This is a genomic window from Microbacterium sp. MMO-113, from assembly GCF_037148555.1.
Classification (GTDB): Bacteria; Actinomycetota; Actinomycetes; order Actinomycetales; family Microbacteriaceae; genus Microbacterium.
On the sequence record NZ_JBBCTD010000003.1, the window covers coordinates 442,646 to 495,149 of the forward strand.

At 69.7% G+C, this 52,504-nt stretch carries 64 protein-coding genes and 1 tRNA gene (2 of these 65 cut by a window edge); 12 read left to right on the forward strand and 53 right to left on the reverse strand.

Annotated features, from left to right (window positions below; translation table 11 throughout):
- From rpsE to WFJ36_RS12955, 33 genes are all read right to left on the reverse strand, one after another.
- On the reverse strand, positions 1-68 hold the start of the coding sequence (rpsE, locus tag WFJ36_RS12795; RefSeq protein WP_200838869.1) for a 30S ribosomal protein S5. 607 nt of this gene lie to the left of the window's left edge; only the first 68 of its 675 coding nucleotides appear in the window; the start codon lies at positions 66-68; its stop codon lies off the left edge, out of view.
- Between the two features lie 20 nt (positions 69-88).
- Positions 89-448, reverse strand: a complete 360-nt coding sequence (gene rplR, locus WFJ36_RS12800) for a 50S ribosomal protein L18 (protein ID WP_025102394.1) — start codon at positions 446-448, stop codon at positions 89-91.
- 2 nt (positions 449-450) lie between these two features.
- Positions 451-987, reverse strand: a complete 537-nt coding sequence (gene rplF / locus WFJ36_RS12805; RefSeq protein ID WP_025102395.1) for a 50S ribosomal protein L6 — start codon at positions 985-987, stop codon at positions 451-453.
- 6 nt (positions 988-993) lie between these two features.
- Positions 994-1,392, reverse strand: a complete 399-nt coding sequence (gene rpsH / locus WFJ36_RS12810; RefSeq protein WP_025102396.1) for a 30S ribosomal protein S8 — start codon at positions 1,390-1,392, stop codon at positions 994-996.
- Between the two features lie 132 nt (positions 1,393-1,524).
- Positions 1,525-2,115, reverse strand: coding sequence for a 50S ribosomal protein L5 (rplE, locus tag WFJ36_RS12815; protein ID WP_025102397.1), 591 nt, complete (start codon positions 2,113-2,115; stop codon positions 1,525-1,527).
- A complete protein-coding gene (gene rplX, locus WFJ36_RS12820) occupies positions 2,115-2,474 on the reverse strand; it encodes a 50S ribosomal protein L24 (RefSeq protein WP_025102398.1) in 360 nt (119 codons plus the stop codon). Before rplX ends, rplE begins: the two co-directional genes overlap by 1 nt.
- A 2-nt stretch (positions 2,475-2,476) precedes the next feature.
- Positions 2,477-2,845 (reverse strand): 50S ribosomal protein L14, encoded by a 369-nt coding sequence (rplN, locus tag WFJ36_RS12825; RefSeq protein ID WP_025102399.1) that lies wholly within the window; start codon positions 2,843-2,845, stop codon positions 2,477-2,479.
- On the reverse strand, positions 2,842-3,159 hold the full coding sequence (gene rpsQ / locus WFJ36_RS12830) for a 30S ribosomal protein S17 (RefSeq protein ID WP_025102400.1): 318 nt from the start codon (positions 3,157-3,159) through the stop codon (positions 2,842-2,844). Before rpsQ ends, rplN begins: the two co-directional genes overlap by 4 nt.
- Positions 3,159-3,476 carry a 50S ribosomal protein L29 gene (rpmC, locus tag WFJ36_RS12835; protein WP_025102401.1) on the reverse strand — a complete coding sequence of 106 codons (318 nt, stop codon included), beginning with the start codon at positions 3,474-3,476 and terminating at the stop codon, positions 3,159-3,161. Before rpmC ends, rpsQ begins: the two co-directional genes overlap by 1 nt.
- On the reverse strand, positions 3,476-3,895 hold the full coding sequence (rplP, locus tag WFJ36_RS12840) for a 50S ribosomal protein L16 (RefSeq protein WP_025102402.1): 420 nt from the start codon (positions 3,893-3,895) through the stop codon (positions 3,476-3,478). The genes rpmC and rplP overlap by 1 nt, the downstream gene beginning before the upstream one ends.
- A complete protein-coding gene (rpsC, locus tag WFJ36_RS12845; protein WP_025102403.1) occupies positions 3,895-4,647 on the reverse strand; it encodes a 30S ribosomal protein S3 in 753 nt (250 codons plus the stop codon). Before rpsC ends, rplP begins: the two co-directional genes overlap by 1 nt.
- Entirely contained in the window at positions 4,647-5,045 is a 399-nt protein-coding gene (gene rplV / locus WFJ36_RS12850) for a 50S ribosomal protein L22 (protein ID WP_025102404.1), read from the reverse strand. The genes rpsC and rplV overlap by 1 nt, the downstream gene beginning before the upstream one ends.
- Before the next feature lie 25 nt (positions 5,046-5,070).
- A complete protein-coding gene (rpsS, locus tag WFJ36_RS12855; protein ID WP_017201589.1) occupies positions 5,071-5,352 on the reverse strand; it encodes a 30S ribosomal protein S19 in 282 nt (93 codons plus the stop codon).
- Positions 5,353-5,364: 12 nt separating this feature from the next.
- Entirely contained in the window at positions 5,365-6,204 is an 840-nt protein-coding gene (gene rplB / locus WFJ36_RS12860) for a 50S ribosomal protein L2 (RefSeq protein WP_025102405.1), read from the reverse strand.
- 20 nt (positions 6,205-6,224) lie between these two features.
- Positions 6,225-6,548, reverse strand: coding sequence for a 50S ribosomal protein L23 (gene rplW / locus WFJ36_RS12865; protein ID WP_025102406.1), 324 nt, complete (start codon positions 6,546-6,548; stop codon positions 6,225-6,227).
- Positions 6,545-7,207 (reverse strand): 50S ribosomal protein L4, encoded by a 663-nt coding sequence (gene rplD, locus WFJ36_RS12870; RefSeq protein WP_025102407.1) that lies wholly within the window; start codon positions 7,205-7,207, stop codon positions 6,545-6,547. Before rplD ends, rplW begins: the two co-directional genes overlap by 4 nt.
- A gap of 2 nt (positions 7,208-7,209) precedes the next feature.
- On the reverse strand, positions 7,210-7,869 hold the full coding sequence (gene rplC, locus WFJ36_RS12875) for a 50S ribosomal protein L3 (protein ID WP_025102408.1): 660 nt from the start codon (positions 7,867-7,869) through the stop codon (positions 7,210-7,212).
- Positions 7,870-7,877: 8 nt separating this feature from the next.
- Positions 7,878-8,186 (reverse strand): 30S ribosomal protein S10, encoded by a 309-nt coding sequence (gene rpsJ / locus WFJ36_RS12880; protein ID WP_017201594.1) that lies wholly within the window; start codon positions 8,184-8,186, stop codon positions 7,878-7,880.
- An 858-nt stretch (positions 8,187-9,044) separates the two neighbouring features.
- Entirely contained in the window at positions 9,045-9,257 is a 213-nt protein-coding gene (locus WFJ36_RS12885; protein WP_071328953.1) for a hypothetical protein, read from the reverse strand.
- Between the two features lie 147 nt (positions 9,258-9,404).
- Positions 9,405-10,598, reverse strand: coding sequence for an elongation factor Tu (gene tuf / locus WFJ36_RS12890; protein WP_025102410.1), 1,194 nt, complete (start codon positions 10,596-10,598; stop codon positions 9,405-9,407).
- Positions 10,599-10,764: 166 nt separating this feature from the next.
- Complete coding sequence (fusA, locus tag WFJ36_RS12895; RefSeq protein WP_025102411.1) at positions 10,765-12,879, reverse strand: elongation factor G; 2,115 nt, start codon at positions 12,877-12,879, stop codon at positions 10,765-10,767.
- Positions 12,880-12,966: 87 nt separating this feature from the next.
- Positions 12,967-13,437, reverse strand: coding sequence for a 30S ribosomal protein S7 (rpsG, locus tag WFJ36_RS12900; RefSeq protein ID WP_017201608.1), 471 nt, complete (start codon positions 13,435-13,437; stop codon positions 12,967-12,969).
- A gap of 5 nt (positions 13,438-13,442) precedes the next feature.
- Positions 13,443-13,811 (reverse strand): 30S ribosomal protein S12, encoded by a 369-nt coding sequence (rpsL, locus tag WFJ36_RS12905; RefSeq protein WP_018187369.1) that lies wholly within the window; start codon positions 13,809-13,811, stop codon positions 13,443-13,445.
- Between the two features lie 227 nt (positions 13,812-14,038).
- Positions 14,039-14,686 carry a spermidine/putrescine ABC transporter substrate-binding protein gene (locus WFJ36_RS12910; RefSeq protein ID WP_336643417.1) on the reverse strand — a complete coding sequence of 216 codons (648 nt, stop codon included), beginning with the start codon at positions 14,684-14,686 and terminating at the stop codon, positions 14,039-14,041.
- Between the two features lie 49 nt (positions 14,687-14,735).
- Positions 14,736-15,164: a hypothetical protein gene (locus WFJ36_RS12915; RefSeq protein ID WP_256209433.1), complete on the reverse strand. Its 429-nt coding sequence runs from the start codon at positions 15,162-15,164 to the stop codon at positions 14,736-14,738.
- Positions 15,165-15,235: 71 nt separating this feature from the next.
- Positions 15,236-16,351: an ABC transporter gene (locus tag WFJ36_RS12920; RefSeq protein ID WP_071328954.1), complete on the reverse strand. Its 1,116-nt coding sequence runs from the start codon at positions 16,349-16,351 to the stop codon at positions 15,236-15,238.
- Between the two features lie 113 nt (positions 16,352-16,464).
- Positions 16,465-16,617, reverse strand: a complete 153-nt coding sequence (locus WFJ36_RS12925; protein ID WP_177173821.1) for a hypothetical protein — start codon at positions 16,615-16,617, stop codon at positions 16,465-16,467.
- A 64-nt stretch (positions 16,618-16,681) separates the two neighbouring features.
- Positions 16,682-17,332, reverse strand: coding sequence for an HAAS signaling domain-containing protein (locus WFJ36_RS12930; RefSeq protein ID WP_071328955.1), 651 nt, complete (start codon positions 17,330-17,332; stop codon positions 16,682-16,684).
- 2 nt (positions 17,333-17,334) lie between these two features.
- Positions 17,335-17,661 carry a PadR family transcriptional regulator gene (locus tag WFJ36_RS12935; protein WP_025102416.1) on the reverse strand — a complete coding sequence of 109 codons (327 nt, stop codon included), beginning with the start codon at positions 17,659-17,661 and terminating at the stop codon, positions 17,335-17,337.
- Between the two features lie 49 nt (positions 17,662-17,710).
- Positions 17,711-18,619, reverse strand: a complete 909-nt coding sequence (locus tag WFJ36_RS12940; RefSeq protein ID WP_292786064.1) for a sugar ABC transporter permease — start codon at positions 18,617-18,619, stop codon at positions 17,711-17,713.
- Position 18,620: 1 nt separating this feature from the next.
- A complete protein-coding gene (gene malF / locus WFJ36_RS12945; RefSeq protein WP_071328957.1) occupies positions 18,621-20,225 on the reverse strand; it encodes a maltose ABC transporter permease MalF in 1,605 nt (534 codons plus the stop codon).
- Positions 20,226-20,297: 72 nt separating this feature from the next.
- Positions 20,298-21,509, reverse strand: a complete 1,212-nt coding sequence (locus tag WFJ36_RS12950; protein WP_336643418.1) for a sugar ABC transporter substrate-binding protein — start codon at positions 21,507-21,509, stop codon at positions 20,298-20,300.
- A 170-nt stretch (positions 21,510-21,679) separates the two neighbouring features.
- On the reverse strand, positions 21,680-22,153 hold the full coding sequence (locus WFJ36_RS12955; RefSeq protein WP_336643419.1) for an NUDIX domain-containing protein: 474 nt from the start codon (positions 22,151-22,153) through the stop codon (positions 21,680-21,682).
- An 85-nt stretch (positions 22,154-22,238) separates the two neighbouring features.
- Between WFJ36_RS12955 and WFJ36_RS12960 the strand changes: the two genes are divergently transcribed.
- Together WFJ36_RS12960 and WFJ36_RS12965 are read left to right on the forward strand one after the other, a co-directional pair.
- Complete coding sequence (locus WFJ36_RS12960; protein WP_025102421.1) at positions 22,239-22,727, forward strand: YajQ family cyclic di-GMP-binding protein; 489 nt, start codon at positions 22,239-22,241, stop codon at positions 22,725-22,727.
- A 413-nt stretch (positions 22,728-23,140) separates the two neighbouring features.
- The gene (locus WFJ36_RS12965; RefSeq protein WP_071328963.1) at positions 23,141-23,773 is read left to right on the forward strand and encodes a GntR family transcriptional regulator; all 633 of its coding nucleotides are present in this window, start codon (positions 23,141-23,143) and stop codon (positions 23,771-23,773) included.
- Here WFJ36_RS12965 and WFJ36_RS12970 read toward each other — a convergent pair.
- Genes WFJ36_RS12970 through WFJ36_RS12995 form a run of 6 tightly spaced genes read right to left on the reverse strand, consistent with a single transcriptional unit; the run spans position 23,764 to position 29,716 of the window.
- Positions 23,764-24,774 (reverse strand): alpha/beta hydrolase, encoded by a 1,011-nt coding sequence (locus tag WFJ36_RS12970; protein WP_071328964.1) that lies wholly within the window; start codon positions 24,772-24,774, stop codon positions 23,764-23,766. The two genes, WFJ36_RS12965 and WFJ36_RS12970, sit on opposite strands and share 10 nt — an antisense overlap.
- 35 nt (positions 24,775-24,809) lie before the next feature.
- A complete protein-coding gene (locus tag WFJ36_RS12975; protein ID WP_336643420.1) occupies positions 24,810-25,841 on the reverse strand; it encodes a hypothetical protein in 1,032 nt (343 codons plus the stop codon).
- 60 nt (positions 25,842-25,901) lie between these two features.
- Positions 25,902-27,275, reverse strand: coding sequence for an FAD-dependent oxidoreductase (locus WFJ36_RS12980; protein ID WP_071328966.1), 1,374 nt, complete (start codon positions 27,273-27,275; stop codon positions 25,902-25,904).
- A 56-nt stretch (positions 27,276-27,331) separates the two neighbouring features.
- Positions 27,332-28,393 (reverse strand): polyprenyl synthetase family protein, encoded by a 1,062-nt coding sequence (locus WFJ36_RS12985; RefSeq protein ID WP_062632900.1) that lies wholly within the window; start codon positions 28,391-28,393, stop codon positions 27,332-27,334.
- Between the two features lie 43 nt (positions 28,394-28,436).
- Positions 28,437-29,096 carry a class I SAM-dependent methyltransferase gene (locus WFJ36_RS12990; RefSeq protein WP_396654707.1) on the reverse strand — a complete coding sequence of 220 codons (660 nt, stop codon included), beginning with the start codon at positions 29,094-29,096 and terminating at the stop codon, positions 28,437-28,439.
- 56 nt (positions 29,097-29,152) lie between these two features.
- Positions 29,153-29,716, reverse strand: a complete 564-nt coding sequence (locus WFJ36_RS12995) for a DUF402 domain-containing protein (RefSeq protein WP_336643421.1) — start codon at positions 29,714-29,716, stop codon at positions 29,153-29,155.
- A gap of 35 nt (positions 29,717-29,751) precedes the next feature.
- Here WFJ36_RS12995 and WFJ36_RS13000 point away from each other — a divergent pair, with 35 nt between their 5' ends.
- Positions 29,752-31,005 carry an isochorismate synthase gene (locus WFJ36_RS13000; RefSeq protein WP_071328969.1) on the forward strand — a complete coding sequence of 418 codons (1,254 nt, stop codon included), beginning with the start codon at positions 29,752-29,754 and terminating at the stop codon, positions 31,003-31,005.
- 12 nt (positions 31,006-31,017) lie between these two features.
- Here WFJ36_RS13000 and WFJ36_RS13005 read toward each other — a convergent pair whose 3' ends face one another.
- The 3 genes from WFJ36_RS13005 to WFJ36_RS13015 are packed head-to-tail and all read right to left on the reverse strand — an operon-like array spanning position 31,018 to position 33,891.
- Positions 31,018-31,860: a polyphosphate kinase 2 family protein gene (locus WFJ36_RS13005; protein WP_336643422.1), complete on the reverse strand. Its 843-nt coding sequence runs from the start codon at positions 31,858-31,860 to the stop codon at positions 31,018-31,020.
- A gap of 16 nt (positions 31,861-31,876) precedes the next feature.
- On the reverse strand, positions 31,877-33,544 hold the full coding sequence (gene menD / locus WFJ36_RS13010) for a 2-succinyl-5-enolpyruvyl-6-hydroxy-3-cyclohexene-1-carboxylic-acid synthase (protein WP_336643423.1): 1,668 nt from the start codon (positions 33,542-33,544) through the stop codon (positions 31,877-31,879).
- Positions 33,541-33,891, reverse strand: a complete 351-nt coding sequence (locus WFJ36_RS13015; RefSeq protein ID WP_336643424.1) for a PLD nuclease N-terminal domain-containing protein — start codon at positions 33,889-33,891, stop codon at positions 33,541-33,543. Before WFJ36_RS13015 ends, menD begins: the two co-directional genes overlap by 4 nt.
- Before the next feature lie 76 nt (positions 33,892-33,967).
- On the opposite strand from WFJ36_RS13015, the gene WFJ36_RS13020 reads away from it, so the two are divergent.
- From WFJ36_RS13020 to WFJ36_RS13030, 3 genes are all read left to right on the forward strand, one after another.
- On the forward strand, positions 33,968-34,387 hold the full coding sequence (locus WFJ36_RS13020; RefSeq protein ID WP_336643425.1) for a hypothetical protein: 420 nt from the start codon (positions 33,968-33,970) through the stop codon (positions 34,385-34,387).
- A gap of 64 nt (positions 34,388-34,451) precedes the next feature.
- The gene (locus WFJ36_RS13025) at positions 34,452-35,105 is read left to right on the forward strand and encodes a DsbA family protein (RefSeq protein ID WP_336643426.1); all 654 of its coding nucleotides are present in this window, start codon (positions 34,452-34,454) and stop codon (positions 35,103-35,105) included.
- Positions 35,106-35,154: 49 nt separating this feature from the next.
- Positions 35,155-37,227: a bifunctional lysylphosphatidylglycerol flippase/synthetase MprF gene (locus tag WFJ36_RS13030; RefSeq protein ID WP_336643427.1), complete on the forward strand. Its 2,073-nt coding sequence runs from the start codon at positions 35,155-35,157 to the stop codon at positions 37,225-37,227.
- Between the two features lie 37 nt (positions 37,228-37,264).
- Here the strand turns inward: WFJ36_RS13030 and WFJ36_RS13035 are convergent, their stop codons facing one another.
- The gene (locus tag WFJ36_RS13035; RefSeq protein ID WP_292786042.1) at positions 37,265-38,542 is read right to left on the reverse strand and encodes an MFS transporter; all 1,278 of its coding nucleotides are present in this window, start codon (positions 38,540-38,542) and stop codon (positions 37,265-37,267) included.
- Positions 38,543-38,612: 70 nt separating this feature from the next.
- Between WFJ36_RS13035 and WFJ36_RS13040 the strand changes: the two genes are divergently transcribed.
- Positions 38,613-39,278, forward strand: a complete 666-nt coding sequence (locus WFJ36_RS13040; RefSeq protein ID WP_336643428.1) for a TetR/AcrR family transcriptional regulator — start codon at positions 38,613-38,615, stop codon at positions 39,276-39,278.
- Here WFJ36_RS13040 and arfB read toward each other — a convergent pair.
- From arfB to WFJ36_RS13055, 3 genes are all read right to left on the reverse strand, one after another.
- Positions 39,244-39,684 carry an alternative ribosome rescue aminoacyl-tRNA hydrolase ArfB gene (gene arfB / locus WFJ36_RS13045; protein WP_336643429.1) on the reverse strand — a complete coding sequence of 147 codons (441 nt, stop codon included), beginning with the start codon at positions 39,682-39,684 and terminating at the stop codon, positions 39,244-39,246. The genes WFJ36_RS13040 and arfB overlap by 35 nt on opposite strands.
- 42 nt (positions 39,685-39,726) lie before the next feature.
- Positions 39,727-39,802, reverse strand: a tRNA-Met gene (locus WFJ36_RS13050).
- Positions 39,803-39,861: 59 nt separating this feature from the next.
- On the reverse strand, positions 39,862-40,854 hold the full coding sequence (locus WFJ36_RS13055) for a helix-turn-helix transcriptional regulator (RefSeq protein WP_336643430.1): 993 nt from the start codon (positions 40,852-40,854) through the stop codon (positions 39,862-39,864).
- 63 nt (positions 40,855-40,917) lie between these two features.
- Between WFJ36_RS13055 and WFJ36_RS13060 the strand changes: the two genes are divergently transcribed.
- The 3 genes from WFJ36_RS13060 to WFJ36_RS13070 all read left to right on the forward strand — a co-directional run bounded on the left by WFJ36_RS13060 (position 40,918) and on the right by WFJ36_RS13070 (position 43,751).
- A complete protein-coding gene (locus WFJ36_RS13060) occupies positions 40,918-41,964 on the forward strand; it encodes an ABC transporter ATP-binding protein (protein WP_071328979.1) in 1,047 nt (348 codons plus the stop codon).
- Complete coding sequence (locus WFJ36_RS13065; RefSeq protein WP_071328980.1) at positions 41,961-42,743, forward strand: ABC transporter permease; 783 nt, start codon at positions 41,961-41,963, stop codon at positions 42,741-42,743. The genes WFJ36_RS13060 and WFJ36_RS13065 overlap by 4 nt, the downstream gene beginning before the upstream one ends.
- A gap of 180 nt (positions 42,744-42,923) precedes the next feature.
- A complete protein-coding gene (locus tag WFJ36_RS13070) occupies positions 42,924-43,751 on the forward strand; it encodes an SDR family oxidoreductase (RefSeq protein WP_336643485.1) in 828 nt (275 codons plus the stop codon).
- 18 nt (positions 43,752-43,769) lie between these two features.
- On the opposite strand, the gene WFJ36_RS13075 is transcribed toward WFJ36_RS13070, so the two are convergent.
- The 5 genes from WFJ36_RS13075 to WFJ36_RS13095 form a co-directional block, all read right to left on the reverse strand.
- The gene (locus WFJ36_RS13075; RefSeq protein ID WP_336643431.1) at positions 43,770-45,176 is read right to left on the reverse strand and encodes a DUF6716 putative glycosyltransferase; all 1,407 of its coding nucleotides are present in this window, start codon (positions 45,174-45,176) and stop codon (positions 43,770-43,772) included.
- On the reverse strand, positions 45,173-46,045 hold the full coding sequence (locus WFJ36_RS13080; RefSeq protein ID WP_336643432.1) for an N-acetylneuraminate synthase family protein: 873 nt from the start codon (positions 46,043-46,045) through the stop codon (positions 45,173-45,175). Before WFJ36_RS13080 ends, WFJ36_RS13075 begins: the two co-directional genes overlap by 4 nt.
- Positions 46,046-46,138: 93 nt before the next feature.
- A complete protein-coding gene (locus tag WFJ36_RS13085; protein ID WP_336643433.1) occupies positions 46,139-47,299 on the reverse strand; it encodes an acylneuraminate cytidylyltransferase in 1,161 nt (386 codons plus the stop codon).
- 11 nt (positions 47,300-47,310) lie between these two features.
- Positions 47,311-48,675, reverse strand: coding sequence for a polysialyltransferase family glycosyltransferase (locus WFJ36_RS13090; protein ID WP_336643434.1), 1,365 nt, complete (start codon positions 48,673-48,675; stop codon positions 47,311-47,313).
- The gene (locus WFJ36_RS13095) at positions 48,672-49,685 is read right to left on the reverse strand and encodes a glycosyltransferase family 2 protein (protein ID WP_336643435.1); all 1,014 of its coding nucleotides are present in this window, start codon (positions 49,683-49,685) and stop codon (positions 48,672-48,674) included. Before WFJ36_RS13095 ends, WFJ36_RS13090 begins: the two co-directional genes overlap by 4 nt.
- A 337-nt stretch (positions 49,686-50,022) precedes the next feature.
- Between WFJ36_RS13095 and WFJ36_RS13100 the strand changes: the two genes are divergently transcribed.
- Positions 50,023-50,949 (forward strand): hypothetical protein, encoded by a 927-nt coding sequence (locus tag WFJ36_RS13100; RefSeq protein WP_071328985.1) that lies wholly within the window; start codon positions 50,023-50,025, stop codon positions 50,947-50,949.
- Between the two features lie 9 nt (positions 50,950-50,958).
- Positions 50,959-51,249: a DUF4229 domain-containing protein gene (locus WFJ36_RS13105; RefSeq protein WP_071328986.1), complete on the forward strand. Its 291-nt coding sequence runs from the start codon at positions 50,959-50,961 to the stop codon at positions 51,247-51,249.
- Positions 51,250-51,484: 235 nt separating this feature from the next.
- Here the strand turns inward: WFJ36_RS13105 and WFJ36_RS13110 are convergent, their stop codons facing one another.
- Positions 51,485-52,453, reverse strand: a complete 969-nt coding sequence (locus WFJ36_RS13110; RefSeq protein WP_071328987.1) for a 1,4-dihydroxy-2-naphthoate polyprenyltransferase — start codon at positions 52,451-52,453, stop codon at positions 51,485-51,487.
- Positions 52,454-52,489: 36 nt separating this feature from the next.
- Positions 52,490-52,504 carry the 3' end of a DUF4287 domain-containing protein gene (locus tag WFJ36_RS13115; protein ID WP_292786005.1) on the reverse strand. It continues 276 nt past the right edge of the window, so 15 of the gene's 291 nt are visible here — the last part of the coding sequence; its start codon lies beyond the right edge, outside the window; its stop codon occupies positions 52,490-52,492.

Below are 52,504 nucleotides of genomic sequence, written 5' to 3' on the forward strand. Positions count from 1 at the left end.
TCGCGAGTGGGCTCAGCCTGCGTGGTGCCGGCGGCCGTCTCGGAAGTGGCAGCAGCCGCTTCGGTCACTTCGTTCTCCTTGTTGTCACTCACAGTGCCAGACCCCCTTCACGGGCGCCGTCGGCGATGGCGGCGACACGACCCGCGTAGCGGTTGCCGCCACGGTCGAACACTGCCTCGGAAACGCCTGCGGCCTTCGCACGCTCGGCGAGGAGCTCGCCGACCTTGCGAGCCTTGGCGGTCTTGTCGCCATCCAGCGAACGCAGGTCGGTCTCGAGCGTCGAGGCCGAGGCGACCGTGTGGCCCTTGCTGTCGTCGACGAGCTGCACGAAGACGTGACGCGCCGAACGGTTGACGACGAGGCGCGGACGCACCTCGGTGCCCACGATCTTCTTGCGAAGACGGGCGTGACGACGCGCGCGGGCGTCGGACTTCGACTTCACAGCCATGGTTACTTACCAGCCTTTCCGGCCTTGCGACGCACGACCTCGCCGGCGTAGCGCACACCCTTGCCCTTGTACGGCTCGGGCTTGCGGATCTTGCGGATGTTCGCAGCCGCCTCACCGACGGCCTGCTTGTCGATCCCGCTGACGGTGAGCTTGTTCGTGCCCTCGACCGTGAGCGTGATGCCGGCGGGCGGGTCGACCAGGACCGGGTGCGAGAAGCCGAGAGCGAACTCGACCGAGTTGCCCTTCTGCTGCACGCGGTAACCGGTGCCGACGACCTCGAGACCCTTGGTGTAGCCCTGGGTCACGCCGATGATGTTGTTGTTGATGAGCGTGCGGGTCAGGCCGTGAAGCGACCGGGACTCGCGCTCGTCGTCGGGGCGGGTGACGAGAACCTGGTTCTCCTCGACCGACACCTCGATGGGGCTGGCCACCGTGAGGGTGAGCTCACCCTTGGGGCCCTTCACCGCGACCTCACGGCCGTCGACCGAAACGGTCACGCCCGCGGGAACGTCGATGGGAAGTCGTCCAATACGCGACATTTCGGATTACCACACGTAGGCGAGAACTTCTCCGCCCACGCCCTTCTGCTCAGCCTGGCGGTCCGTGAGGAGACCGGAGGAGGTGGACAGGATGGCCACGCCGAGGCCGCCGAGGACCGTGGGGATCTCGGTCGACTTCGCGTACACGCGGAGGCCGGGCTTCGACACGCGCTTGATGCCCGCGATCGAGCGCTCGCGGTTCGGGCCGTACTTCAGCGTCAGCGTGAGGTTCTTGCCCACGCGCGCGTCGGAGGTCTCCCAACCGGCGATGTAGCCCTCCTGCTGGAGGATCTCTGCGATGTGCGTCTTGAGCTTGCTCGACGGCAGCGTCACGGTGTCGTGGTGCGCCGAGTTCGCGTTACGCAGACGGGTCAGCATGTCTGCGACCGGGTCTGTCATTGTCATTGTTGTCTACTTTCGTTCATGAGGTTCCGGCTGCCGTTACACGACAGACGGCCTGCGATGAGCACGCAATCTTCAATTGTACGTGCACATCGACGGGCTCAGTGACACGAGACCACTGAGCCCGTCGAAGGGTCACGCCTGGGCGTCGTCCGCGCGGAACGGGAAGCCGAGGTGACGGAGCAGCGCCCGACCCTCGTCGTCCGTCTTCGCCGAGGTCACGACGGTGATGTCGAAACCACGGACGCGGTCGATCTTGTCCTGATCGATCTCGTGGAACACGCTCTGCTCCTGGAGACCGAAGGTGTAGTTGCCGTTGCCGTCGAACTGCTTGGCCGACAGACCGCGGAAGTCGCGGATGCGGGGCAGCGCGAGCGAGACCAGGCGGTCCACGAACTCCCACGCACGGTCGCCACGGAGGGTGACGTGCGCGCCGATGGCCTGGCCCTCACGCAGCTTGAACTGCGCGATGGACTTGCGGGCCTTGGTGACGATCGGCTTCTGGCCGGTGATCTTGGTGAGGTCGTCGACCGCCCCATCGATCACCTTGCTGTCGCGCGCAGCCTCGCCGACACCGGTGTTCACGACGACCTTGACCAGGCCGGGGATCTGCATGACGTTCTCGTAGCCGAACTCGTCCTGCAGAGCCTTCTTGATCTCGGCGTTGTACTTCGCCTTCAGGCGGGGCTGGATCTTGCCAGCCACCGCAGCGTCGGTCGTTGCCATCAGAGGTCCTTACCGCTCTTCTTCGCGAAGCGCACGCGGACGGTGCGCTTCACGCCGTCCTTGGTCTGCTCCTCGACCCGGTGGCCGACCTTGGTCGGCTTCTTGGTCGAGGGGTCGACGAGTGCGACGTTCGAGATGTGGATGGGCGCCTCGACGGTCTCGAGACCACCCGTCTTCGTGCCACGCTGCGTCTGACCGACGCGCGTGTGCTTGGTGACGTAGTTGACGCCTTCGACGACGACACGGTTCTGCTCGACGAGGACGTCGAGGACCTTGCCCTGCTTGCCGCGGTCGCCACCACGCTCGGGCTTGGCGCCCGAGATGACCTGAACCAGGTCGCCCTTCTTGATCTTCGCCATGATCAGATGACCTCCGGTGCCAGCGAGACGATCTTCATGAACTTCTTGTCGCGAAGCTCACGGCCGACCGGCCCGAAGATACGGGTGCCGCGGGGCTCCCCGTCGTTCTTCAGGATGACGGCGGCGTTCTCGTCGAACTTGATGTAGGAGCCGTCGGGACGACGGGTCTCCTTCTTGGTGCGGACGATGACCGCCTTGACGACGTCGCCCTTCTTGACGTTGCCACCGGGGATCGCGTCCTTGACGGTCGCGACGATGGTGTCGCCCAGACCGGCGTACCGGCGGCGCGAGCCACCGAGGACGCGGATCGTGAGCAGCTCCTTGGCGCCGGTGTTGTCGGCGACCTTGAGACGGGACTCCTGCTGAATCACTTGGCCTTCTCCAGAATCTCCACCAGACGCCAGCGCTTGGTGGCGCTCAGCGGGCGGGTCTCGTTGATCAGGACCAGGTCGCCGATGCCGGCGGAGTTCGCCTCATCGTGCGCCTTGACCTTCGACGTCCGGCGGATGACCTTGCCGTAAAGCGGGTGCTTCACGCGGTCCTCGACCTCGACGACGATCGTCTTGTCCATCTTGTCGCTGACGACATAGCCACGACGGGCCTTGCGGTACCCGCGGGCGTCGGCATCGCGCACGTCGTGAGCGGCGTGCTCAGCCTCGACGGCGGCTTCCTTCTTGGTGGCCATCACTCAGCCTCTTCCTTCGGGGCGTCCTCGGCGGCGTCCGCCTTCTTCGCCTTCGACTTGGTCGCCTTCTTCGCGGGAGCCTCGACCGGAGCGGGCGTCGCACGGATGCCCAGCTCGCGCTCGCGGATCACCGTGTAGAGGCGCGCGATGTCGCGCTTGACGGCGCGGATGCGGCCGTGGCTCTCCAGCTGGCCGGTGGCCGACTGGAAACGGAGGTTGAACAGCTCCTCCTTGGCCTTGCGCAGCTCCTCAACGAGGCGCTGGTCTTCGAACGTGTCGAGCTCTGCCGGAGCGAGCTCCTTGGTGCCGATCGCCATTACGCGTCGCCCTCCTCGCGCTTGATGATGCGTGCCTTGAGCGGCAGCTTGTGGATTGCACGGGTCAGTGCCTCGCGAGCGAGCTGCTCGTCGACACCCGCGACCTCGAAGAGGACGCGGCCCGGCTTGACGTTGGCGACCCACCACTCGGGGGAACCCTTACCGGAACCCATGCGGGTCTCGGCAGGCTTCTTCGTGAGCGGACGGTCCGGGTAGATGTTGATCCACACCTTGCCGCCACGCTTGATGTGACGGGTCATCGCGATACGAGCGGACTCGATCTGACGGTTCGTCACGTACGCGGGGGTGAGGGCCTGGATGCCGAACTCGCCGAAGGAGACCTTCGTGCCGCCGGTGGCCTGACCCGAGCGCCCCGGGTGGTGCTGCTTGCGGTACTTGACCTTACGGGGGATGAGCATTATGCCGAAGCTCCTTCTGCAACAGGTGCCTCGTTGCGCGGGGCACGGCGGCGGTCACCACGGTCGTCACGGCGCGACTTCGGCGCGTTGGCCTGCTCGCGCGCGAGCTCCTTGGCGGTGAGGTCGCCCTTGTAGATCCACACCTTCACGCCGATGCGGCCGAAGGTGGTCTTGGCCTCGTAGAAGCCGTAGTCGATGTTCGCGCGCAGCGTGTGCAGCGGCACACGACCCTCGCGGTAGAACTCCGACCGGCTCATCTCGGCGCCGCCGAGACGGCCCGAGACCTGGATGCGGATGCCCTTGGCGCCGGCGCGCTGCGCGCCCTGCAGACCCTTGCGCATCGCGCGACGGAACGCCACGCGAGCAGAGAGCTGCTCGGCGATGCCCTGGGCGACCAGCTGAGCGTCGGCCTCGGGGTTCTTGACCTCGAGGATGTTCAGCTGGATCTGCTTGCCCGTGAGCTTCTCGAGGTCGCCGCGGATGCGCTCGGCCTCTGCACCACGACGACCGATCACGATGCCCGGGCGGGCGGTGTGGATGTCGACGCGGACGCGGTCACGGGTGCGCTCGATCTCGATGTTCGAGACGCCGGCACGGTCGAGCTGCGTCTGCAGCAGGCGACGGATCTTGATGTCCTCGGCCACGTAGTCGGCGTAACGCTGACCCGGCTTCGTCGAGTCGGAGAACCAGCGCGACACGTGGTCCGTGGTGATGCCGAGGCGGAAGCCGTACGGGTTGACCTTCTGTCCCATTACTTGCTCGCCTTCTTGTTGCTGTCGCCGGCCGCGGCAGGAGCCGCCTCCGGCGTCGAGAGCACGACCGTGATGTGGCTCGTGCGCTTCTTGATCTGGAAAGCGCGACCCTGTGCACGGGGCTGGAAACGCTTGAGCGTCGTGCCCTCGTCCACGTACGCGTTCTTCACGTACAGGTCCTGCTCGTCGAGGTACTCGCCGTCACGATCCGCCTTGACCTGCGCGTTGGCCATGGCCGACGCGACAAGCTTGTAGATCGGCTCACTGGCGGACTGCTGAGCGAACTTCAGGATCGCCAGAGCCTCCTGGGCCTGCTTGCCCTTGATGAGCGCGACGACACGACGAGCCTTCTGAGGGGTCACGCGGATGTGTCGCACGCGTGCGATGGACTCCACCATTTCTCTCTCCTCTATCGCCACCGCGTCAGCGGCGGCGGCCCTTCTTGTCGTCCTTCTCGTGGCCGCGGAAGGTGCGGGTGGGCGCGAACTCGCCCAGCTTGTGACCGACCATGGTCTCGGAGACAAACACGGGGATGTGCTTGCGACCGTCGTGGACCGCGATCGTGTGACCCAGCATGGCCGGGATGATCATGGACCGGCGGGACCAGGTCTTGATGACGTTCTTCGTGCCGGCTTCGTTCTGCACGACCACCTTGCGAAGCAGGTGCTCGTCGACGAAGGGGCCCTTCTTGAGACTGCGAGGCATCTTCTCTTACTCCTACTTGCGCTTCTTGCCGGCGTTGCGACGACGCACGATGTACTTGTCGCTTTCCTTGTTGGCGTGGCGGGTGCGGCCCTCGGCCTGACCCCACGGGGAGACGGGGTGACGTCCACCGGACGTCTTGCCCTCACCACCACCGTGCGGGTGGTCGACCGGGTTCATCGCGACACCGCGGACGGTCGGGCGGACGCCCTTCCAGCGCATGCGGCCGGCCTTGCCCCAGTTGATGTTCGACTGCTCGGCGTTGCCGACCTCGCCGATGGTCGCGCGGCAGCGCGCATCGACGTTGCGGATCTCGCCGGAGGGCAGACGCAGCTGGGCGTAGGGGCCGTCCTTGGCGACGAGGCGGACCGACGCACCGGCCGAGCGCGCCATCTTCGCGCCGCCGCCGGGGCGGAGCTCGATGGCGTGGATGACGGTACCCGTGGGGATGTTCTTCAGCGGGAGGTTGTTTCCCGGCTTGATGTCCGCCGCGGGGCCCGACTCGACGATGTCGCCCTGCTTCAGCTTCGCCGGCGCGAGGATGTAGCGCTTCTCGCCGTCGAAGTAGTGCAGCAGCGCGATGCGCGCGGTGCGGTTGGGGTCGTACTCGATGTGAGCGACCTTGGCGTTCACGCCGTCCTTGTCATTGCGACGGAAGTCGATGACGCGGTACTGGCGCTTGTGGCCACCACCGATGTGACGGGTCGTGATGCGGCCCTGGTTGTTGCGACCACCGGTCTTCGAGATCGGGCGCAGCAGCGACTTCTCCGGCGTCGATCGGGTGATCTCGGCGAAGTCAGCCACCGACGAGCCGCGACGGCCCGGGGTCGTGGGCTTGTACTTGCGAATAGCCATGATTGTCCTTATCCCCCGGATCAGCCGATTGCCGTGAAGATGTCGATGGTGCCCGACTTCAGGCTCACGATGGCGCGCTTGGTGTCCTTGCGCTTACCGGTGCCGAAGCGGGTGCGACGGGCCTTGCCGACGCGGTTGATCGTGTTGACGGACGCGACCTTGACGCCGAAGATCTTCTCGATGGCGAGCTTGATCTCGGTCTTCGAAGCGCGCGGGTCGACGAGGAAGGTGTACTTGCCCTCGTCGATCAGGCCGTAGCTCTTCTCGGACACGACCGGCTTCAGGATGATGTCGCGCGGGTCCTTGTTCAGGGCCGTCTGGAGAACAGATGCCTGCTCGCTCATGCGGAGACCTCCTGGTTGGCGCCGGACTTGGAGGCGATGAAGCCCTCGAGCGCGGCCTGGGTGAAGACGATGTCGTCGGAGACGAGCACGTCGTAGGCGTTGAGCTGGTCGAACGTCAGCACGTGGACGTGGCCGAGGTTGCGGATGCTCTTGAGCGCGAGCTCGTCGCCGCGCTCGATGACCACGAGGACGTTCTTCGACGTGGCGACCTGGGCGAGGAAGCCCGCGGCGGCCTTGGTCGACGGCGCGCCGTCGGTGCCGAACGTGTCGATCGCGTGCAGACGGTCACCGCGGAAGCGGTCGCTGAGCGCGCCCAGCAGGGCGGCCGCGATCATCTTCTTGGGGGTGCGCTGCGAGTAGTCGCGCGGCTTCGGGCCGTGCACGATGCCACCGCCGGTCATGTGCGGCGCGCGGATCGAGCCCTGACGGGCGTTACCCGTGCCCTTCTGCTTGAAGGGCTTGCGGCCGGCGCCCGAGACCTCGCCACGACGCTTGGTCGAGTGCGTGCCCTGGCGAGCCGCCGCGAGCTGCGCGACGACGACCTGGTGGATGAGCGGGATGTTCGTCTTGACGTCGAACAGCGCGGCGGGAAGCTCGACGGAGCCTGCCTTCTTGCCGTCTGCCTTGAGGACGTCGAGCGCGAGAGTGGAGTCAGCCATGATCAGGCACCCTTCACTGCGTTGCGGACGTAGACGATGCGGCCGCGAGCACCGGGGACGGCGCCCTTGACGAGCATGAGTCCCTTCTCGATGTCGATGGCGTGCACCGTGAGGTTGAGGACGGTCACGCGCTCGCCACCCATACGGCCGGCCATGCGCATGCCCTTGAAGACGCGGCTCGGGGTCGACGATGCGCCGATGGAGCCGGGCTTGCGGTGGTTGCGGTGTGCACCGTGCGATGCCGAGACGCCCTTGAAGTTGTGGCGCTTCATGACACCGGCGGTGCCCTTGCCCTTGCTCGTGCCGACGACGTCGACGAGCTGGCCGGCCTCGAACGTGCCGTCCACCGTGAGCTCCTGGCCCAGGGTGTAGTCGGCGGCGTCGGCCGTGCGGACCTCGGTCACGTGACGACGCGGCGTGACGCCGGCAGCCTCGAAGTGAGCCGAGAGGGGCTTGTTCACCTTGCGGGGGTCGATCTGACCGTACGCGATCTGCACGGCGTTGTAGCCGTCCTTCTCGGGGGTACGGATCTGGGTGACCACGTTCGGCGCGAGCTCGATGACGGTGACGGGAACGAGCTTGCCGTTCTCGTTCCAGACCTGGGTCATGCCGAGCTTGGTGCCGAGCATGCCCTTGGAAACCTTGGAGTTGATGTCAACCATGGCGGACCTCAGAGCTTGATCTCGATGTTGACGTCGGCCGGAAGGTCGAGACGCATCAGCGAGTCGACAGCCTTGGGCGTCGGGTCGACGATGTCGATCAGGCGCTTGTGGGTGCGCATCTCGAAGTGCTCGCGGCTGTCCTTGTACTTGTGGGGCGACCGGATGACGCACACGACGTTCTTCTCGGTCGGAAGGGGCACGGGTCCGACGACGGTCGCGCCCGCACGGGTCACGGTGTCGACGATCTTGCGTGCGGACGTGTCGATGACCTCGTGGTCATACGACTTCAGGCGAATGCGGATCTTCTGTCCCGCCATTGTCTGCTCTCTCTCTTTAAGCGTCTTACCGTCCGAGACCGGGTGGCCTTGGGGCATTGGACGCACGTCGGCGCTGTTCGCGCCTCGGCACTCGTCTTCTCGGGCTCTCGACCTCGCGGTCAGGGAGCCTGTCGAAGAGGCTGCACCACTGTTCTGCTGTCAGCCGCACACCCGAAGGTGACGGATGCCCGACGCCCGCCGCGCACGGCAGTGCCCTCGCTGATGAAGGTGTCGGGATTGTGTTCTGCTGCCCGCGGCCTAGAACCCTGCAGCCTCCCGGAGGAGGAGCCGTCTATGCACTGCCCTGGCAGTGATCCGGCGCACGCACAGCGGCGACGGAATATCGAACCTGTCTATTCTGCCACGGCGGATTTCACTTCTGCAAACCCGGGCGTGTCGCGCTCACCGGACTCCCCGTGAACGCCTCCTCCCCTGGTACCTCAGCTCGCGGAGGAGCGCGGGGCGAGGCATCCCCATGCCTCGCCCCGCTTGGGGAGGGCGTCCGGTGCGAGGGGGCACACCGAACGCGAGGAATCCGGCGTGAAGGGACGCCGGACGCCTCGACCGAGGGCGCGGCGGAAGACCCGCCGCGCAGGCGGGGAGACGCTCAGGCGCAAAGAGTGCGCGCGTCGCACGATGATCCCCAAGATCGCTTTCCCCAGTGTGAACGCGGACGAACCCGCGTGATTCGGGAGCCGAACCCCTTCGGCACCCCGACCGCAAGATCCCCAGGCGGTCGAGACGATCCTACTCGATGTCTTCGAGAATCCGCCACATCCGAGGGCGCGATGCGTTCCCTCGACACGGAAGAGCGGCGACCCCTCTCGGGACCGCCGCTCTCCACGGAGATGTCGGGCTCTATTCGTTGCCGACGCTCTTGTCAGCGCTCTCGCGGATCTCGTCGATCTTGTCGGCGGCGCCGGGTGCGATCTTCTTCGCGAAGTCGGCGACGCCGTCGAGCACCTTGTCGCTGATGTCCTCGGCCTGCTCGCTCTTGACCGCTTCCGCCAGCTTGTCCTTGTTCTGCTCGTACAGGTCCTTGCCCTTGTTGACGGCGTCCTCGATACCCATGTGAATCCCCTTCGGAGGTGTGTGCGCCCGGCGATCGCACCGGACACCTCATTGTGCCGGGCGGAACCGGGCGACGGAACCCTCGATCCGGAAAACGACAGAGGGGCCGAGCCCGAAGGCTCGACCCCTCTGCGAGGAAGCGGCTGCTTACTTGATGATCTTCGTCACCGTACCGGCGCCGACCGTACGACCACCCTCACGGATGGCGAAGCCGAGGCCCTCCTCCATGGCGATCGGCTGGATCAGCTCGACCGTCATGTCGGTGGTGTCGCCGGGCATGACCATCTCGGTGCCCTCGGGCAGCGAGATGACGCCGGTGACGTCCGTGGTGCGGAAGTAGAACTGCGGACGGTAGTTCGTGTAGAAGGGGTTGTGGCGGCCACCCTCGTCCTTGGACAGGATGTAGGCCGTGCCCTCGAAGTTGGTGTGCGGCGTGACCGAACCCGGCTTCACGATGACCTGGCCGCGCTCCACGTCCTCGCGCTTGGTGCCGCGGAGGAGCAGACCACAGTTCTCGCCGGCCCATGCCTCGTCGAGCTGCTTGTGGAACATCTCGATACCGGTGACGGTCGTCTTCTGCGTCGGGCGCAGACCCACGATCTCGACCTCGGAGTTGATGGCCAGGGTGCCACGCTCGGCACGACCCGTGACGACGGTGCCACGACCGGTGATCGTGAAGACGTCCTCGACGGGCATGAGGAACGGCTTGTCACGGTCACGCTCCGGGTCCGGAACGCTGTCGTCGACAGCCTGCATGAGCTCGAGGATCGCGTCGACCCACTTCTCGTCGCCCTCGAGGGCCTTGAGAGCGGAGACGCGAACGACGGGAGCGTTGTCGCCGTCGAAGCCCTGGCTCGAGAGCAGCTCGCGAACCTCGAGCTCGACGAGCTCCAGGATCTCCTCGTCGTCGACCGCGTCGGACTTGTTCAGCGCGACGAGCAGGTAGGGGACGCCGACCTGCTTGGCGAGCAGAACGTGCTCGCGCGTCTGCGCCATCGGGCCGTCGGTGGCCGCGACGACGAGGATCGCGCCGTCCATCTGCGCCGCACCCGTGATCATGTTCTTGACGTAGTCGGCGTGGCCGGGGGCGTCAACGTGGGCGTAGTGGCGCTTCGGGGTCTCGTACTCGATGTGCGAGATGTTGATCGTGATACCGCGCTGGCGCTCTTCCGGCGCCGAGTCGATGGAAGCGAAGTCGCGCTGCACGTTCGTGTCGGACGGGTACTTGTCAGCAAGCACCTTCGAGATCGCTGCGGAGAGCGTGGTCTTGCCGTGGTCGACGTGACCGATCGTTCCGATGTTGACGTGCGGCTTGGTCCGCTCGAACTTGGCCTTAGCCACTGGGTCCTCCTCAGGACGTCGTTGTAGAGGTGCCGGGCACTGGTTTGCGACCGGTTCTCTACGGGTTAGGTTCTCAGTTTAGTAGAGAGGGAATGTGAAGTTGTAGGTGACCTGGGAACCCCGGGTGCTTCGACTGGCTCAGCACCCAGGGCTCCCAGAAGAGCGATTACTCGCCCTTGGCCTTCTGGACGATCTCGTCGGCCACCGCGCGCGGGACCTCGGCGTAGCTGTCGAACTCCATGGAGTAGACGGCACGGCCCGAGGTCTTCGAGCGCAGGTCGCCGATGTAGCCGAACATCTCGGACAGCGGCACCGCGGCACGCACGACCTTGACGCCGGCGGCGTCCTCCATCGACTGGATCTGGCCACGACGCGAGTTCAGGTCGCCGATGACGTCGCCCATGTACTCCTCCGGAGTACGGACCTCGACGGCCATCAGCGGCTCGAGCAGCACGGGGTTGGCACGACGCGCGGCCTCCTTGAAGCCCATGGAGCCCGCGATCTTGAACGCCATCTCCGAGGAGTCGACGTCGTGCGCTGCACCGTCGACGATGGTCGCCTTGACGCCCACCATCGGGTAGCCCGCGAGGACACCGACGTTCATGGCGTCCTGGAAACCGGCGTCGATCGAGCCGATGTACTCGCGCGGGATGCGGCCACCGGTGACCGCGTTCACGAACTCGTACGTCTTCTCGCCGTCGAGCTCGAGCGGCTCGATGTTGAACTGGATCTTGGCGAACTGGCCCGATCCACCGGTCTGCTTCTTGTGCGTGTAGTCGTGCTTCTCGACGGCCTTGCGGATCGTCTCGCGGTACGCGACCTGCGGCTTGCCGACGTTCGCCTCGACGCGGAACTCGCGCTTCATGCGGTCGACGAGGATGTCGAGGTGCAGCTCACCCATGCCCTTGATGGTCGTCTGACCGGTCTCCGGGTTGAGCTCCGTGCGGAAGGTCGGGTCCTCCTCAGCGAGCTTCTGGATCGCGAGACCCAGCTTCTCCTGGTCGGCCTTGGTCTTCGGCTCGATGGCGACCTCGATCACCGGCTCCGGGAACGTCATCGACTCGAGGACGACCGGCTGCGCGATGTCGGCGAGGGTGTCACCGGTGGTGGTGTCCTTCAGACCGATGACGGCGTAGATGTTGCCGGCGGTCAGCTTGTCGACCGGGTTCTCCTTGTTGGCGTGCATCTGGAAGATCTTCCCGATGCGCTCCTTCTTGCCCTTGGTCGAGTTGATGACCTGCGCACCCGACTCGAGCTCGCCCGAGTAGACGCGCACGTACGTCAGACGACCGAAGAACGGGTGCACGGCGACCTTGAAGGCCAGGGCCGCGAACGGGTCCTTCGCGTCGGGGTGACGCTCGATGATCTTCTCCTCGTCCTTCGGGTCGTGCGCCTCGATGGCAGGCACGTCCAGCGGGGACGGGAGGTAGTCGACGACGGCGTCCAGCATCGGCTGCACACCGCGGTTCTTGAAGGCGGAGCCGCAGAGGACCGGGTAGATCTCGCTGGCGACGACCATCTTGCGGATGGCGCCCTTGATCTCCGCGACGGTGAGCTCCTCGCCGCCGAAGAACTTCTCGAGAAGCTCCTCGTCGGTCTCGGCGACCGTCTCCAGCAGCTGCTGGCGGTAGTCCTCGGCCTTGTCCTTGAGGTCGGCCGGGATCTCCTGCACCTCGTAGGAGGCGCCCATGGTCACGTCACCCTTGGCGTCGCCGGGCCACACCAGAGCGCGCATCTCGACGAGGTCGATGACGCCGACGAAGTCGTTCTCGGCACCGATCGGGAGCTGCAGCACCAGCGGCTTGGCGCCGAGGCGGTTGATGATCGTGTCGACCGTGAAGTAGAAGTCTGCGCCGAGCTTGTCCATCTTGTTGACGAAGCAGATGCGGGGAACGTTGTACTTGTCGGCCTGACGCCACACGGTCTCGGACTGGGGCTCGACGCCCTCCTTGCCGTCGAACACGGCGACCGCACCGTCGAGGACGCGGAGCGAGCGCTCCACCTCGACCGTGAAGTCCACGTGACCGGGGGTGTCGATGATGTTGATCTGGTTCTTGTTCCAGAAGCAGGTCACGGCGGCAGACGTGATCGTGATGCCGCGCTCCTTCTCCTGCTCCATCCAGTCGGTGGTCGACGCACCGTCGTGCGTCTCGCCGAGCTTGTGGTTGACGCCCGTGTAGAACAGGATGCGCTCGGTCGTCGTGGTCTTGCCGGCATCGATGTGCGCCATGATGCCGATGTTGCGGACCTTGCTCAGGTCCGTGAGCACGTCTTGTGCCACAGGAGTGTCCTTATCTTTTGGAGCAGGTGTACTGCGAAGAGGGGGTGCCCGCCCCTCGGCGAGTGGCCGAAGGGCGGGCGAAGCTGTTTACCAGCGGTAGTGAGCGAACGCGCGGTTCGACTCGGCCATCTTGTGGGTGTCCTCGCGGCGCTTGACCGCGGCACCCAGGCCGTTCGACGCGTCCAGGATCTCGTTCTGGAGACGCTCGGTCATCGTCTTCTCACGACGACCCTTGGCGTAGCTCACGAGCCAGCGCAGCGCGAGGGTGTTCGCGCGGTGCGGCTTGACCTCGACCGGAACCTGGTAGGTCGAGCCACCGACGCGGCGGCTGCGGACCTCGAGCGTGGGGCGCACGTTGTCGAGCGCCTTCTTCAGGGTGGCGACGGCGTCCTGGCCGTTCTTCGCCTCGACGCCGCGGAGGGCGCCGTAGACGATCGACTCGGCCAGCGACTTCTTGCCGTCGACGAGGATCTTGTTCACCAGCGAGGTGACGATCGGAGCGCCGTAGACCGGGTCGTTGACGACGGGGCGCTTGGGGGCGGGACCCTTACGAGGCATCTAACTCAACCCTTCTTCGCGCCGTAGCGGGAACGAGCCTGCTTACGGTTCTTGACGGCCTGGGTGTCCAGAGCGCCACGGACGATCTTGTAACGCACACCGGGGAGGTCCTTCACACGACCGCCGCGGACGAGCACCAGGGAGTGCTCCTGCAGGTTGTGGCCCTCACCGGGGATGTACGCGGTGACCTCGGTCCCGTTGCGGAGCTTCACACGAGCGACCTTGCGCATCGCCGAGTTCGGCTTCTTCGGGGTGGTGGTGTAGACGCGGGTGCAGACCCCGGCCTGCTGCGGGTTCGCCTTGAGCGCGGGCGCCTTGGTCTTGGTGACCTTGGGCGAGCGACCCTTGCGAACCAACTGCTGAATGGTTGGCACGTTCTCTCCTCATAGTGCTGCACGGTGACAGCGTGATGGGTTTCACATCATGACCCACCGGCACGCCGGAACCGACGAGCTTTTGGTGTGGTGGGTATGCCGTGGGGGCGGACCGGCGAGGTGCCGACGCCCAGCGCGCACGTCAGGACGTGCACACACCTGATCAAGTGTAATGCCGCGTAACCTGACGGTCAAATGACGGTCGCACTCCCCCGCGCCGCCCGAAGTCAGGGGATGTCGGGGTCGAACGGCGAGTCCAGCGACTCCGTGAGCTCGGCGAGAAGCGCCTCGATCTGCGGCTCGACATGTCGCGACACCGCCGCCTGGATGGTGATCCGGTGTCGGAGCAGGATCCCGCAGATCTCGCGCCCGACGAGGTTCGCGTACTCATCCGCCAAGGCGACTTCCTGCCGCAGCGCGGTCTTCGCCTCGTCCGACAGCGGGGGCAGCGGCGGCAACTCGGCGGCGGAGTCGTCAGCGAGACCGGCGATCGTGAAGAGGAAGGGGGCGCCGGGTACGGGCTCCGGATCCAGGGGCAGGCCCTCGAACTCGGGGTCGAGGTCCTCCGTCGGTCGGTAGCTGCGGGCGCGGTTGCGCGCGGCCTGCTGATCGAGCTCGCGCTGCAGGGTCGGGAGGTTCCGCGCGGTGTACTCCGCGACCGCGTGGTCGACGATCGTCTTGATGCGCGTCGACAGCCCATGCTGGACGCCGTGCGGCGTGGTGCCCGCGATGCCTGCGGCGGCGAGGACGGGCGAGCCGAGACAGCGTCGGCACGGCGCAGTCCTTCCGCGGTGGGTCGCCGGCTCCCAGCGCGGCACCCAGCGCAACCAGGCCTCGACGGCCTGGTCGACCTGCGTCTCCAACGAGCGCTCCACCCCACCAGCGTACGGCGCGTCGCCGCTCACGGCGCGGATTTGCGGGGTGTCACTCCCCCTCGTCGCGCTCCCACGGCCATCTCGGCCGTGCAGACCTCGTTCGGCGGAGGGCTATCCCGCCCCAGGCGGCCACCGCTGCGGCGGCGAGGAGCACGAGGCTCGCGCCGCCGCGGACGAGATCTCCGGCGACGGCCGTGGCCACGACCACATCGCTCGTCGCGACGAGCACGGCGATCCAGACGGTGACCACGTGCACGAGGGCCGTGAGCAGCGCGATCACGGGAGCGGAGCCGAAGGAGGCGTGTCCCCGCCGCACCGTCGCCCACAGCGAGAGGGCGAACACGATGACGGCCATGACCATGCCGGACACTCCAGGGATCTGCCCCAGGCCCGGGACGTCGATGATGTCGCGGTCGGTGGCGACGCTCAGGGCGCCGAGACCGAAGACGGCGAGGGCGAAGAAGGCGATGGTCGCCATCACCGCCGCCAGGACAGCCGAAACCCCCGCGGACTCGGGCCCGCGGGGGTTCGGCGTGGTGGTGTTCGTGATTACCTCGACAGGGTGGGACCGGCCTCGAGGGTGCGCTCGTACTCGCGCTGCGCCTCCTCGTTCAGCTCGGTCTTGCGGGCACCGCTGCGGGCCACCCAGGCACCGAACCAGATGGTGAGCTCGCGAGCGAAGACGAAGGCCGCGATGGCCAGCGGGGCGAGCAGCTGCTCGCCCGCGAGTTCGAGACCCTGCGACGCGGTGAGCTTCCAGAAGGGCGCCTCGAAGAGCTGGCCCAGGATGTGTCCGGCGTAGGCGATCAGCCCGACCACGATGCCGAACACCACCCACAGGCCCCAGCGGCCGCGGTTGATGATGGCTCCCAGGAGCCAGAAGCCGAGGAAGAACACGACCACCGGGGTCCAGAACCCCCACGTGAGGAGCGGGGCGACGAGCGCCTCGCCGATGTTCTCCCCGTTCACGTCGCCTGCCAGGGCGCCGAGGCCGAGCGTGGTGGCGAGGTAGAGCAGCGCGAAGGCGACGGTGGCGAGCAGACCGATGGCCCCGGCGGTGCCGCGGTTGCCGCGCTCGCGCGGCGGCTCCGGTGCCTGCACGAAGATCGGCTGCGGCTGCTGCGGTGCGGCGGCCGCGCCGTTCGTGAGCGGTTCGGACGGCACGATCCGGGTGTCGGTGTCGTCGGCGTGCGATGCGTAGGCCGCGCCGGCCATGGCCGACTCCTCGTGCGCGTGACTGCTCGGCGTGGAGTACAGCGAGGTCTCCGGCGTCGCGTACAGCGAGGTCTCGGGGGTCGCATCGCGGCGGTCGGCGTCGCGGAGGTCCGCGTCACGGCGGTCGGCGTCGAAGCGGTCGCCGTCGGTGCGCGAGGGCGTCGGGGCGGCGGAGCTGAAGGTGCCGGGGTGGTCTCGCTCGGCGGCCTCGAAGGCGGCGAGATCGGGGTCGACGGCGGGCTCCTGCCGCGTCGCGGACTGGTCGGCCGCAGGCTCGGAGGAGGCCGCGGTGGCCTCTGCGGCGCGGGAATCATCCGCACGGGCGTCGTCGGCGTGGCCGGGGACATCTCCGCGGGCCACCGCCGCGGCGTCGAGACCGGCGTTCGCGCTGCCGACGACGTCGTCGACGTCGTTCGACTTCTCGGGCTGACGAGCCTCGGGATCACTCATGGGGTGCGCCTCTCATCGGGGATGTGCAGTGTGAGATTACCGCCGCGGCTCCCGACGCTTCCTTAGGCGTGCCGACGTGTCGCCATACGCGTGCTTCCGCGGGTCCACGCCGTTCACGGGAAGGTGTTGCGAAGCGCATCCCCGGCGAACTGCGCGAGGATCGGCACCATCGGCAGCGAGAGCCAGACGAGCCCGGCGACGATGCCCGCGCACACGATCCCGGCGAACCAGCTCATCCCGAGGTTCCGACCACCCACCCGTGCCATGGTCCCACCGTAGGCCCGAGCCCCCGCGCAGGCCGTGAGCAACGCCGCGACGCGGCGGCCTCGGTCAGCGGACGCCGCGACCGCGCATCCGCCACAGCAGCCAGAGCCCGGAAGCCGGGACCAGCAGGAACCCCAGCAGCAGGAGCAGGTGCCACTCCCCGAAAGAGGGCACGAGCGGGTTCACCACCTCCGGCATCGTCTCGCCGCCGGTCGAGCTGCCGGACGCCGATCCGGTGGAGAAGCCGGTCATGGTCGAGGTGATCAGGAAGGACAGACCGGTGGCGACGAAGGGCACCAGGATCGCGACGGCCTTCTCCCAGGTCCGCCACATCGCGCTCAGGCTCACGAGCACCGCTCCCACGAACCAGCCGACGATCGGCACCACGATCCCGCCGAAGCTCAGCGTGAGCGCGGCCGCGATCGCGAAGCCCCGCGTCGCGGTCGTCGGCGTTCGCGGTGCCGACGGAGCGGGAGTGGGCGCAGGGAACACGACGGGCGGTGCCGTCGGCACCTCGTCCTCCGCCTCACGCGCGATCCCCCGCGGGTCTCCGAGGCGGTCGATCCGCTCCGCGGTTGCGACCGCGTCGAGCCCGTCGAGCTCCTCTGCGATCCCGCCGCGGATCTCGGACGCGACGCCGTGCGGAAGTCCGCCCATCGCCGCGTCCAGCCGGGCCAGGTAGTCGTCACGCAGCTCGGCTGCGGTCTTCTCGGTCATGGTCATCCTTCCCCCACCATGCCCGTGACGGCACGGGCGAACGGCGCCCACTGCGCCCGGAAGCGCGCGAGCTGATCGATACCGGCATCCGTGAGCCGGTAGTACTTGCGCACCGGACCGCTCTCCGACGGCCGGTCGAACGTCGTCACCCAGCCGTTGTCGCGCAACCGCCCGAGGAGCGGATACAGCGTGCCGATACTGGCGATCAGCCCGGCGCCGGTGAGTGCATCCGACAGCTGCCAGCCGTACATGGGCTCGCGCGAGAGCAGGCCGAGTACGCAGTACTCGACCACCCCCTTGCGCATCTGCGCACCGACGTCCGCTGTCATGCCTCACAAGGTAGCATGTGACGCAGGATAGCGGGGAGCGGTTCTTCGATCAGCCCTTGGTCGCTCCGGCGGTCAGACCGCCGACGATGTACTTCTGCAGGAAGAGGAACAGCACCATGACCGGGATCGCGGCCATGACCGCGCCGGCGGAGAAGGCCGACCAGTCGGCGTAGCGGGGGTTCGCCACGAGCTTGGTCAGACCGACGACGAGGGTCTGCTGGTCCACGTCGACGAGCATGACGCTGGCGATCACGTATTCGTTCACCGTGCCGATGAAGGAGAGCAGGCCGACGACCGCGAGGATCGGGGCGACCAGGCGCAGGATGATCGTGAAGAAGATCCGCGCGTGCCCGGCGCCGTCGATGCGGGCGGCCTCGTCGATCTCCTTCGGGATCGTGTTGAAGAAGCCGTACATGAGGTAGGTGTTCACGCCGAGCGCGCCACCGAGATAGACGAGGATCAGCCCGGTGTGCGTGTTGAGCCCGATCGCCGGGAACCAGTCCCCCAGCGTCGACATCAGCAGGAAGATCGCGACGACCGCGAGGAGCTGCGGGAACATCTGCACCACGACGATGGTGACGAGCCCCACGCGGCGGCCCGCGAACCGCATGCGGGAGAAGGCATATGCCGCGCAGGCTCCGATGAAGACGGTGACCGCGCCCGTCACGACCGCGATGAGCAGGGTGTTCAGGAACCACGTCCCGTACGGATTCTGCGGGTCGCTGAGGATGCGCACGTAGCTGTCGATCCCGATGGCCGAGAAGAGCTGGTTCGACCCGGTGAGCGTGCCGTTCGGATTGAGGGAAGCCGACACGACGTACAGGAGCGGGAAGAGGGCGAAGGCGCTCACCACGATGGCGACGAGGTGACGCCATCCGGTGTCGGCGAACCAGGCGCCGAACGAACGACGCGGCGGAGCGGTGCGCGGGGCGGTGGCGGTGCTTGGGACGGTGCTCATGTCAGTTCAGCTCCTCGAGGGCCTTGGTCTTGCGGAAGCTGATGATCGAGATCGTCGCGACCACGACGAAGATCAGGATCGTGAAGGCGGAGGCGAGCCCGTAGTCGCGGGTCTGTCCGGTGAAGGCCACCTTGTAGACCATCGAGATGAGGATGTCGGTGTGGCCGACGGGGATCGACACATCGCTGAAGCGCGGGCCGCCCTTGGTGAGCATGTAGATCAGGTTGAAGTTGTTGAAGTTGAACGCGAACGACGAGATCAGCAGCGGTGCCACGGTCACCAGCAGCAGCGGCAGCTTGATCCGGCGGAAGATCTGCCACGCGTTCGCGCCGTCCATGACGGCGGCCTCGTTCACGTCGTCCGGGATGCCCTGCAGCGCGCCCATGCAGACGAGGAACATGTACGGGAAGCCGAGCCAGAGGTTCACCAGCAGCACGGACACCTTCGCCAGCACCGGATCGGTGAGCCACGGGATGGCCGCGCCACCGAACAGCACCTGGTTGATGAACCCGAAGCTCTCGTTCATCATCCCGGCCCAGACGAGCGCGGAGAGGAACGCCGGGAAGGCGTACGGGAGGATGAGGATGATCCGGTAGCCGTTGCGGAAGCGCATCCGCGTGTTGTTGAAGACGAGCGCGAGCAGCAGGCCGAGGAAGAAGGTCGTCGCGACGGACACCAGCGCGAACACGAAGGTCCAGACGGTGACGGAGATGAGCGGGCCGCGGATGGACTCGTCGGTCACCGCGCGGACGAAGTTGTCGAAGCCGACCGTGGTCTGCCAGCCGGGCAGCAGCTGCTCGCCGTCCTCCGCGGTGAACGCACCGTCACCGGTGTCGCTGTAGACGGTGCCGGTCGCGGTGTCCGTGATCGTGTCGGCAGCGGCGTCGTAGGTCAGCGTCGAGACGTAGAGGTAGCCGTTCTGCCCATCGGGCGCACGGAGGCTGCCATCGTTGGGGTCGTCGCTGAACGGGACCGAGAGCTGCTCCAGCTCCTCCGACAGGGTGAAGACGGTGGCGAGCGGAAGCGTGGTCCACCCGTCCACGGCGACGGCCTTGCCGCCTTCGAACTCCGCGTCGACCGCGGCGAGAGGCTGCTCCGCCGTGCCGAGGAGCGCATCGCCATCCTCCGGATCCGTGACGAGGAGGCCGTAGGTGCCGAACTGCTCGACCACCGTGACGGGGTACGTCGGAGAGTCCTCCACGCGCTCCTGCGCGGAGGCGAGCAGCGACGAGATCGCCTGCTCCTTGCTCCCGTTGTGGCCGGTGCCGTAGTTCGTGAAGCCGATGTAGCCCGTGTAGAGGAGCGTGAAGACCTGGAACAGGACCAGGAAGATGATGCCGGGGGTGAGGTACTTCGCCGCGATGCGCTTGCGGGAGAAGTAGATGTAGTTGACGACGACCGTCACCGCGACGACGAGGCCGAGGACCAGCCACTCGTGCTGCACGAGCAGCACGAACACGGCGTAGACGGCGATCGCGTCCACGATCGCCAGCAACAGGATCTTGAGCAGCATCCACCCGATCGGTCGGGAGGCCGCCTCGGCGATCTTCGCGGCCTGGCGCTGCCGAGGCGTGGGAGGCGCGGTGCGCTCTTCGGTGTCTGTCATGTCGTCCTCGTCATGGTCCTGCCGGGGCGTGCTGGTCGGCCCGCCCCGGCAGGGTCGTCATCTTGTCGGCCGTTACTCGATCGCGGCGGTCACGTCATCGACGAGCTTCTGCCACGTCGCCTGCGGGTCCTCGCCGTTGATGATGGCGGCCTCGGCCACGCCCCAGAACTGCCAGACAGCGCCCATGGCGGGGATCGCCGGCATGGGGACCGCGTCGGCGCCGACGGCCTGGAAGCCGGCGATGATCGGGTCGGACGCCGCGGTGTCTGCGGCAGCCGTGAGGGCCGGGAGCACGTTGCCGGCCTTGAACAGCTCCAGCTGCACGTCCTCCGTGCCGAGGTAGTTGACGAGGAAGTCGTTGGCCGCGACCTTGTTCTTCGACTCGGCGCTCACGAAGAAGCCCTTGACGCCGGCGAACGGCGAGGCCGTCTCCCCCGTCGGGCTCGGAATCGGATCGATCTCGACGTTGATGCCCGCCTCGGTGGCCGCGCCCACGTTCCACGGGCCGGTCAGCCAGAAGGCGGCGGTGCCGTCGAGGAACTGCTGCTTGGCGATCTCACCGTCGATGTCGGTGTTCAGCGTGCCGGCCGCGCCCTGCGCACCCAGCCAGTCGGCGAAGGCGAAGCCGCCCTCGCTGCCGAGCTGCAGGTCGGTCGGGTCGTAGCTGCCGCTGTCGTCGGTGCCGAAGACCGGAGCGCCGAAGGCGGTCTGGAACGGGTACAGGTGGTACGGGTTGCCCTCGGCGCCCTGCTCCACCACGAAGGTGCCCTTCGAGACCATGTCGTCGAAGCTCGTCGCGGGCTCGCGGACGAGGTCGGCGTTGCGCAGGACCGCGATGTTCTCGACGGCGTACGGGAGCATGTAGACGGTGCCCTCATAGGTCGCCGCCTGGAGCGCGACGGGGAGGTAGTCCTCGGAGCTGTCGCCGAGCTCGATCGGCGCGACGACGCCGTTGGTCGAGAGCTCGCCGAGCCAGTCGTGAGCGCCCATGACCACGTCGGGGCCCTTGCCGGTCGGGACCTGCTGGATGAAGTCGTCCTTCATATCGTCGACGGACTTCCCCACCAGCTTGACCGTGACACCGGTCTTCTCCTGGTACGCGTCCGCCGCGCCCTGCAGCGCGTCGACCCGCTCGGCGTCGACCCAGACGGTCAGCGTGCCGCCGCTGTCCCCACCGGAGGAAGAGTCGTCGCCGCCGGAGCCGGTCGAGCAGCCGGCGAGCGTCAGAGCCGAAACGATGGCGATGGCGCCCGCGGCGACCATGCCCCTCTTGTTCACCTTCATTGGTGTGTGCCTCTCTCAGTGCTGAGCGCCTGCAAGACTGCAAGCGCTTACAGTATGCATCGTTTCGAAAGGCGATCACAATCCGCGAGCGCGTTGATATCAACCCGTGATCGGCGCGGCGAGACTCTCCTGATATGAAAACGCTTCCATATCAGCCGATGGTGAGGGCATCAGCGCGCGGTGTCACCGCCAGCACGATGCGGTGCATCGCGGATGACGCGATCGATCCAGTCACGCCGCGGCAAGGCGGCGATGGCCTCTCGCGGGAACCAGCCCAGTTCGACGATCTCGTCCATGTCCGGTGCCGGGTCGCTGAGCAGCTCGCACTCGTAGGCGACCGTGACGTAGCCGACCTGGTCGCCGTTCGGATAGGTCACCGCCATCGGGTCGCCACCGTACGCACCGATCAGTCCTGTGATCCGCAGACCCGCTCCCGTCTCTTCGAGGACTTCCCGGACGACCGCGTCCGCGGGCTCTTCACCGGGCTCCACCCCGCCCCCGAGCAGGCTCCACGCCCCGGAGTGCGCGTGCCGGGCCAGCAGGAACCGTTCGCCGTCGCGGATGACGGCGGTGACACCGGGCAGCAGGAGCAAATCGTGTCCGATCCGCGCACGGATCGCCTCGACGTAGGGGGACATCGGCATCGACGAAGTCTAGGCGCCGGGACGGCGCGCGCCCCGGGGAGCCCGCCCACGGGACTTTCCGCACCCCCGCGGATACAGTTGAGTCATGGCTGACAGTTCCTTTGACATCGTCTCGAAAGTGGATCGCCAGGAGGCCGAGAACGCCCTGAACCAGGCGCGCAAAGAGGTGGAGCAGCGCTACGACTTCAAGGGGACCGGCGCTTCGATCGCCTGGAGCGGCGAACAGATCCTCATCACCGCGAACACCGAGGAGCGCGCCAACGCCGTCCTCGACGTGTTCCAGTCCAAGCTCATCAAGCGCGGCATCTCGCTGAAGAGCCTCGATTCGGGCGAGCCCTTCGCCAGCGGCAAGGAGTTCCGCATCCTGTCGAGCCTGAAGGACGGCATCTCCTCCGAGAACGCGAAGAAGATCGGCAAGATCATCCGCGATGAGGGTCCCAAGGGTGTGAAGAGCCAGATCCAGGGCGACGAGCTGCGCGTGCAGTCCAAGAGCCGCGACGACCTCCAGGCCGTGATCGCGCTCCTCAAGGGCAGCGACCTCGACATCGATCTGCAGTTCATCAACTACCGCTGACGCCACTCGCGTCGGAAGCCAGGGCTCGGGAGTCATCCCGAGCCCGTTCTTTTCCCCGGTCAACGCATGCCGAGATATCGGTGTTCTTCGTCGAGACTGGAAGCGGTCGTGACTCGTCACGACTCCGACGCCATCCCCGCCCGACACCCGATCGCCGCGGTGGATGCGCTTCGAGGATGCCACGCCGGCTCAGGGGAGGGAGCGGCGCGGGCCCCCGGAGCTCGCGTCGGCCTGGGATCTGCCGACGTCGCACGCCGACCGGTCCCGGGTTCATGACAGGCCTCCCCGCCCGCTGCGCGCCCCCACGCGGATCGGCCCCCCGAGGAGGCAGGACGGCAATCCTGCGACCGCCGCGCCCCTCCCACCCGAGAGTGGACGCCGGTGGCAGACCAAGAACGACCGGGGGCTGGGCCATGGGGCAGATCGAGTCGAAGAGCATCGGAGAGAACAAGCAGCTGCTGGCGGATGAGGTGTTCCACCACATCGGGCGGCTGATCACGGAGGGAGAGTTCGCCGAAGGCGACCGGATCCGGGACGTCGACGTGGCGGACGAGCTCCACGTCTCGCGGACGCCCGTGCGCGAAGCGCTCCAGCGTTTGGAGCGACTGGGACTGGTGACGATGTACCCGAGCCGGTACACGGAGGTGACGACGGTCACGCCGCAGGTGATGGCCGAATCGCTGGAGTTCGCCGGCTACCAGGGCGGCATCACGGCGCGGATGGCGGTGCCGAGACTGAGCGCTGTCCAACGCGAGCGGGCGCTGGAGCTCATCGCGCGGATGCAGGGCTCGCTCACCGACGGCGCGTCCACGGCGCGGGCGCGGTGGGCCGTCTTCGCCTACCTCGCCGACCACAGCGGGAACCGCCAGCACCGGATGCTCATCGATGATGTCGCCGTCGCCGTGACCCGGAACCTGCGCGGGTGGGTGGTGCGTGCCGGCGACCGCGAGCGGATACGACAGGTCTATGCGGATTTCGCCGAGGCGGTGCGCACCGGCGACGGCGATGAGGCGGAGCGTCTCGCACGCGCGATGTACTACGTCTGAGCGGCGCGCCAGCCGACGACCCAGCGGTGCAGGCGGCGGTACGCGTCCTCCCGGGCGTCGTGCCGGGACAGGAACACGTCGTGCAGGGCGCCGTCGATCCGTTCGACGGTGACCGTGGCACCCAGCCGCAGGGCCGCGCGGGCGATGTCGTCGACGACGAGGACGGAGTCGGCGGAGGTCAGCTCCTCCGACCACCGGGTCGGCGCCACGAACCGCTTCGACAGCAGGACGCAGACCGGCGCCGCGATGTCCAGACCGGCGGCGACGGCCTTGTGCCCGGTGAGGATCGCATTGAGCCACCCGGCGTAGACGGCCATCGTCTGCACCGGGCGCCACGTGGTGTTGACCTCCATCGGATCGTCCGGGTCGGCCACCTCCTGCTGCGCCCGCGTGTAGTAGCCGAGATCGACCTGCGGCGCGACGTCGAGCGGCCGGATCCGCGCCTGGAACTCCACCATCGGGGCGATCGCGGCCCGCACGGGAGCGAACTGGAACTCGAGCCACGGACTGTTCAGGATGAGGGCGTCGGCCGCACCGGGATGCCGCGACGCCCACAGGCTCAGCGTCAGCCCGCCGGTCGAGTGTCCGAGCAGGATCAGGCGTCGCCCGCTCTCCTCGCCATCCTCGCCGCGCCCCATCGCGTCCAGTGCCGCGGCGATGTCCTCGTCGTAGGTGGACAGGTCGGTGATGTAACCGGGGGTCTGACCCTCGCGTAGGCTGCGCCCGTACTTGCGCAGGTCGAGGGCGAAGAAGCGGGCGCCACGAGCGGTCCAGAATCGGGCCAACCGCTTCTGGAAGAAGTAGTCCGACCACCCGTGGATGTAGAGCACGTCCACGCCCTCGAGCAACGGGCGTCGGCGCCGAGCGCGCTCCCACCACGGAACCGGAGTCGGCAGCGCCCGCACGAGAGTGGCCACCACCGGGCCCTGCTCGTCGCTGCCGAGGTCGAGGGTGAGCTGGGCGAACTCATCGCCGAGAACATCTGGGACCCACTCGGCCATGCGTCCTCCCCTCGCGCCCAGGCTAGCCCACGACGTCACTCACCGCCGGGACGGGCGACGGCGAAGTCGTCCGCGATGGTGGCCGCGATCGGCGCGAGGTCGTCGATCCCCGACCCGTCGAAGGTCGTGAGACGCAGCCAGTCCGCACCCACGCGAAGATCGAGCACCGGACGGCGAAGTGCATCGACGCCGGCGCGGGCGGCATCCGCGCCCTCGATCGCGATCTCCTCTCCGTCCTGGAGCTCGTCGAACGCCCACGCGCCACCGGGCAGCGTGGTGAGCATCATGTACCCCTGCGCGGCATACTCGTCGTCCCCGGAGGCGTAGTAGCAGATCCGCGCACCGTTGCGCTCCTGGTAGACCTCGGCCGGGATGGACCACCCGCCGAACGCGTCGATCACGTGCACCTCGGCGTCGACCTGCTCTGCGAGCTCCGTCGCGGTGAGGAACCGCGTGCAGTCCACGCCCTCGACCGCGCTCTCCGGCACATCCACCTGCCGCAGCGACGCCACGGCTGCGGCGCCGAGTCCGCGCAGGGCCTCCTCGAGCGTCGCCGTGTCGTCCGGCCCCTTCTCCGGGTCCACGACAGTCGCCGAGACCAGGACATCGCCGTCGACCAGCTGGAAGAAGCAGTATCCGCCGCTCTCGCAGCGGGACTCCTCACCGTAGTATCCACCGCGGGACTCCGCGCCGGTGATCGTCTCCTCGGCACCGGGGAGGATCGTGACCTCCCAGTTGTGCTCCGCCGTCCCCGCCGAGCAGGCGATGCCGCCCGCCCGCTGGAACATGTGCTGCGCGGGACCGGGATACCAGCTCGGCGACGACCACACGCCCAGCACCTCCGCCACCTCACCCTCGACCTCGCCGGCGGAGCCCGACATCGCGTCGGCGACATCGGTGCAGTCCACGTCGAAGGCCGGAGTCGGCGCTTCCGCCGACGCGGGAGTGGGCGCGACCGTGGCGGCGGCCGTCGGAGTGCCGGTGGGCTTCACCTCGGGCTCGGGCGCACAGCCGGACAGCAGGAGCACGGCCACGGCGCCGAGGGCCAGAAGTACACGAGGTCGCATGGCCTCAGCCTAGGGCTGCGCGGACCCGGAGCCGGGAAGCGCTCCCGGCACCGGGACGACTCACTCGCCGCGCGAGACGCGCACCATCTCGTCGCGCGGGACGACCTTCACACGTGCCCGCTCCTGCGGGGCGCCGAGGCCGATCTCGTGCTCGTCGAGGCGGTGCCAGCCGTCCAGATCGGTCCAGGCGACGCCGCGCTCGGCGAGCAGCGCCGGGATGGCTTCCTCGGACGGGTCTTCCGGGTGCCACCACGAGCCCTGGTCGTTGATGAGGTGGCGGACGGTCTCCATGGCGTCGGACTTCGTGTGGCCGATGAGGCCGACCGGGCCGCGCTTGATCCAGCCGGTCGCGTACACGCCGGGGACGCGGTCGTTCGAGTCCTTCGCGAGCACCTGGCCCTCGTGGTTGGGGATGACGCCGTGCTTCTTGTCGAAGGGGACGCCGGGCAGCGGCGAGCCGAAGTAGCCGATCGCGCGATACAGCGCCTGCACGGGTACCTCGCGCAGCTCCCCGGTGCCGACCGCACCACCCTGGCCGTCCGGCTGGGTGCGCTCGTACACGAGAGCCGCGACACGGCCGTTCTCGTCGGTGCGGACCTCGACCGGCCGCGCCCAGAAGTGCAGGTGCAGACGACGCGAGGCCGTGCCGCCGGCGTTGTTGACGGAGTCGCGCTTGCGCCACGACTGCAGGATGCGGTCGATGACCATGACCTGCTTGTTGCTCGCGACCGCGTCCTTCGAGGCCTCGTCGTAGTCGAAGTCCTCGTCGTAGACGACCATGTCGACGTCGCGCAGCTCCCCCAGCTCGCGGAGCTCCAGCGGCGTGAACTTCACCTGGGCCGGGCCCCGGCGGCCGAACACGTGCACGTCCGTGACGGCGCTCGCCTTGAGTCCCTCGTACACGTTCTCCGGGACCTCGGTGACGAGAAGGTCCTCCGCATGCTTCGCGAGCATGCGGGAGACGTCGAGGGCGACGTTGCCGTTGCCGAGGACCGCCACCGATGCGGCGTCCAGCGGCCACTCACGCGGCACGTCGGGGTGGCCATCGAACCAGCTCACGTAGTCGGCGGCGCCGTAGGAGCCCACCGCGTCGATGCCGGGGATGTCCAGCGACGTGTCGCGGATCGCTCCGGTGGCGAAGATGACCGCGTTGTAGTGCTTCTTGAGGTCGTCGAGCGTGATGTCCTCACCGAAGCGGACGTTGCCGAAGAGGCGGATGTCGCCGCGGTCGAGCACATCGCGCAGCGCGGTGATGATGCCCTTGATGCGCGGGTGATCAGGGGCGACGCCGTACCGGACGAGTCCGTACGGGGCGGGGAGCTGCTCGAACAGGTCGATGGAGACGTCGAACTTGCGCTCGGCCTTCAGCAGGATGTCCGCGGCGTAGATGCCCGCGGGGCCGGCGCCGACGATGGCCAGTCTCAGCTTGGTCATGGAGGTCCTTTCGTGTGCCGTCGCGGCAGTCACCCGGGCCCAGGGCCCGTGCGGTGTCAGCTGGAGCGCTCGGCGAGGGTCTCGGCGAATCGGGTGAGCGCTTCGCGCACGGTGCCGCGCGGCAGGGCCGTGAGGGCGTCGATCGCCTCCTGCGTCCACGCGTGCGCGAGCTCGAGGGTCTTCTGGGTGACGGCGTGGTCACGGAGTTCGTCCAGCGGTCCGTCGAGGATCGCGGGGTCGGCACCGTCGGCGATGAGGGCCACGCCGTCGTCGATGCGGGCAGCGAGATCGGCCGCCGCCGCATCCCCCTCCGCCTTGAGCAGGAGGTAGGGCATGGTCGGGACGCCCGCGCGCAGGTCGGTGCCGGGGACCTTGCCGGTCTCCTCGGGCTTGGCCGACAGGTCGATCACGTCGTCGAGGAGCTGGAAGGCGACGCCGATCTTCTCGCCGTAGACGCGCAGCGGCTCCTCGTACTCCGCGGGGGCGTTCGAGAAGATCACGCCGCCCTGGGTGGCCGCCGCGATCAGCGAACCGGTCTTGTCCGCGAGCACCTGGATGTAGAACGCGATCGGGTCGTCATCCGGCTGCGGACCGAGGGTCTCGTGCATCTGCCCGAGGACGAGGCGCTCGAACGTGTCGGCCTGGAGCCGGATGGCGCGCTCGCCGAGCCGCGACATCAGCTGGCTGGCGCGCGAGAAGAGGATGTCGCCGGTGAGGATGGCGATGTTGTTGCCCCACACCGTCTGCGCTGCGGGGACACCGCGGCGGCGGTCGGCTCCGTCCATGACGTCGTCGTGGTAGAGCGAGCCGAGGTGCGTGATCTCCAGCGCCTTCGCGACGTCGATCACCTCTCGGGTGTTGCCGTCGCCGAGCTGGGCCGCGAGCAGCGTGAGGACGGGGCGGATGCGCTTGCCGCCGGCCTCGTACAGATAGCGGCTGGCGGCGTCGGCGAGGGGATCGGCGACGCGCACGTCGTCCGCGAGCCCGGTCTCGACCAGCTCCAGTCCGTCCTCGATCGTGCGGGCGATGCGACGCGCGGCGGGACCGACGAAGACGCGATCGCTGAAGCCGAGACGGCTCGCGAGTCGCGAACCCGGGGCGCTGGGGCTCGAAGTCACGCTCCCAGCCTACCTGCGTCGGGTGCCGCCGTTCGCGCCGTGCTCACGCGGGCTTGCGCGCCCGGTGCAGGGCCACGATGCCGAAGGTGAGGTTGCGGTAGGCGACGTCCTGCCAGCCGGCCTCCCTGATCCATTCGGACAGCCGCTTCTGGTCGGGCCAGTCGCGGATCGACTCGTTCAGATAGTCGTAGGCGTCGCCGTTGGTACCGGCGACGCGGGCCACGCGCGGGAGCACCTGCGCGTTGTAGAACCGGTAGGCCCCGCGGAAGAGCTTCCCCGGCGGGGTGGAGAACTCGTTGATGACGAGGCGGCCGCCCGGCTTGGTCACCCGGTAGAGCTCGCGCAGCGCCTTCTTCGGGTCGTTCACGTTGCGCAGCGCGTACGACATCGTCACCGCGTCGAACTCGTCGTCCGCGAACGGCAGGGCGGTGGCGTCCGCCTGCACGAAGGAGAGGTTGCGCATCGCGCCGTGGCGGCGCCGGCCCTCGGCGAGCATGCCGGGCGAGAAGTCCGCCGCGACGACCTGCGCCCCGCTGCGGGCGAGGGAGGCGGAGGAGGATGCCGTTCCCGCGCCGAGATCGAGGATGCGCTCCCCCGGCTTCGGGGCGACGGCGCGGGTGGTCGCGGCCCGCCACAACGCGTCGTTGCCGAAGGTCATCGCGGTGTTCGTGCGGTCGTATCCGGCGGCGACCTGGTCGAACATGCCGCTGACGCGGGCGGGGTCCTTGCCGAGATCGGCGCGGTTCTTGTCGTTCGCGGTCACGCGTCCAGTCTAGGCGCGAGCTCCAGCGCTTCGAGCCGGTCCAGCCAGGGATCGGCCGTGGCGTCGTCGAACGGCGCCGTGCGTTCCCTGACCCGCGTCTCGAGGTCGAGCGCCAGCTCCTCCAGATGGCGCATGACGGCGGCCGGGTAGCCGTAGCGGGCGCTGTGCTCCACCCATTCGTCACGGTCGTCCACCCAGGTGCCGCGGTCGCCCTCCACGCGGACGACGTCGAGGTCCATGTCGATCCCGGTCGCGAGCAGCGGGTCCTCCGACCACCGCACGTCCCACCCGAGGTCGATGTAGATACGCATCCCGCGGGGATGCCGGCGATTGACGGTGAGCGCGAAGTCGGCGCTCGGCGGGACGAGGGTGACGTTCGGCGTGGCGGCGTGGAACTCGGCTCCCGGGCGGGCGCTGTGCCATCCGGCGGGCTGCCCCACCCAGTCGCCCCAGCGATCGGCGCCAAGGTACACGCACTCGTGGCGCCAGTGCGGCGACCCGTCCCACTTGCGCCACTGGAAGATCATCTCGGCACCGGCTGCGGGTCGCGCATCGCTCATCCGCCCACCCTACGGCCGCGGAATATGCTGGAGTTGTGCACCACACCCCCCTGATCGTGGAGACCCGAGAGATCGACCCGGTCGAAGACCTCCTCTCCTATGCGGACCCCGCCCGCCCCCTCGCGTGGTTCCGCCGCGGCGACGGGATCGTGGCGGTGGGCGAGCCGTTCGCCGAGCTCCGCCCGTCGGCCGAGGAGGGGCGCACCCGCGCCGAGACCCTCGCGGCGCTCTGGGAGAGCCTCGCGGCGGCGGCCGAGGTCTCCGACCCGCTGCGACTCCCGGGAACCGGACTCGTCGCGTTCGGGGCCTTCACCTTCGACGAGGACTCGCACGCCGACAGCGTGCTCACGATCCCCTCGCGGATCCGCGGCCGCCACGGCGACCGCTTCTGGGAGACCCGTATCCGCCGGTCCGACGACGAGCGCGCGCCGGGTGACGTCGAGCCGGCGGAGTACGGACCGCACTGGGCGGGCACCATCGGCCCCGGAGCGCAGAGCCCGCAGGGCTACCAGGACGCGGTGCGCGGAGCGCTGGGCCGCATCGCGGACGGCGAGCTCAGCAAGGTCGTCCTCGCCCGCGACCTCCAGGGCACCATCCCCGCCAGCTCCGACCTGCGACGCCTCGTCCGTGCGCTGGCCACCGGGTACCCGGACACCTGGGTCTTCGCCGTGGACGGGCTGATCGGCGCGAGCCCGGAGACCCTCGTCACGGTGCAGGACCGCACGGTGACCGCGCGCGTGCTCGCCGGGACGATCGGACGCGGGGCCGACGCCGACGCCGACACCACGGCCTCCGCGCACCTCGCCTCCAGCACCAAGGACCTCGACGAGCACCAGTACGCCGTGCAGAGCGTGCTCGCCTCCCTCCGCCCGTACACCAGGGCCCTGGCGGCGAGCGAGCAGCCCTTCCTTCTCAAGCTGCCGAACCTCTTCCACCTCGCGACCGATGTGGAGGGCGAGCTGGAGAACGGTCGGTCGGCCCTCGATCTGGTGCGCGCACTCCACCCGACCGCCGCCGTCGCCGGCACCCCGACACCGACGGCCATCACCGCCATCCGGGAACTCGAACCGTTCGACCGCGGGCGCTACGCCGGACCGGTCGGCTGGGTCGACGCGGACGGCAACGGCGAGTGGGCCATCGCGCTGCGGTGCGCGCAGTTCACGACGACGGACGACGCGATCGCGGTCACCGCCTACGCCGGGGCCGGAATCGTCGCCGGATCAGATCCCGAGAGTGAACTCCTCGAGACGCGGGTGAAGTTCCGCCCGCTCGTCGACGCGCTGGCCTGAGTCCCCGCGCGGTCAGCTCGCGGCGAGGCGCTTCTTCTCGGCCTCGACGTCGAAGTCGGCCACCGGCCACTGCGGATCGATGTCCTCGAGGGCGGCGAGCAGCAGCTCCTGCACGGCCAGCCGGGCATACCACTTCGCATTCGCGGGCACGACGTACCAGGGGGCGGCCTCCGTGGACGTACGGTCGAAGACGGTCTGATACGCCTCCATGTACTCGGGCCACAGCATCCGCTCGTCGACGTCGCCGGGGTTGTACTTCCAGTGCTTGTCGGGGCGTTCCAGGCGTTCCATCAGCCGCGCCTTCTGCTCCTCCGGGGAGATGTGCAGCATGACCTTGACGATGCGGGCGCCGGAGGCCGCGACGCGCTCCTCGAACGCGTTGATCGCGTCATAGCGCCGCTCGATCTCCGCGGGATCGGCGAGGTGCCGCACCCGTCCGATGAGCACGTCCTCGTAGTGCGAGCGGTCGAAGACTCCGATGAACCCGGGCTCCGGAACCCGCTTCTCGACGCGCCACAGGAAGTCGTGCCGGCGCTCCTCCTCCGTCGGCGCCTTGAATGCGGCGAGTGCGACGCCCTGGGGATCGACGCCCCCGACGACATGGCGGACGATGCCGCCCTTGCCCGCCGAGTCCATCGCCTGCAGGACGAGCAGCACCGCATCCTGGGCGGCGCCCACCCGGCTCTGGGCGAACAGCCGCTCCTGCAGGGTGTTCAGCTGTTCGAGACCGGCCTCCAGGTCGGCCGTGCCGCGGGACTTGCCGTGGTCGTAGCCGGGCTTGCTGTCGGGATCGACGTCGGCGAGGCGGAAGCCGGGTCGCACCCGCAGGTTCTGCGTCCAGGTGTGCGCGTTCATACGCACATGATGCCAGTCACCGCGGCAGCGGCACCTCGATGATCTGGCGGCCGCCGCGCGGCGTCGTCAGCGCCTGATCGAGAGCGGTGCGCGTGGTGACCCGCTGATACTCCCAGCCGTAGGCGAGCGCGAGGTGCTCCAGACGCACCCCGTGCGGGGTGTAGAACACGCGATCGAGGTGTGCGGCAGGCGCGGTGCCCGCCACCTCGAGGCCGTCGAAGATCGTCCCGCCTCCGTCGTTGCCGACGATGACCTGGAGGCGCGGCTCCGTCTCGTCGTCCGGGAACAGCATCGCCCCCACGTCGTGGAGGAACGCGAGGTCGCCGAGCAGCACGCGGGTCACGCCGGGGGCGCCGGCGGCCTGGCTCGCGACGGCGATGCCCGTGGCGGTGGCGATCGTGCCGTCGATCCCGGCCAGTCCGCGGTTGGCGTGCACCGGGACCTTCTTGCCGCCGAGCACCTCGTCGGCGACGCGCACCAGGCGCGACGATCCGAAGACGAGACGGTCGTGCGGCCAGGTGGCCCGCCACACCGCATCCACGAGGCGCTCGCGGTCGAGCGGGCGCCGCACGGCGTCGAGTTCCGCGCGCACGGCGTCGCGGCGGGCAGCGAAGTCGGTAGAGGAGAGCCCTTCGGTGTCGGGGGCGTTCTCGCTGAGATCCACGGCTTCGTCGGCGGCGGCCCGCATCCAGGCGCCGAGCCACTCCCGGTCGGTCTCCCCCGGCGTGACCGTGACGGCCGAGACGGCGCGGGTGCGGTGGTTGAGGTTCAGCTCCTCGCCGCCCTTGCGGACCGCGATCACCTCCACGTCCGCGCGGGACAGCAGGCGCGCGGCCTCGCGGCTGAGCGTGGGGTGCCCGAGCACGACCACCCGCTCGATACGTCCGCCGAGGTCGTCGCGGGACAGCAGCCGACGATACCCGTGGACCACCTGGCGTCCGAACCGCGCGCCGCTGACGATCTCCGCGATAAGCGGCCACCCGCCGGCATGGGCGATCTCCTCCGCCGCGGCGCCCGCATCGGCGCCCGCGAGGACCACGGTGCGCGGGCCGCGCTCCAGCGCGAACGCCTCCGGCTCCGGAAGCCGCGGGGCCTCGCCCGGCGACAGCGTGCGCGCCGGCATCGCCCCCGACAGCGGCTCGCGGGACGGCAAGTTCAGGTGCACGGGGCCGGCGACGCCAGGAAGCCCGGACTCGGATTCCGCCGCCCCGAGCGCGAGGGCGACCACGCGCGCGGCGAGGCCGTCCCACTCGCCGTCTCCGGGAACGGGCGCGTCGATCTGCGCCCGGACCCAGGGGTGGAACAGACCCTCCTGGAGGGTCGCCTGGTTCGCACCGACCCCCCGCAGCTCGGGAGGCCGATCCGCGGTGAGCAGCAGCAGCGGCACCCCGGAGTGGAACGCCTCCATCGTCGCCGGGAGGAGGTTCGCGACGGCCGTGCCACTGGTGCACACGACCGCGACGGGGACCCTCGTCTCCCTGGCGATGCCCAGGGCGGTGAACCCGGCGACCCGCTCGTCGATCCGCACGTGCACGCGGAGCGCGCCGTCGTCGGCGAAGGTCGCCGCGGCGAGCGCGAGCGCCTGCGAGCGTGACCCCGGGGACAGCACGACGTCACGGACGCCGTGGGCCACGAGATCGGCGAACAGGGAGGCCGCGGCCTCCGTCGCCGGAGACGAGGTCACGGGCGCGGGTCCGCGGCGGGCGGCTCGTCGGTCTCCTCGTCGAGCCGCGCGAGCTCCTCCTCGAGGCGACGGATGCGGGCGTCCTGCTCCGCCTTGCTGATGCTGCGGAGGAACTCGGGGTCGTCGTCGGGAGCGACGGTGCGCGGCACGCCCTGGTCGTTCGCCCGTCGGCGGCCGATGACGAACCAGAGGATGCCGCCGATGACGGGGATGAGGACGACGATGGCGACCCAAGCGGCCTTGGGCACGCCCCGGTGCCGCGTCGCCGGCTGCACGGCGCAGTCGACGATGCTGTACACCCAGAAGACGGCGGCGAGGAAGCCGCCGACGATCAGTAGTCTCGCCACCCCTCCAGTCTAGGCATGTCGGGGTCGGACGGGCCTCGGGGGACGGCAAAGGCCCCGTTGTTAGACTGCGCAGGACATGCCGCCCCTCGCCCCCGTCCCGACGCCGCGAGCGCGCGCCGAGCGGATCCTGCGCAGCCGGATCATGATCGCCGTCGGCCTCGCGCTCTTCCTCGTCATCGGCGCCTGGTCGGCCTCCCACGGGTCGGCGGATGCGCACGCGACCCTGTGCCTCGCCCCGGGCGTCTCGCAGCCGGTCGACACCTCGGCGGCGGGACCGATCGCCGAGACCGCACCGGCGGATCCGGCCGCGGCGGCGGCGTGCGCCGCGGCTGCCCTCTGCTGCGTCGCCCTCGTCCTCCTCTTCCGGCAGCTGCGCACCCGCAGCGGCCTGCGGTTCCGCGGTCTCGTTCCGCGGACGACCGCACGGTTCCGCGCCGGTCCCCGCCCGTTCCTGCCCGCGGTCTCGCTCATCCAACTCTCCATCTCCCGCACCTGATCCGACGCCGGCTCCGGCCGCCTCCGCGGCACCCCTCGTCGTATCCCCCGTGTTTGGAGACCCCATGAAGACCCCCGTCAAGGCGACCCTGATCGCCGTCGCCGTCGCCGCCGTACTGCTGGTTGCCGGCATCGTCTACGCCCTCAGCCAGCAGCCCGCGCAGCCCGATCCCGAGGCCGGCGAGAAACTGCCCACCGTCCGCACCGACTCCCACGTGCTCGACGAGGGCGGCCCCGACGCCGTCACCGTCGTCGAGTTCCTCGACTTCGAGTGCGAGGCCTGCGGCGCCTTCTACCCGATCGTGGAGGAGCTGCGCGCCACCTACGAGGGCGACATCCGCTACGTGACCCGGTACTTCCCCCTGCCCGGGCACGTGAACTCGACGCAGGCCGCTCTCGCCGCCGAGGCCGCCGCACAGCAGGGCCGTTACGAGGACATGTTCCACCGGCTGTTCGAGACGCAGGCGCAGTGGGGCGAGCAGTCGACGGAGACGCCGGAGGTGTTCCGCGCGTTCGCCGAGGATCTCGGGCTCGACCTGGCCGCGTACGACGCCGCGGTCGCCGATCCGGCGACCCTCGCCCGCGTGCAGCAGGACAAGCGCGACGGCGAGCGGCTGGGCGTGAGCAGCACCCCGACCTTCTTCGTCGACGGCGAGAAGGTCGAGATCGTCGAGTGGAACGACCTGGAGGAGGCGATCGCGAAGGCCATCGCCGAATGATGCGGTCGGTGGGGTCGCCGTGCGGCGGCCCCACCTCTACGCTGAGCGCATGACCTCGGAGCGCCCCTCGTCGGCCCGCCTCCTGTTCGGGGCCCTGCGGACCACGCCGGCGACGCTGACGATGATCGGTCTCGTGCTGCTCACCGGCGTGATCTGGCAGGGGCTGTGGCGGCCGTTCGAAGACTCGGCCCTCTTCCCCGCCGTCGCCTACGGGCTGCCGAGCCTGGCCGAGGGCAAGTGGTGGACGCCGGTCACGGGGACGTTCTTCGTCAACGAACCCTGGGTGTACATCTTCACCATCGCCGGGTTCTGGGGGATGGGCTTCCTGGAGCACCGTCGCGGCACCCGGGTCGCCGTCGCCTACTTCGCGGTCGGACAGCTCTTCGCCGTCTTCGCCACCGCCCTGTTCCTGCTGCTGGTGTCGCAGCTGCCGTGGGCGTGGGCGCAGACCCAGGCACAGGCCCTCGACGTCGGGGCGTCCGGCGGGACCATGGCCTGCATCGCCGCCGCCGTCGGCCTGTTCCGGCCGCCCTGGCGGGTGCGCGCGTGGCTGGTCCTCCTCGGATTCGTGTTCGTCGCGATGATGTTCTGGGGAAAGCTGGCCGACCTCGAGCACCTGTTCGCGGTGCTGCTCATCCTCTTCGTCGACCGGAGCCTGCGCGTACGGCGCACGACCGTCCGGGAGCAGCGGCTGATCGCCGTGATGGCTGTGCTCACGCTCGTGGCCATCGAGATCATCACGGTCCTCGTACCGACCGACGGTCCGTTCGGCCCGACGGAACCGGCATCCGGCGGGTTCATCGACACGGCGATCGACGTCGCGGTGATCCTGTTCATCGCGAACGGCCTGCGGCGCGGTCGCCGGTGGGCCTGGGTGGTGGCCATCGTCCTCGGCCCGCTCAACGTGCTGGCCGCCACGCTCGTGCTCGTCCTCATCATCCTCACGAGTGAGGCGCAGCTGGAGACGGTGATCGATGCGGAGACCGAGCTGACGCTCGCCACGGGCGTGCTCTGGGCACTGGTGCTCGTCTACCTCATCACGGTGCGCCGGGCCTTCCGCGCTCGCCGCTCGACCGGACTCGGCCGGCAGCCCGCCCCGACGACGGACGAGCTCCGCCGCGAACTGCGGGCGCACGGCGGCGGCACCCTCTCCTGGATGACGACGTGGGAGGGCAACGGCTATGCCCGCGTGGACGGCGGGATCGTCGCGTACCAGCGCCGCAACGGCGTCGCGCTGGCGCTCGCCGACCCGATCGGCCCGGCGGAGTCCCGCGCGACGGCGGTGCGCGACTTCATCCGCGCGGCCGAGGACGCCGGCCTCGTGCCGTGCTTCTTCAGTGCGGACGAGGCGACGAGAGCGGCGGTCCCGGAGACGTGGCGCAGCCTCGTGGTGGCCGATGACACGATCGTCGACCTCCCCGGTCTCACCTTCACCGGCAAGCGCTGGCAGCCGGTGCGCACATCCCTCAACCGGGCGGGGCGGGAGCAGATGACCTTCCGGCTCACCCATCTGGCCGCGGAGACCTGGGGCCTGCGGCAGCAGCTCCGCGGGATCTCGGAGGCGTGGGTCGGCGACAAGGATCTCCCGGAGATGCGGTTCACGCTGGGGACTCTGGAGGAGGCGGAGGACCCCGAGGTGCGACTCGCCCTCGCGATCGCTCCGAACGGCGACGTCGACGGCTTCCTGTCCTGGTTGCCCGTGTACGGGGAGGGCGGGGTGGTGCGCGGCTGGACCCTCGACCTCATGCGGCGCCGCGAGGGCGGCTTCGGACCGGTGATGGAGTATCTGATCGGCGCCTCCGCCCAGCAGTTCTCGGAGGAAGGCGCCGAGATCATGTCGCTCTCCGGTGCTCCCCTCGCGCACGACTACCCGCCGGACGCGGGGGTGATCGCCGCGTTGAGCGAGCGCCTGGCCGACGCACTCGAGCCCGTCTACGGCTTCCGCTCGCTGCACCGGTTCAAGGAGAAGTTCCACCCCCGCTACGAGACCATGTACCTCCTCTTCCGCGACGAGAGCGACCTCACCCGCATCGGCGGCGCCCTCACCCGGGCCTTCCTCCCCGATGCCACGCTGCGGCAGTTCGCGGGGGCGGGAGTGGAGCTCGTCCGCGGCGAGCGCTGACCTCCGCGGACCCTCGCCGCCGTTCGGGCCCCTCGGCTCAGACCCGCGCCTCGGCCACTCCGACGGCGTCCTGCACCTCCGGCACGGGGCGTTTCGCGGTGTTCGCGATGTGGGCCCGCGCGACGACCAGCGCGGCGACGACCATGATCCCGACGCCCAGCCAGTACGGCGCGGCATGGCTGACCGCGGTGTACAGAGCGGCCGCGATCAACGGCGCGATCGTGCCCATCGCGGCGTTGAGGGACTGCGTGGCGCCTCCGAGCCAGCCCTGCTCGTCGTCGCCGACGGCGTTGGACATCGCGCCGTCCATCGCGGCCTGAGCGGCGCCCTGACCGGCGGCGAGCAGGAGCGCGCCGACGATGAAGAGCCACGGCTGGGCGAGCAGCGAGGCCACGACCGCGAGACCGGCGAGACCGATCGCCTGCGCGGTGATGGCGCTGACGATCACGCCGCGCTCGCCCATCCGCGGTAGCAGGATGCCGAGCAGCACGCCCTGGATGAGGATGTCGATGATGCCGACCCCCGCCGTGAGCAGGCCGATCTGCGCCGGTCCCCACTGGATGGCGTCGAGGGCGAGCACGCTGAAGTTGTTCACGAAGAATCCGAACGGCAGCGCGAGCAGTGCGAACGCGATCATCAGTCCGCGGAGCTCGGGCCGACCGAACGCGGTACGGAACACGCCTAACGGCTGGACGTCGTGGAGAGCGATCCGGGCGATGCGGTTCTCCGGGCGCAGGCTCTCCGGCAGCAGGAAGATGCTGAGGACCGCGATCGTGAGACCGACCGCCGCGGTGAGGAACACGGGCAGACGCAGATCGATCGCGGCGAGCAGACCGCCGATGGCGGGACCGATCATGGTGCCGATGCCGGTCAGTGCGCCGAGGAGGCCGAAGCGCTGCGCGCGCTTCTCGGGCGGCGTGATGTCGGCCAGGTAGGCGAACAGGGCGGGAAGGTCCCCGGCCGTCAGCCCCTGGATGACACGGGCGAGCACGAGCACCCAGATCGCCCCGCCCACGCCGAACAGCGCCATCGAGAAGGCCGCGCCGAACGCCGCGACGATGATGACGGGTCGTCGTCCGAACCGATCGGAGAGGCGGCCGAGGAGCGGTGCGGCGAGGAAGGCGCACAGCCCGTTGACCGCTTCCAGCACGCCGACCCAGAGAGCGAGGTCGTGTTCGTGCGCGACGTACTGCAGCACGACGAACGGCAGGACGGGGAGGACGACGGTCATGCCGATGACCGTGAGCATCGTCAGGACGACGAGCATGACCCAGGCGCGGCCGGCGCCGCGAACGGGAAGATGAGGTGAAGTCATATCAAAAGTGTAGCGATACCAGTTTTGGTGTCAATACACTTTCTGGTCGAGTGCACGATAAGGTTGCCGCATGACGACGCCCCCGCCCCTGGGCCGCCGCGAGCGCAAGAAAGCCGCGACCCGCAAGAACATCTCCGACGTGGCCACCCGGATGTTCCTGGAGCGCGGGTTCGACAACGTGAGCATCCGCGAGGTCGCCGACGCCGCCGATGTCTCCCCCACCACCGTGTTCGCCCACTTCCCGCAGAAGGAGGCGCTTGTCTTCGACGAGGATGACGAGCAGCGCGATCGCCTCGTATCGGCGGTGCGCGACCGGCCGACCGGCGTGACGATCAATCGGGCCATCCACGACTTCTACGCGGCCGAGATCGGCGCCAACCTCGACGAGCACGGCGACGACGTGGCCCGCGTCTTCCTGCGCTTCCTCAACGAGACCCCGGCGCTCCGCGACTACGCGTCGAAGATGTGGCTGCGCCATGAGGATGCACTCGCCGCGGCCATCGCCGACGAGCTCGGCATCCCCAGCCCCACCCCCGAGGTCCGGGTGTACGCACGATTCGTCCTGCAGATGCAGATCCTCGTCACCGAGAGCGACGACCAGCAGGAGGTGCTCGACGCCGGCTCCGCGCTCCTCGAACACGGCTGGGCCCCGATCGAGGAGCAGCTCACCGGCTTGCGGAGCGCACAGACGGGTCCGGACGTCAGTCCTCGCGGGGGCGCCGCCGCAGGCTCTTGACGTCGGTGCGGCGGTGCTTCGCCGTCAGCCGCCGCTCCTTCGATCCCCGACTCGGCTTCGTCGCCCGTCGGGCCGGCGCCGGCGGACGTATCGCCTCCGCGACGAGCGCGGCGAGCCGTTCCCTGGCCGCCTCCCGATTGCGCAGCTGCGCACGGTGCTCGGAGGCGGCGACCGTCAGCACGCCGTCGACCAGTCGTCCGCGGAGCCGCTCCAGGATCCGGTCGCGCTGCGTCGACGACAAGGCGGCGGAATTCGCCGCATCCCACACCAGCTCGACCCGGGAGTCGGTGGTGTTCACGCCCTGACCGCCGGGCCCCGACGATCGGGAGAATCGCCAGGACAGCTCGGCCTCCGGGATCGTCAGACCCGCGGAGACCCGGAGTCCGGGGCGAGGGGCGGAAGGCATGCCTCCATCATCGGGGATGAGCGGCCGCGCAGAGGGACCGAGTGGACGCGACGGCGGGAGTCGAACCCGCAACGCCTCCGGATATGAGCCGGGGCCCGGGACCGCCCGGATCGCCGCGATGGGGTCGACGTTACCCGGCCGTGATCATCCCCACCAGGACCGTTGCCTGGGATAACACTATGAGTCGCCGGATAACGCGGAGGGCGTCGCGTCGAGCGCTCGCAGGAGACGCTCCACCGCTTCGCGCAACTCCGACCGATGCGGCTCCGGGAAGCTCGTCGTGTACTCGACACCCGCGGGGATCCAGAGCAGCCCGTACATCGCCTCGCGCCAGTCCGAGCCGCCGACCGGCCAGCGCGTACGCTGAGCGCCCTCTGCCGTCGCGCCCTGCGACCACGGTCCGAAACGGGCCTGCATCTCGGCGAGCGGAAGGTCCATCACGGCGTCGGTCTCGACCTTCTGCGGAGACCACGACGAGGCGATGAGGACCCGCTCCTCGATCTCCTCCTCGGTCAGGGGCCTCCGCGTGAACAGCACCCGCGTGTGCTCCACCGCCGCGATCCGATCGACGCGGAACGTCCGCCAGTCGTCGCGGTCGAGATCCCAGCACAGCAGGAACCACCGGCGGCCGGCGGGCGCGAGGGCATGGGGCTCGACCCGGCGCACGCTCTCTGTCCCCTCCCCGTCGACGTACCGCACGCGCAGGCGTTCGGCGTCCCGCGTCGCCAAGGCGACCTCGCCGATCACCACGGGCGAGACGGCGGGGGCGTCGCCGATGCGCGGCGGACGCACGGAGGCCGCGAGCGCGTTCACCCGCTGTCGCAGCGGCGACGGCAGGACCTGCTCGAGTTTGGCGAGTGCGGTGAGGGTGACCTCCGCGCCCCCGATGACCTGTTGCGTCGCGGCGACCCTCAGGCCGATGGCCATGGTCACAGCTTCGTCGTCGGTGAGGAGCAGTGGCGGGACGGCGCTCCCCGCTTCCAGCCGGTACCCGCCGGCGGCCCCCGGTATCGACTCGACGCGATATCCGAGCTCGCGGAGCCGATCGACGTCGCGCCGGACGGTGCGCTCGGTGACACCGAGGCGCGCGGCGAGCTCGGTTCCCGGCCAATGCCGATGCGTCTGCAGCAGGTTGAGCAGGGCGAGGGCCCGCACGGTGGTGTCGCTCATGTTCGCCAGACTGCCAGATATCGCGGACAGTATCTGTCCTGGTTCGCTTCTACGCTCGCGGTCATGAACGAACCCCTCATCGAGACCGAAGGCCTCACCAAGACCTTCACCGTCAAGAAGACGCCGGTCCATGCCGTGACCGACGTCTCCTTCACCGCCGTCCGCGGAGAGCTCGTCGCGTTCCTCGGCCCGAACGGCGCCGGCAAGTCGACGACCCTGCGGATGCTGACCACGCTGATCCCGCCCACCTCGGGGCGTGCGAGGGTGGTGGGCCACGACATCCATGCCGACGCGGCGGGCGTACGGGCCCGCATCGGCTACGTCGGACAGCTCACCAGCGGCAGCTTCTCTCAGCGCGTCCGTGATGAGCTGCTGAGCCAGGGCGCCTTCTACGGAATGTCGAAGCGGGACAGCGCGCGCCGGGCCGACGAACTCATCGAGTCGCTCGACCTCACATCGTTCGCCACGCGCACCGTCCAGCAGCTCAGCGGCGGGCAGAAGCGTCGGCTCGACATCGCGCTCGGGCTCATGCACGCGCCGCCGCTGATCTTCCTCGACGAGCCGTCTACCGGACTCGACCCGCAGAGTCGGGCGAACCTCTGGGAGCACATCCTCGACCTGCGCACGCAGCACGGCACCACCGTGTTCCTCACCACGCACTACCTGGAGGAGGCCGACCGTTACGCCGAGCGCGTGATGGTCATGGACAGGGGACGCATCATCGCCGACGACGACGCGGCCTCCCTCAAGGCGACACTCGCCGGGGACGTGCTGACGTTCGGGTTCGCGGATGCCGCAGAGGCGGAGAGGGCCCGTGCCGTGGTCGCCGGGCTCAGCACGGCCGAGGTCACGATCGACGGGGCCGCCGTGTCGCTCGCGGTTCCGGACGGCGACCGCCTGCTCCCGGTCATCGTGCGCGAACTCGACGGTGCCGGCATCCTGGTCCGCCGCGCGACGGGGGTGCCGCCCACCCTGGACGACGTCTTCCTCGCCCTCACCGGCCGCACCCTGCGCGAAGCCGGAGAGGGCGCAGATGCCGCGGATGACGCATCCGCCATGGAAGCGGCACCCGCCGCCTCCCAGAACAGCACGACAGGAGCCCGCTCATGACCATCCCCACCGACACCCTCGTGCGTCCGAACCTCGCGCGCGACACCAGGAACGTGCTGAGCCGGGAGCTCAAGCCCGTGCTCCGCGACCCGTTCACGCTGATCTTCAGCCTGCTCCAGCCGCTCGTCTTCCTCGGCCTGTTCGCTCCGCTGCTGATCGGCGACTCCGGGCGTCCGGCCGGGGAGACGCTGGCCTGGTTCGTCCCGGGCGTCCTCGTGATGATCGTGCTGTTCGGCACCGGCTCGACCGGGTCGAACCTGCAGTACGAGATGATGACCGGCTCGCACGAGCGCACTCTCGTCGCCCCACTGGCACGATCCTCGCTGCTCGTCGGCCGCGCACTGAAGGAGATCGCGCCGATCGTCGTGCAGGCACTCATCATCGTCCTGATCGCCTGGCCGTTCGGCTTCGCCGCCGACATCCCCGGCCTGCTCATCGGCCTCGCGCTGCTCGCTGTGTTCGGCGTGGGCCTTGGCTCGCTCTCGTACTCCCTCGCCCTGGCGACGAAGGATCGCGAGTGGCTGTTCTGGGGCGTGCAGCAGTCGCTGATCTTCCCGCTGCTGATCCTGTCCGGGATGCTGCTCCCTCTCGATGCGGCTCCCGACTGGATGCGCGTCGTCGCCGCGGTCAATCCGGTGAACTGGGTGGTGCAGGCGGAGCGCGCCCTCTTCGCGGGCGAGCTCGGCGATGTCACCGTCCTGTGGGGCTGGGTGTCCGCACTGGCGGTCGCCGCGGTGGGCCTCGTGGTCGGTGTGAGGGCGATCCGCCGAAGCAGCTGAGCTCGGACGCGGGTGCCGCCGCCCTCCGCGGCGGCACCCCGTCCCGCTAGCGTCGCCGTCGCTCGCCGTCAACCGGTTCGCCCGCGCCGCGCCGCCCCCGTACCGTCGCTCGCACCGATGACGCCCGAGCAGGAGGCCGACATGTCCGAATCCCAGCACAACGACAAGACTCCGACGCCGATGGCGGAGGCGGGAGACCCGCAGGCGCGACTGGAGGCCGAGGCTCGCCGCGCGATCGTGACCGGTGCCGACTCCGGGATCGGGCGAGCCACCGCCGTCGCCCTCGCCGCAGCGGGGATCGACGTCGGCATCACCTGGCACAGCGACGAGGCCGGCGCCCAGGACACGGCGGACGAGGTGCGCAGCCACGGCGCCCGCGCGGTGGTGACACAGCTCGACGTCTCCGACATCCCCGCGTGCGGCGACGTGGTCGACGGGCTGCTCGCGGAACTCGGCGGCGTCGACGTGTTCGTCAACAACGCGGGCGCCGGGCTCCAGACCCCGTTCCTCGACGTGACGCTCGACGAGTGGAACCGGGTGCTCGACACCGACCTCACCGGCGCCTTCGTCTGCCTGCAGCGAGCGGCCCGGGCGATGGTCGCCGCGGGGCGCGGGGGGCGGCTCATCTCCGTGACCAGCGTGCACGAGCACCAGCCGATGGTGGGGGCGAGCGCGTACGACACCGCCAAGCATGGCCTCGGCGGGCTCATGAAGAACCTCGCACTGGAGCTCGGGCGGTACGGGATCAGTGCCGTCAGTGTCGCCCCGGGTGAGATCGCGACCCCGATGACCGGGCAGACCGACACCGACCCGCATGCCGAGGACCGCCCCGGCATCCCGCTCGGGCGCCCGGGCGACGCGCGCGAGGTGGCCGCGCTGATCGCGTTCCTCGCCTCGCCGGAGGCCGCCTACATCTCGGGGGCCTCGGTCGTGATCGACGGCGGGATGCTGCAGATGGGGCCACAGGCGGGTGCGGCGATCGAGAGCCATGACTGGCGCACGGTCTGAGCGTGGACCGGCCGCGACTCAGCGGCGGATCGAGTCCTGGAACGGGTTTGGTTCGAGCGTGTAGTCCGTGGCCGGGTCGGCCCAGGTGTCCTGACCGCTCCGACGCCGGGCCGAACGCAGCACCGAGAGCGCACGCGTCGCGGGCACGCCGGCGGCGAGCGCGAGGCGGCCGGTGAGGGAGCGGTCCGCGCGGCCGAGCACGCTCGCGCGATGCCAGGCCTCATGCCAGGTCCCACCCCGGGCCGCGGGCACCCGGCGATGCGGCAGGGCCCCGGCCCGCCGCAGGGCCACGAGCTCCTGTGCCCGGTCCCACCAGTCCGACTCCGCCTCCGCGTGGAAGTAGTTGTCGCGGAGCCAGGACGGGTGCGGGTGGCGGAATCGGCCGGCGACGACCTCGCCCGCGCCGCCCAGCAGACCGCTTCCGATGAAGACCGTGTTGAGCAGGCTCTTGTGCACCCCGAAGCGGTCGAGCGCTATCACCGGGACCCCGTGGGCCAGCGCCTCGACCGCAGCCGTCGAGCTCACCGTGACCAGGCCGGCGGCGGACTCGAGAGCGGTCGCCATCGGCGCGTGCGAGAAGACGAGGTTCGCCGGGCAGCCCCCGGCGAAGAGCCGGGTGTACGGATCACGGTCGAGGTGGGTCTCGGCCTCCCCCGGCCGGGACCGCAGCTTCACGACCACCCGGCGCGACGGGTCGGCCTCCGCGGCGCGCACGAGCAGGGCGGCGATCGCCGCTCGCTGCTCGGGGCGGGCGGGCACGAGGGCCTGCGCGGCGAAGACGACGTCCGTCGCCCCGGGCCGCCGGAGCGCCGCCGGCGTTGGGGCGACACGACGCTCCGCGAGAGCGACTCCGCCCGTCCCCGCGGAGAGGGATCCGGCTGCCCCGGACTCCCGGAGACGGCTGCCGCCCCACCGCTCGCGACCCCGCGCGAAGGGGAGGGTCGCCAGCGCGATCGGCATCTGCACCCCGATGCGCTCGCCGAGGTCGGCGAACGCTCGGCGCTCGCGGTGGGAGTGCACGACCAGCAGGTCGGTGTGTCGCCGGTAGTCGAGCGCCCCGCGCTGGGCGGGGATCGCCATGCCGGGAAGCCCGGAGACGGTCACGGGGCGATGCGGCAGCGCATCGACGACGCGGCCGAGGAGCCGGACGAACGGTCCCCGCCCGGCGAGCAGCACGACGTCAGGGCGCTCGACCTCGAGCCATCCGGCCACGCGGTCGAGGTCGAGCCGGGTGACGTCGGCGGCATCGAGGCCGGTGCCCGCCAGTGCCGCATCCTGCTGCGCTCCGCTCACCGTCAGCGGCGTGCGCACCAGCAGGAGCTGCGACCGCAGGCCGGGCACGGCCCCCAGCAGGGATGCCGCCCACTTCACGAACGAGTCGGCGTCCGCGATGGCGACCACACGCATCCCGGCGCCGGCGGTCATGCGGGCACGCGGCGGAGCTTCGCCATCGGCGCGCGCTCGCTGTCGAACACGCGCTTGACGCCGTCGCCCACCGCGCTCTCGATGACCCGGATGTCGCGGACCAGGTGCTCCAGCCCTCCGGGCTCCAGGGATGCGGCGTGGTCGGAGCCCCACATCGTCCGGTCCAGCGTGATGTGACGCTCCACGGCGACCGCCCCCATCGCGACCGCGGCGAGCGAGATCTGCAGGCCGCGCTCATGTCCCGAGTAGCCGACGGGGATCCCGGGATAGCGGTCCCGCAGGGTCGCGATCACCCGCAGGTTCACCTCCTCGGGCTCGAGGGGGTAGGTCGAGGTCGCGTGCATGAGGACGACGCGGTCGGTGCCGAGCGTGTCCAACGCACGATCGATCTGCTCCATGGTGGACATGCCCGTGGAGAGGATGACGGGCTTCCCGGTCTCCCGCAGCGCGACGAGCAGTTCCGTGTCGGTCAGGCTCGCCGAGGCGACCTTGTGCGCCACGACGTGGAGGTCTTCGAGGAACGCGACGCTCGGCACGTCCCACGGCGAGGCGAACCAGTCCAGGCCCTGCATCGTGGCGTGGTCGCCGATCTCGACGTACTCGTCGCGGCCGAACTCCACCCGACGGCGATAGTCGAGGTACGTCATCGTTCCCCACGGCGTCTCCCGCGGCACGTCGCGCATGTGCTCCGGCGTGGAGATCTCGGGCGTGCGCTTCTGGAACTTCACCGCGTCCGCGCCGGCTCGGGCCGCGACGTCGATGAGGCGCTTGGCGATGTCGACGTCGCCGTTGTGGTTGAGGCCGATCTCCGCGATGACGTAGGCGGGACGGCCGCCGCCGATCACATGCGATCCGATGCTGACAGTCATGATTCCTCCGGTCGTCGAGCGGTCTTCCACCCCGTCCTTCCTGAGTACGGGCCGCGGGTGAACACCGGCCGACCGGACGGTTACCGGGGGCGGTCAGCTCGACAACACCCGCTCGACGAGCTCGCGCACGGCCCCGTCGCCGCCTCGCCTCCCCAGCACGACGCGCGCCTCCGCCCGGACGAGCGGGTGCGCGTCCGCGACGGCGACCGGCCAGCCCACGATCCGCATCGCGGGAAGGTCGTTGACGTCGTTGCCGAGGTAGGCGACGTCGGCGAGCGCCACATCCTGCTCTCCGGCCCACTGCCGGAGCGCGGACTCCTTGTCATCGATCCCGTGCAGGACGGGGACGCGGAGCTTGTCGGCGCGAGCGCGCACCACCGCGTTCACCTCGGTGGAGAGGATGAGCATGGGCACTCCGGCCCGCCGGAGCAGCGCGACACCCATCCCGTCCTCCCGGCTGACCCGCACCCGCTCCCCACCCGCGGCGTCGATGATCGCCGTGTCGTCGGTGTGCACCCCGTCGAAGTCGGTGACCACGGCGCGGGCGGGGATGCGCCCTGGCCGTTCGTGCAGGACGGCGAGGGCCCGCGCGGCCTGGAGCTGAGCGGCGTCGTCGATCTCGATCGCCGTCTCCTCGGGCACGGGAGCGATCCCGATCCGCCCGAAGAAGCGGTGTCGGTGGGCGCGGAACCCGTCGACGCGGAACGCGTAGAAGGCTCCGGTCTCCAGGTAGTGCGGCTCGCGGTCCTGGCGACGAGGGCGGTGGCCGGCCTCGTGGTTGATCGCCTCGGCGGTACCGTCGGCCCGCCGTCTCCAGAGGAAGCCGTAGGTCTCTACGGCGGAGAAGACGCTGTCCGACCGCCCCCGCCGCACGTCGCCGACGGCACCGGCCAGCGCCGCGCTCGGGAGGAAGGGCGAGGTGGCCTGCAGGAAGGCGACGATCTCGAAACGCTCGCCGTTGCTCTCCAGGTCATCGAGTGCATGGAGGATCGCCGCCTCCGAGGCCGCGGTGTCTCCGGAGAGCTCGGCCGGGCGCCGGACCACCCGTGCGCCCGCCTCCTCGGCCACCGCGGCGATCTCGTCGTCGTCGGTCGAGACGACCACGAGATCGAAGCACGCCGCCGCCCGCGCGGCGTGCACGGCCCTGGCCACCAGCGGAACCCCTCCGACACGCTCGAGGTTCTTCCTCGGGATCTGCTTCGACCCGCCCCGCGCGGGGATGATCGCCACCGCCGGCTGCACGGGTTCGTCCATGTCGTGTCTCCTCATCGTCCCCGGATCTCCCGCCAGGCTCGGCCCGCGCGGCGGCGGGCGCCGACAGCCGTGAGCCGCCATTCCTCGACCCGACCCACGCCTCCGCGCGGACGCAGCAGGCCGCGCGCGCCGCGCGGTGCCGAGCCCCCGGGAAGGGCGAGCGCAGCCAACCGGTCGGGGGCGAAGTAGCGGCGACGTTCCTCCTCGTCGAGGCCGTCGAGCAGCTCCTCGGCCCGGACGCGGAGGTGTCCCGCGATCTCCGGCTGCATCATGTAGCCCACCGCGTCGACGAGGAGCTGCAGCCGATCCGCGTCGGCGTAGGGCGAGGGGGTCCGGGTGAGCGCATCGACGATCGTCAGGGGGATGCGGTTGCTGTTCTCCACCGGGGCGAGGGTGCGGAGCAGTTCCGTCGTGCCTGCGGCACCGATCGTCCGCCCGAACAGGGTACGGACCGTGGGCAGAGCCGTCGAGAAGGTCGCCACGACGGCGCGTGCGTCGAGGCGCTCCGCCAGGAGTTCGGCAGGCAGGCGGCCGCGCTCCTCCACGAACCCCAGTCCGCGACTCTCGGCATGCGCGCGCACGGCGTGGGCGAGCTGCGGCGGTGCCGCGGGATGGGGCTTGAAGACGATGCGCTCCGCGTGCTCTTCCACCGCCCGGTCGACCAGGCGCTGTTGGAGCGCGATCTCCTCGGCCGTGGTCAGGAGGCCGAGAGCTGCGAGGTACTGTCCGAGCACGAGAACGGTCGCCGGCCCTGCGGCAGCGGGGCCCTCTGAGGATTCACCCGTCTCGCGCAGAGCGGCGGCGAAGGACTCGGGAGGCACCGGGACAGGCACCGCGTGCGGAGACCCCGCCAGCGGACGGACGCCGGGCACCACGTCGGCGTACACGACGCGCTCGATGCGTGCGGAAACCGCATGCGGCAGCCGGACCCGCATCGGCGCGTAGGTCATGAGGCCGTCGCCGACGATGGTCACCCTGGCCTCCGGGAACATCGAGAGGAGTGTGCGGGCCGGCGCGACCTGAGGGCTCTGCACGAACAGCTCGACCGTGCGGGGGTCGAACCGCCAGGCGCGCGCGAGAAGTCGGCCCACGACGGGGAGGTCGGCGTCCGTCGGCTCCCAGGCACTCGGATGCAGGGGACCGAGCACGTCGGCCAGCGCCTCCACCCGATCGAAGCGGCCGCGGAGAGAGCCCAGCGCAGGATCCTCGGCGATGCCCACGACCGTCTCCGGGACGCGCGACGAGGTGAACGGCACGAGCACCCGCTCCGCCATCCGACCGTCGCCGTCGGCGCCCTCGTCGAGCAGGCCGGCGTCGATCGCGGCGGCCGCCGTCGCGAGTCCGTAGGCGCTGTGCAGGGCGAAGAGGCGACTCATCCGGCGTGACCTCCGCGGCGCAAGCTGCGCGCCAGCACCCGCCGCCGTGGACCGTCGAGCCGGGCGAGCACCCCAGCGACCTCCGCGGCGGGGAGGTCCTGCAACAGCAGCCGGATCCGCCGGCGCATCTCCCTCCGCACGGGCGGCGGCATGCGCCGTGAGCGCACCAGGTGATGCGCGCTGAGGGCGAGCGCGGTCCAGACGGCCTTCGGAAGGAAGCGGTCGGTCTCGCGGTCCGCCCGGACGAGGTCGAGCACCTGGGTCAGCGCCGGGGCGAAGTCGAGCTGGCGGCGGTCGTGCACCTGGGTGAGGGAGCTCTCGACGCCACGTCGGTAGAGCAGCGCCGGGGCGTCCACCACGGCGAACGAGGCGGCCTCCAGATGCAGGCGCCAGACCCATGGGCGGTCCTCGGCCGTGAAGAGGCCGGAGGGGAATGCGGCCAGCCCGCGGTCGAGCATGCGGCGGTGCAGCAGTCCCGCCCAGGCGAACGGGTAGTCCACCATGCTCGGCTCATCGACCGGGAGGATCGCCTCCCGGGGCGGCACGACCCGTTCCCGCCACGGATACGGAGCACGCACGAGCGCGCGCCGCATCCCGGAGACGGTCACATGATCCGTCCGGAGGAAGTCGCAGCGGAGCTCTCGCAGACGCGCGGCGAGCACCGCGAGGCGCTGCGGCTGCATCCAGTCGTCGCCGTCGACGAAGCAGAACGCCTCGCCCTCCACATGCGCGAGCCCCTGGTTGCGTGCCGAGGCGAGCCCGCGCGGCTCGGGGTTCCGCAGCACTTCGGCGTGCGGGAACCGGCCCGCGTAGTGCCCCAGGAGCGCGCCGGTGTCGTCTCGCGAGCCGTCGTCTATCGCCACGAGCTTGAGGGCGGCCGGATCATCGAACTGCCGGGTGAGCGTCTCCAGCGTGGTGCCGATGTACGGACCGGCGTCCTTGGCAGGCAGGATGACGGTGACGAGGGGCGTGCGCACGGGGCTCCCGGGATGGACGATACGGCTCGTCATCGTGACAGGCGACGGTGGCCGGAGAGCGACCGCGGGGTGAACGTCCGGTGACGGCGCGAGGCGAACGCTGAGGTGTGGCCCGCACCCGAACGAGCCACACCCCCAGTGCGTTGCACTGCCGGATGCGAACACCCGGTGAACCGCCGCCGTGAGGCGTCGGCCGCCCCGCGGCAGTACTGGCCCCCACCAGCGGACCGCGAGGCGTCGTCGAGAGCGACTCCATGAAGATCAGCACTCAACACGTAACACGATACAACTGTCTGTTCGATCGCGCGAATCGACCTAGGTCAATCCGTGAATATTCGCACACCACCGTCGGATCGGGGACGATGGAGGCATGCGGTGGCCCTGGAACACGATCTCGCGACCGGTGCTGCGGCGTCGTCGGAGCGGCGGCGTCGAGGTGCGCTGGCTGACCGCGCGTTCCTGGACGCAGCGGTGGTACCCCCAGGGCATCGACGTCGGGAAGCGCCGTGGACGGCGAGCGCTCGCGGTGAGCTGGTTCCGCCAGGATGCCTCAGGGCGCCACCTCGCCTCCCGGGTGACCCTCGTGGATCGCGAACGCGCCCGCCGTATCGACATCGTGCTGGCCGTCACCGACGAGAACGATGCCCTTCAGCCGGCCCCGATCCACGCGGGCGGTCTCGCCTGGTTCGGAGACCGGCTGTTCGTCGCCGCGACGGGGCAGGGCATCTGGGAGTTCGACCTCGGCGCACTTCGACGTGTGCACGGCGCCGACGCCCAGCGGGTGCGCGGCGGGGCACGCCGTAGGGACCGACGGACGGCCGTGGTCGCGGTGCGGACCCGCCGTCATCCCGTCGCCCTCCGGTGCTCCTTCGTCGGTCGGGTGTTCGACGCGGACGGGACACCGCTCCCCCGCGTGCTCATCGGCGAGTACCGGGGTCAGGAGACCGGGATGGTCGGCGAGTTCGCGATCCCCGAAGACTCCGCTGCCGGATTCGTCGAACTCGAGCGCTTCACCCCCGGCATCCGGCATATGCAGGGAGCCGTGCGGTGGGGCGACCGCTATCTCGTGTCGCAGTCAGACCACCTGCGTCCCGGGGTGCTGTGGTCGGGACCTCGCCAGGCCCTCACCAGACACCCCGTCGCGCTGCCCGTCGGCTGCGAGGATCTGGCCCTCGACCCGGATGATGAGCTGCTGTGGACCCTGGGCGAGCATCCGTGGCGACGCGTCGTGCGGGGGATCCCGTTCGCGCCCCTCGGGCTCCGGCGTCACAGCGGGAGCACGGAGCAGCGAACGTAGACTGAGGGGGTGAAGAAGCCCGCCCCCCTCCTCGTCTACACCGTGCTGCGCCTGCTGGCGTTCCTCGTCCCGCTGGCCATCCTGTGGTTCTTCTTCCCGATCTTCCGCGAGTTCTGGTGGCTGGCGGCGATCTTCGCGGCCCTCATCGGCGCGAGCATCTCGATGCTGTTCCTCCGCACCCCGCTCTCCGACGCCTCCGCGCGCCTGCACGAGCGCCGGCAGGGCAAGATCTCCGGGCAGCAGGCCGACGCCGACGCGGAGGACGAACTCGTCGACCGCGCCCCCGACGACCGCCCCTGACGCGGGACCGCCGTACACAGCTTCGGAGACCCGAGGCAGATCCGATTGTTGGACCGAGTCTCAAAACTCTCGGCTGACCCATAAGTTCGACCGGCATCTCGGTCCCTGCGCCCGGGTCGCCGGGCACGACTTCGGAGCGACCGCACGGCGCGCCCAAGGATAGGTCCGAGACGACGGCGTGTCCGTCGCGCGCTCCGAAGCTGTGCCCGGCGAGGCGCGGGTGACCGGGGGCGGCTCAACCAGCGAAGGCCCAGAACAGGGCGCCGGCGTAGAGCAGTGAGGTCAGAGAGGTGAGCGCGAGGGCGATCACCAGTTCCCGCGGCTGCCGGTAGGTCCAGACGATCACGATCGCGGGGAGACCGGCCAGGAGCGCAAGCAGCGCGAGCCAGGCGATCGGGAACAGCAACGCGAGGAACACGGCGATGCCGAACGGCACGAGCACGAAGAGCGTGAAGAGGACCTGCGTGGCCCGGCGTCCGATGAGGACCGTCAGCGTGCGCTTGCCGACCTCGCGGTCCTGATCGATGTCGCGGAGGTTGTTGGCCAGGAGCACGGCGCAGGCGAACAGTCCGGCGGCGATCGCCCCCAGCCAGGCCTGCTGCGGGAGCAGGAAGACCTGCACCCAGGTGGTGCCGAGAGTGGCGACGAGCCCGAAGAACACGAAGACGAAGACCTCGCCGAGGCCGTAGTACCCGTAGGGCCTCTTGCCCCCGGTGTAGAACCACGCGGCGACGATGCAGGCCGCGCCGACCGCGAGCATCCACCACTGTTCGGTGCGCACGACGATCGCGACGCCGACCACCGCGGCGAGCGCGAAGAAGACGAGGCCGATGACGAGCACCGTGCGCGGCTTCACGCGGCCGGAGGCCGTGAGCCGCGCCGGGCCGACCCGATGGGCATCGGTGCCGCGGATGCCATCGCTGTAGTCGTTGGTGAAGTTCACGCCGATCTGCAGCAGGACGGCCACGGCGAGGCACGCGAGCGCGATCACCCAGTGGAACTCGGGACCCGTGCTCCGCGCGGCTCCCGTACCGATGACGACGGGGGCGATCGCGAGGGGCAGCGTGCGCAGACGTGCCGCACCGATCCAGTCGCCGATCGTCACGGGACCCGCCTCGACGACCGGCCGCTTGGCCGGGTTGCCGCTGGTGCGCGGCGGGGTGCGACGACCGGACTTCTTCTTGCGCTGGGAGGATGCTGCCATCCACGGAATCCTAGTCGTCGCGGCGAGGCGGCAAACTCAGCGGTGCGGGTT

Excerpts from the sequence above, each read along its gene's own strand:
- rplR (WP_025102394.1), bottom strand. The coding sequence starts at position 448 with ATGGCTGTGAAGTCGAAGTCCGACGCCCGCGCGCGTCGTCACGCCCGT.
- rplF (WP_025102395.1), bottom strand. The coding sequence starts at position 987 with ATGTCGCGTATTGGACGACTTCCCATCGACGTTCCCGCGGGCGTGACC.
- rpsH (WP_025102396.1), bottom strand. The coding sequence starts at position 1,392 with ATGACAATGACAGACCCGGTCGCAGACATGCTGACCCGTCTGCGTAAC.
- rplE (WP_025102397.1), bottom strand. The coding sequence starts at position 2,115 with ATGGCAACGACCGACGCTGCGGTGGCTGGCAAGATCCAGCCCCGCCTG.
- rplX (WP_025102398.1), bottom strand. The coding sequence starts at position 2,474 with ATGGCGAAGATCAAGAAGGGCGACCTGGTTCAGGTCATCTCGGGCGCC.
- rpsQ (WP_025102400.1), bottom strand. The coding sequence starts at position 3,159 with ATGGCCACCAAGAAGGAAGCCGCCGTCGAGGCTGAGCACGCCGCTCAC.
- rpmC (WP_025102401.1), bottom strand. The coding sequence starts at position 3,476 with ATGGCGATCGGCACCAAGGAGCTCGCTCCGGCAGAGCTCGACACGTTC.
- rplP (WP_025102402.1), bottom strand. The coding sequence starts at position 3,895 with ATGCTCATCCCCCGTAAGGTCAAGTACCGCAAGCAGCACCACCCGGGG.
- rpsC (WP_025102403.1), bottom strand. The coding sequence starts at position 4,647 with ATGGGACAGAAGGTCAACCCGTACGGCTTCCGCCTCGGCATCACCACG.
- rplV (WP_025102404.1), bottom strand. The coding sequence starts at position 5,045 with ATGGTGGAGTCCATCGCACGCGTGCGACACATCCGCGTGACCCCTCAG.
- rpsS (WP_017201589.1), bottom strand. The coding sequence starts at position 5,352 with ATGCCTCGCAGTCTCAAGAAGGGCCCCTTCGTCGACGAGCACCTGCTT.
- rplB (WP_025102405.1), bottom strand. The coding sequence starts at position 6,204 with ATGGCTATTCGCAAGTACAAGCCCACGACCCCGGGCCGTCGCGGCTCG.
- rplW (WP_025102406.1), bottom strand. The coding sequence starts at position 6,548 with ATGAGCGAGCAGGCATCTGTTCTCCAGACGGCCCTGAACAAGGACCCG.
- rplD (WP_025102407.1), bottom strand. The coding sequence starts at position 7,207 with ATGGCTGACTCCACTCTCGCGCTCGACGTCCTCAAGGCAGACGGCAAG.
- rplC (WP_025102408.1), bottom strand. The coding sequence starts at position 7,869 with ATGGTTGACATCAACTCCAAGGTTTCCAAGGGCATGCTCGGCACCAAG.
- rpsJ (WP_017201594.1), bottom strand. The coding sequence starts at position 8,186 with ATGGCGGGACAGAAGATCCGCATTCGCCTGAAGTCGTATGACCACGAG.
- WFJ36_RS12885 (WP_071328953.1), bottom strand. The coding sequence starts at position 9,257 with ATGGGTATCGAGGACGCCGTCAACAAGGGCAAGGACCTGTACGAGCAG.
- rpsG (WP_017201608.1), bottom strand. The coding sequence starts at position 13,437 with ATGCCTCGTAAGGGTCCCGCCCCCAAGCGCCCCGTCGTCAACGACCCG.
- WFJ36_RS12915 (WP_256209433.1), bottom strand. The coding sequence starts at position 15,164 with ATGGCGACCATCGCCTTCTTCGCCCTCGCCGTCTTCGGTCTCGGCGCC.
- WFJ36_RS12920 (WP_071328954.1), bottom strand. The coding sequence starts at position 16,351 with ATGAGTGATCCCGAGGCTCGTCAGCCCGAGAAGTCGAACGACGTCGAC.
- WFJ36_RS12925 (WP_177173821.1), bottom strand. The coding sequence starts at position 16,617 with ATGGCACGGGTGGGTGGTCGGAACCTCGGGATGAGCTGGTTCGCCGGG.
- WFJ36_RS12930 (WP_071328955.1), bottom strand. The coding sequence starts at position 17,332 with ATGACCGAGAAGACCGCAGCCGAGCTGCGTGACGACTACCTGGCCCGG.
- WFJ36_RS12935 (WP_025102416.1), bottom strand. The coding sequence starts at position 17,661 with ATGACAGCGGACGTCGGTGCGCAGATGCGCAAGGGGGTGGTCGAGTAC.
- WFJ36_RS12940 (WP_292786064.1), bottom strand. The coding sequence starts at position 18,619 with ATGAGCACCGTCCCAAGCACCGCCACCGCCCCGCGCACCGCTCCGCCG.
- malF (WP_071328957.1), bottom strand. The coding sequence starts at position 20,225 with ATGACAGACACCGAAGAGCGCACCGCGCCTCCCACGCCTCGGCAGCGC.
- WFJ36_RS12950 (WP_336643418.1), bottom strand. The coding sequence starts at position 21,509 with ATGAAGGTGAACAAGAGGGGCATGGTCGCCGCGGGCGCCATCGCCATC.
- WFJ36_RS12955 (WP_336643419.1), bottom strand. The coding sequence starts at position 22,153 with ATGCCGATGTCCCCCTACGTCGAGGCGATCCGTGCGCGGATCGGACAC.
- WFJ36_RS12960 (WP_025102421.1), top strand. The coding sequence starts at position 22,239 with ATGGCTGACAGTTCCTTTGACATCGTCTCGAAAGTGGATCGCCAGGAG.
- WFJ36_RS12965 (WP_071328963.1), top strand. The coding sequence starts at position 23,141 with ATGGGGCAGATCGAGTCGAAGAGCATCGGAGAGAACAAGCAGCTGCTG.
- WFJ36_RS12970 (WP_071328964.1), bottom strand. The coding sequence starts at position 24,774 with ATGGCCGAGTGGGTCCCAGATGTTCTCGGCGATGAGTTCGCCCAGCTC.
- WFJ36_RS12975 (WP_336643420.1), bottom strand. The coding sequence starts at position 25,841 with ATGCGACCTCGTGTACTTCTGGCCCTCGGCGCCGTGGCCGTGCTCCTG.
- WFJ36_RS12980 (WP_071328966.1), bottom strand. The coding sequence starts at position 27,275 with ATGACCAAGCTGAGACTGGCCATCGTCGGCGCCGGCCCCGCGGGCATC.
- WFJ36_RS12990 (WP_396654707.1), bottom strand. The coding sequence starts at position 29,096 with ATGTTCGACCAGGTCGCCGCCGGATACGACCGCACGAACACCGCGATG.
- WFJ36_RS12995 (WP_336643421.1), bottom strand. The coding sequence starts at position 29,716 with ATGAGCGATGCGCGACCCGCAGCCGGTGCCGAGATGATCTTCCAGTGG.
- WFJ36_RS13005 (WP_336643422.1), bottom strand. The coding sequence starts at position 31,860 with ATGAACGCGCACACCTGGACGCAGAACCTGCGGGTGCGACCCGGCTTC.
- WFJ36_RS13020 (WP_336643425.1), top strand. The coding sequence starts at position 33,968 with ATGCCGCCCCTCGCCCCCGTCCCGACGCCGCGAGCGCGCGCCGAGCGG.
- WFJ36_RS13025 (WP_336643426.1), top strand. The coding sequence starts at position 34,452 with ATGAAGACCCCCGTCAAGGCGACCCTGATCGCCGTCGCCGTCGCCGCC.
- WFJ36_RS13030 (WP_336643427.1), top strand. The coding sequence starts at position 35,155 with ATGACCTCGGAGCGCCCCTCGTCGGCCCGCCTCCTGTTCGGGGCCCTG.
- WFJ36_RS13035 (WP_292786042.1), bottom strand. The coding sequence starts at position 38,542 with ATGACTTCACCTCATCTTCCCGTTCGCGGCGCCGGCCGCGCCTGGGTC.
- WFJ36_RS13040 (WP_336643428.1), top strand. The coding sequence starts at position 38,613 with ATGACGACGCCCCCGCCCCTGGGCCGCCGCGAGCGCAAGAAAGCCGCG.
- arfB (WP_336643429.1), bottom strand. The coding sequence starts at position 39,684 with ATGCCTTCCGCCCCTCGCCCCGGACTCCGGGTCTCCGCGGGTCTGACG.
- WFJ36_RS13055 (WP_336643430.1), bottom strand. The coding sequence starts at position 40,854 with ATGAGCGACACCACCGTGCGGGCCCTCGCCCTGCTCAACCTGCTGCAG.
- WFJ36_RS13060 (WP_071328979.1), top strand. The coding sequence starts at position 40,918 with ATGAACGAACCCCTCATCGAGACCGAAGGCCTCACCAAGACCTTCACC.
- WFJ36_RS13065 (WP_071328980.1), top strand. The coding sequence starts at position 41,961 with ATGACCATCCCCACCGACACCCTCGTGCGTCCGAACCTCGCGCGCGAC.
- WFJ36_RS13070 (WP_336643485.1), top strand. The coding sequence starts at position 42,924 with ATGGCGGAGGCGGGAGACCCGCAGGCGCGACTGGAGGCCGAGGCTCGC.
- WFJ36_RS13075 (WP_336643431.1), bottom strand. The coding sequence starts at position 45,176 with ATGACCGCCGGCGCCGGGATGCGTGTGGTCGCCATCGCGGACGCCGAC.
- WFJ36_RS13080 (WP_336643432.1), bottom strand. The coding sequence starts at position 46,045 with ATGACTGTCAGCATCGGATCGCATGTGATCGGCGGCGGCCGTCCCGCC.
- WFJ36_RS13085 (WP_336643433.1), bottom strand. The coding sequence starts at position 47,299 with ATGGACGAACCCGTGCAGCCGGCGGTGGCGATCATCCCCGCGCGGGGC.
- WFJ36_RS13090 (WP_336643434.1), bottom strand. The coding sequence starts at position 48,675 with ATGAGTCGCCTCTTCGCCCTGCACAGCGCCTACGGACTCGCGACGGCG.
- WFJ36_RS13095 (WP_336643435.1), bottom strand. The coding sequence starts at position 49,685 with ATGACGAGCCGTATCGTCCATCCCGGGAGCCCCGTGCGCACGCCCCTC.
- WFJ36_RS13100 (WP_071328985.1), top strand. The coding sequence starts at position 50,023 with ATGCGGTGGCCCTGGAACACGATCTCGCGACCGGTGCTGCGGCGTCGT.
- WFJ36_RS13110 (WP_071328987.1), bottom strand. The coding sequence starts at position 52,453 with ATGGCAGCATCCTCCCAGCGCAAGAAGAAGTCCGGTCGTCGCACCCCG.